The 45,118-nt window shown below is 60.2% G+C and carries 44 protein-coding genes and 1 pseudogene (1 of these 45 cut by a window edge); 21 read left to right on the top strand and 24 right to left on the bottom strand.

Annotated elements, in window-relative coordinates; all coding sequences use genetic code 11:
• Positions 1 to 225 precede the first annotated feature (225 nt).
• On the top strand, positions 226 to 783 hold the full coding sequence (locus AC2YI2_RS24285; RefSeq protein WP_487389083.1) for a nucleotidyltransferase domain-containing protein: 558 nt from the start codon (positions 226 to 228) through the stop codon (positions 781 to 783).
• Between the two features lie 318 nt (positions 784 to 1,101).
• Here the strand turns inward: AC2YI2_RS24285 and AC2YI2_RS24280 are convergent, their stop codons facing one another.
• Positions 1,102 to 1,524 carry a hypothetical protein gene (locus tag AC2YI2_RS24280; protein ID WP_487389082.1) on the bottom strand — a complete coding sequence of 141 codons (423 nt, stop codon included), beginning with the start codon at positions 1,522 to 1,524 and terminating at the stop codon, positions 1,102 to 1,104.
• A gap of 199 nt (positions 1,525 to 1,723) precedes the next feature.
• Here AC2YI2_RS24280 and AC2YI2_RS24275 point away from each other — a divergent pair, with 199 nt between their 5' ends.
• Complete coding sequence (locus tag AC2YI2_RS24275) at positions 1,724 to 2,119, top strand: hypothetical protein (RefSeq protein WP_487389081.1); 396 nt, start codon at positions 1,724 to 1,726, stop codon at positions 2,117 to 2,119.
• A 582-nt stretch (positions 2,120 to 2,701) separates the two neighbouring features.
• On the opposite strand, the gene AC2YI2_RS24270 is transcribed toward AC2YI2_RS24275, so the two are convergent.
• The 3 genes from AC2YI2_RS24270 to AC2YI2_RS24260 all read right to left on the bottom strand — a co-directional run bounded on the left by AC2YI2_RS24270 (position 2,702) and on the right by AC2YI2_RS24260 (position 5,599).
• Complete coding sequence (locus AC2YI2_RS24270) at positions 2,702 to 3,007, bottom strand: hypothetical protein (protein WP_487389080.1); 306 nt, start codon at positions 3,005 to 3,007, stop codon at positions 2,702 to 2,704.
• A 157-nt stretch (positions 3,008 to 3,164) separates the two neighbouring features.
• Positions 3,165 to 4,364 carry a pilus assembly protein TadG-related protein gene (locus AC2YI2_RS24265; protein ID WP_487389079.1) on the bottom strand — a complete coding sequence of 400 codons (1,200 nt, stop codon included), beginning with the start codon at positions 4,362 to 4,364 and terminating at the stop codon, positions 3,165 to 3,167.
• 44 nt (positions 4,365 to 4,408) lie between these two features.
• A complete protein-coding gene (locus AC2YI2_RS24260) occupies positions 4,409 to 5,599 on the bottom strand; it encodes an EAL domain-containing response regulator (protein ID WP_487389078.1) in 1,191 nt (396 codons plus the stop codon).
• A 155-nt stretch (positions 5,600 to 5,754) separates the two neighbouring features.
• Between AC2YI2_RS24260 and AC2YI2_RS24255 the strand changes: the two genes are divergently transcribed.
• Positions 5,755 to 8,421 carry an ATP-binding protein gene (locus tag AC2YI2_RS24255; protein WP_487389077.1) on the top strand — a complete coding sequence of 889 codons (2,667 nt, stop codon included), beginning with the start codon at positions 5,755 to 5,757 and terminating at the stop codon, positions 8,419 to 8,421.
• 332 nt (positions 8,422 to 8,753) lie between these two features.
• Here AC2YI2_RS24255 and AC2YI2_RS24250 read toward each other — a convergent pair.
• The 6 genes and pseudogenes from AC2YI2_RS24250 to AC2YI2_RS24225 form a co-directional block, all read right to left on the bottom strand.
• Positions 8,754 to 9,224 (bottom strand): annotated as a pseudogene (locus tag AC2YI2_RS24250) (TIM barrel protein); the annotation flags it as partial.
• A 1-nt stretch (position 9,225) separates the two neighbouring features.
• Entirely contained in the window at positions 9,226 to 10,185 is a 960-nt protein-coding gene (locus AC2YI2_RS24245; RefSeq protein WP_487389076.1) for a sugar phosphate isomerase/epimerase family protein, read from the bottom strand.
• Positions 10,182 to 11,183: a Gfo/Idh/MocA family oxidoreductase gene (locus AC2YI2_RS24240; protein WP_487389075.1), complete on the bottom strand. Its 1,002-nt coding sequence runs from the start codon at positions 11,181 to 11,183 to the stop codon at positions 10,182 to 10,184. Before AC2YI2_RS24240 ends, AC2YI2_RS24245 begins: the two co-directional genes overlap by 4 nt.
• Before the next feature lie 88 nt (positions 11,184 to 11,271).
• Entirely contained in the window at positions 11,272 to 12,096 is an 825-nt protein-coding gene (locus tag AC2YI2_RS24235; protein WP_487389074.1) for an ATP-binding cassette domain-containing protein, read from the bottom strand.
• A 10-nt stretch (positions 12,097 to 12,106) separates the two neighbouring features.
• Positions 12,107 to 13,162, bottom strand: coding sequence for an ABC transporter permease (locus tag AC2YI2_RS24230; RefSeq protein WP_487389073.1), 1,056 nt, complete (start codon positions 13,160 to 13,162; stop codon positions 12,107 to 12,109).
• A gap of 98 nt (positions 13,163 to 13,260) precedes the next feature.
• Positions 13,261 to 14,226, bottom strand: a complete 966-nt coding sequence (locus AC2YI2_RS24225; protein ID WP_487389072.1) for a substrate-binding domain-containing protein — start codon at positions 14,224 to 14,226, stop codon at positions 13,261 to 13,263.
• A gap of 333 nt (positions 14,227 to 14,559) precedes the next feature.
• Here AC2YI2_RS24225 and AC2YI2_RS24220 point away from each other — a divergent pair, with 333 nt between their 5' ends.
• Complete coding sequence (locus tag AC2YI2_RS24220; protein WP_487389071.1) at positions 14,560 to 15,588, top strand: LacI family DNA-binding transcriptional regulator; 1,029 nt, start codon at positions 14,560 to 14,562, stop codon at positions 15,586 to 15,588.
• A 278-nt stretch (positions 15,589 to 15,866) separates the two neighbouring features.
• Here the strand turns inward: AC2YI2_RS24220 and pepT are convergent, their stop codons facing one another.
• From pepT to AC2YI2_RS24205, 3 genes are all read right to left on the bottom strand, one after another.
• Positions 15,867 to 17,099: a peptidase T gene (gene pepT, locus AC2YI2_RS24215; protein WP_487389070.1), complete on the bottom strand. Its 1,233-nt coding sequence runs from the start codon at positions 17,097 to 17,099 to the stop codon at positions 15,867 to 15,869.
• 83 nt (positions 17,100 to 17,182) lie between these two features.
• Positions 17,183 to 17,455: a hypothetical protein gene (locus tag AC2YI2_RS24210; protein ID WP_487389069.1), complete on the bottom strand. Its 273-nt coding sequence runs from the start codon at positions 17,453 to 17,455 to the stop codon at positions 17,183 to 17,185.
• A gap of 192 nt (positions 17,456 to 17,647) precedes the next feature.
• The gene (locus AC2YI2_RS24205) at positions 17,648 to 18,508 is read right to left on the bottom strand and encodes a LysR substrate-binding domain-containing protein (RefSeq protein ID WP_487389092.1); all 861 of its coding nucleotides are present in this window, start codon (positions 18,506 to 18,508) and stop codon (positions 17,648 to 17,650) included.
• Between the two features lie 97 nt (positions 18,509 to 18,605).
• Here AC2YI2_RS24205 and AC2YI2_RS24200 point away from each other — a divergent pair, with 97 nt between their 5' ends.
• Together AC2YI2_RS24200 and AC2YI2_RS24195 are read left to right on the top strand one after the other, a co-directional pair.
• Positions 18,606 to 19,493: a PhzF family phenazine biosynthesis protein gene (locus tag AC2YI2_RS24200; RefSeq protein WP_487389068.1), complete on the top strand. Its 888-nt coding sequence runs from the start codon at positions 18,606 to 18,608 to the stop codon at positions 19,491 to 19,493.
• Between the two features lie 96 nt (positions 19,494 to 19,589).
• Positions 19,590 to 20,825 (top strand): epoxide hydrolase family protein, encoded by a 1,236-nt coding sequence (locus AC2YI2_RS24195; RefSeq protein WP_487389067.1) that lies wholly within the window; start codon positions 19,590 to 19,592, stop codon positions 20,823 to 20,825.
• A gap of 259 nt (positions 20,826 to 21,084) precedes the next feature.
• On the opposite strand, the gene AC2YI2_RS24190 is transcribed toward AC2YI2_RS24195, so the two are convergent.
• Entirely contained in the window at positions 21,085 to 21,984 is a 900-nt protein-coding gene (locus AC2YI2_RS24190; RefSeq protein WP_487389066.1) for a LysR family transcriptional regulator, read from the bottom strand.
• A 281-nt stretch (positions 21,985 to 22,265) separates the two neighbouring features.
• Between AC2YI2_RS24190 and AC2YI2_RS24185 the strand changes: the two genes are divergently transcribed.
• The 10 genes from AC2YI2_RS24185 to AC2YI2_RS24140 all read left to right on the top strand — a co-directional run bounded on the left by AC2YI2_RS24185 (position 22,266) and on the right by AC2YI2_RS24140 (position 32,199).
• The gene (locus AC2YI2_RS24185; RefSeq protein ID WP_487389065.1) at positions 22,266 to 23,042 is read left to right on the top strand and encodes a 5-oxoprolinase subunit PxpA; all 777 of its coding nucleotides are present in this window, start codon (positions 22,266 to 22,268) and stop codon (positions 23,040 to 23,042) included.
• A 15-nt stretch (positions 23,043 to 23,057) separates the two neighbouring features.
• Positions 23,058 to 23,300, top strand: a complete 243-nt coding sequence (locus tag AC2YI2_RS24180) for an acetyl-CoA carboxylase (RefSeq protein ID WP_487389064.1) — start codon at positions 23,058 to 23,060, stop codon at positions 23,298 to 23,300.
• A complete protein-coding gene (locus AC2YI2_RS24175; RefSeq protein ID WP_487389063.1) occupies positions 23,297 to 24,679 on the top strand; it encodes an acetyl-CoA carboxylase biotin carboxylase subunit in 1,383 nt (460 codons plus the stop codon). The genes AC2YI2_RS24180 and AC2YI2_RS24175 overlap by 4 nt, the downstream gene beginning before the upstream one ends.
• Positions 24,679 to 25,554 (top strand): 5-oxoprolinase subunit B family protein, encoded by an 876-nt coding sequence (locus AC2YI2_RS24170; RefSeq protein WP_487389062.1) that lies wholly within the window; start codon positions 24,679 to 24,681, stop codon positions 25,552 to 25,554. Before AC2YI2_RS24175 ends, AC2YI2_RS24170 begins: the two co-directional genes overlap by 1 nt.
• On the top strand, positions 25,544 to 26,512 hold the full coding sequence (locus AC2YI2_RS24165) for a 5-oxoprolinase subunit C family protein (RefSeq protein WP_487389061.1): 969 nt from the start codon (positions 25,544 to 25,546) through the stop codon (positions 26,510 to 26,512). The genes AC2YI2_RS24170 and AC2YI2_RS24165 overlap by 11 nt, the downstream gene beginning before the upstream one ends.
• A gap of 34 nt (positions 26,513 to 26,546) precedes the next feature.
• Positions 26,547 to 27,620, top strand: a complete 1,074-nt coding sequence (torT, locus tag AC2YI2_RS24160) for a TMAO reductase system periplasmic protein TorT (protein WP_487389060.1) — start codon at positions 26,547 to 26,549, stop codon at positions 27,618 to 27,620.
• Between the two features lie 71 nt (positions 27,621 to 27,691).
• Positions 27,692 to 29,206: a sugar ABC transporter ATP-binding protein gene (locus tag AC2YI2_RS24155; protein ID WP_487389059.1), complete on the top strand. Its 1,515-nt coding sequence runs from the start codon at positions 27,692 to 27,694 to the stop codon at positions 29,204 to 29,206.
• Entirely contained in the window at positions 29,203 to 30,240 is a 1,038-nt protein-coding gene (locus AC2YI2_RS24150) for an ABC transporter permease (protein ID WP_487389058.1), read from the top strand. The genes AC2YI2_RS24155 and AC2YI2_RS24150 overlap by 4 nt, the downstream gene beginning before the upstream one ends.
• 27 nt (positions 30,241 to 30,267) lie before the next feature.
• Positions 30,268 to 30,861: a biotin transporter BioY gene (locus AC2YI2_RS24145; protein WP_487389057.1), complete on the top strand. Its 594-nt coding sequence runs from the start codon at positions 30,268 to 30,270 to the stop codon at positions 30,859 to 30,861.
• 99 nt (positions 30,862 to 30,960) lie between these two features.
• Complete coding sequence (locus AC2YI2_RS24140; protein ID WP_487389056.1) at positions 30,961 to 32,199, top strand: MFS transporter; 1,239 nt, start codon at positions 30,961 to 30,963, stop codon at positions 32,197 to 32,199.
• Positions 32,200 to 32,401: 202 nt separating this feature from the next.
• On the opposite strand, the gene AC2YI2_RS24135 is transcribed toward AC2YI2_RS24140, so the two are convergent.
• Together AC2YI2_RS24135 and AC2YI2_RS24130 are read right to left on the bottom strand one after the other, a co-directional pair.
• On the bottom strand, positions 32,402 to 32,881 hold the full coding sequence (locus AC2YI2_RS24135; RefSeq protein WP_487389055.1) for a chemotaxis protein CheW: 480 nt from the start codon (positions 32,879 to 32,881) through the stop codon (positions 32,402 to 32,404).
• Positions 32,881 to 34,686, bottom strand: coding sequence for a methyl-accepting chemotaxis protein (locus AC2YI2_RS24130; RefSeq protein WP_487389054.1), 1,806 nt, complete (start codon positions 34,684 to 34,686; stop codon positions 32,881 to 32,883). The genes AC2YI2_RS24135 and AC2YI2_RS24130 overlap by 1 nt, the downstream gene beginning before the upstream one ends.
• A 519-nt stretch (positions 34,687 to 35,205) precedes the next feature.
• On the opposite strand from AC2YI2_RS24130, the gene AC2YI2_RS24125 reads away from it, so the two are divergent.
• From AC2YI2_RS24125 to AC2YI2_RS24110, 4 genes are all read left to right on the top strand, one after another.
• Positions 35,206 to 36,219: a PAS domain-containing protein gene (locus tag AC2YI2_RS24125; RefSeq protein WP_487389053.1), complete on the top strand. Its 1,014-nt coding sequence runs from the start codon at positions 35,206 to 35,208 to the stop codon at positions 36,217 to 36,219.
• 300 nt (positions 36,220 to 36,519) lie between these two features.
• Positions 36,520 to 36,684, top strand: a complete 165-nt coding sequence (locus AC2YI2_RS24120; RefSeq protein ID WP_487389052.1) for a hypothetical protein — start codon at positions 36,520 to 36,522, stop codon at positions 36,682 to 36,684.
• Positions 36,685 to 36,805: 121 nt separating this feature from the next.
• Positions 36,806 to 37,822, top strand: coding sequence for a ribosome small subunit-dependent GTPase A (gene rsgA, locus AC2YI2_RS24115; RefSeq protein ID WP_487389051.1), 1,017 nt, complete (start codon positions 36,806 to 36,808; stop codon positions 37,820 to 37,822).
• Between the two features lie 90 nt (positions 37,823 to 37,912).
• Entirely contained in the window at positions 37,913 to 38,146 is a 234-nt protein-coding gene (locus AC2YI2_RS24110) for a BrnA antitoxin family protein (RefSeq protein WP_487389050.1), read from the top strand.
• Positions 38,147 to 38,220: 74 nt separating this feature from the next.
• On the opposite strand, the gene groL is transcribed toward AC2YI2_RS24110, so the two are convergent.
• The 4 genes from groL to AC2YI2_RS24090 all read right to left on the bottom strand — a co-directional run bounded on the left by groL (position 38,221) and on the right by AC2YI2_RS24090 (position 41,278).
• The gene (gene groL / locus AC2YI2_RS24105; protein WP_487389049.1) at positions 38,221 to 39,852 is read right to left on the bottom strand and encodes a chaperonin GroEL; all 1,632 of its coding nucleotides are present in this window, start codon (positions 39,850 to 39,852) and stop codon (positions 38,221 to 38,223) included.
• A 52-nt stretch (positions 39,853 to 39,904) separates the two neighbouring features.
• The gene (gene groES, locus AC2YI2_RS24100; RefSeq protein WP_487389048.1) at positions 39,905 to 40,201 is read right to left on the bottom strand and encodes a co-chaperone GroES; all 297 of its coding nucleotides are present in this window, start codon (positions 40,199 to 40,201) and stop codon (positions 39,905 to 39,907) included.
• 125 nt (positions 40,202 to 40,326) lie between these two features.
• Positions 40,327 to 40,563 (bottom strand): hypothetical protein, encoded by a 237-nt coding sequence (locus AC2YI2_RS24095; RefSeq protein ID WP_487389047.1) that lies wholly within the window; start codon positions 40,561 to 40,563, stop codon positions 40,327 to 40,329.
• Between the two features lie 274 nt (positions 40,564 to 40,837).
• The gene (locus AC2YI2_RS24090) at positions 40,838 to 41,278 is read right to left on the bottom strand and encodes a hypothetical protein (protein WP_487389046.1); all 441 of its coding nucleotides are present in this window, start codon (positions 41,276 to 41,278) and stop codon (positions 40,838 to 40,840) included.
• Positions 41,279 to 41,484: 206 nt separating this feature from the next.
• Here AC2YI2_RS24090 and AC2YI2_RS24085 point away from each other — a divergent pair, with 206 nt between their 5' ends.
• Complete coding sequence (locus AC2YI2_RS24085; RefSeq protein ID WP_487389045.1) at positions 41,485 to 41,748, top strand: hypothetical protein; 264 nt, start codon at positions 41,485 to 41,487, stop codon at positions 41,746 to 41,748.
• 108 nt (positions 41,749 to 41,856) lie between these two features.
• On the opposite strand, the gene AC2YI2_RS24080 is transcribed toward AC2YI2_RS24085, so the two are convergent.
• The 4 genes in view from AC2YI2_RS24080 to AC2YI2_RS24065 are tightly spaced (each overlapping or abutting the next) and all read right to left on the bottom strand, a layout consistent with a single transcriptional unit that may run on beyond the window.
• A complete protein-coding gene (locus AC2YI2_RS24080) occupies positions 41,857 to 43,143 on the bottom strand; it encodes an NAD(P)/FAD-dependent oxidoreductase (RefSeq protein WP_487389044.1) in 1,287 nt (428 codons plus the stop codon).
• The gene (locus AC2YI2_RS24075; RefSeq protein ID WP_487389043.1) at positions 43,140 to 44,117 is read right to left on the bottom strand and encodes a branched-chain amino acid ABC transporter permease; all 978 of its coding nucleotides are present in this window, start codon (positions 44,115 to 44,117) and stop codon (positions 43,140 to 43,142) included. The genes AC2YI2_RS24080 and AC2YI2_RS24075 overlap by 4 nt, the downstream gene beginning before the upstream one ends.
• A complete protein-coding gene (locus tag AC2YI2_RS24070) occupies positions 44,114 to 45,022 on the bottom strand; it encodes a branched-chain amino acid ABC transporter permease (RefSeq protein ID WP_487389042.1) in 909 nt (302 codons plus the stop codon). Before AC2YI2_RS24070 ends, AC2YI2_RS24075 begins: the two co-directional genes overlap by 4 nt.
• Positions 45,019 to 45,118 carry the end of an ABC transporter ATP-binding protein gene (locus tag AC2YI2_RS24065; protein ID WP_487389041.1) on the bottom strand. 647 nt of this gene lie beyond the right edge of the window, so the window shows 100 of its 747 coding nt (coding positions 648-747); the start codon falls outside the window, past its right edge; the stop codon is at positions 45,019 to 45,021. The genes AC2YI2_RS24070 and AC2YI2_RS24065 overlap by 4 nt, the downstream gene beginning before the upstream one ends.

Genomic DNA, 45,118 nt, shown 5'->3' with positions numbered 1-45,118 from the left:
GCCCGAAGCTGACATGGTCGGAAATATGTAGCAAATGCCACAAGTTGCCGAATGCAGAGGGATTGCCTCCTCTGGGCGACCACGCTCCATTGATGGCCACCACGCGAACCAAATCTGGGTACGAAACTACCCGGATTTGGCAATTTAATAACACTGTTGACATTCTGCGAAAATTCGATTTTCGTACCCGAAATGGGTATGTTCTTACCATAAGTGGGTATCACAATGTCGAGCGCCGGTTTTCTGCTTTCAGAGCGCCAACAAAACGTATTGCGGGCGTTAATCCTGCACGGTGAGCGTGAATTGTCTGTCTCCGATCTCATACGGATCGCGGGACCGGGCAACGGGGCGACGCAAAGAGTTCTCGACACCTTCGAGGAAGCCGGCATTGTTACGAGGAGAGCAAGGGGAAACCAGCGACTTTTCAGCGTGAACAAAAAGCATCCCATCTACCCTGAGCTACGTTCAATCTGCCTCAAGACCTTCGGTTTGGCTGACGTGATCTCCGATGAGTTGGCCAGGTTCGCTCCCAACATCGAAACTGCTTTCGTTTTCGGCTCCATTGCAAAGGGGGATGAGTGGGCGGATAGTGATGTCGACCTCATGGTCGTGGGTGAGGTCGATTATTTCGAACTAGGCGAAGCCATCGAGACCATGAAAGGCGTACTTGGACGTGACATTCATCTACATCTACACACGCCTGCCGAATGGAACGACTTGCAGTCCGACCGCGTGATCCGGGCGATCAACAGCGAACCTCGCATCATGGTGGCCGGCGCATGAAGTGGCAGGAGAACATCGACAATCTCGTTTGAATCGGAACGTTCAAGCGAACCGACTACATTGCGGACGATCTGCGACAATACGTTCTTAATGCGAAAGAGTATCTCGCAGATGCAGAGAGGGCGTATTCGTAAGAACTATTCAAGAAGATGACCCGATGACCGCAATTGATGGCTCTTCAGAGACCTTAGGTGTCGGCTCCGTTTCGTCCTAAGAAGTCATGGACTGCAGGTCGACCGGTGGCGATAGGAAAAAACAAACGGCCGCGTTCGTCCTCGGAAGCTCCAATTCGCCCCTGATGAGACGTCGTGCCCGGCATCAACGCGCCAGCATGAGGCCCACGAGATAAACCGCCCACAGCGACTCGACACTGAAACCCGGATGAGCAGCAGCCATCTCTTTCAATATCGCCTCGTCATGGCCGCTATCCTTGATTCCAGTGCAAGCCTCGCGCAGTTGCTCTGCCCAGTACTTCTCCCCCCAGCCCGTGGCGCTTTGTCGAAGCGCCGCTACTCTTCCCCGAATATCGTCGGCCTCGCTCGGTGACAGGCCAGATAGGCATGCGCCAGCATCCAGGTGTTGCGAGACATCTCGGACATGCCTGCCGTTGAACAGCTCGACCGTGAGAAGCGCATCGGCTGGAGACATAGCCCCTATGCGCTGCTCCACGCCTTGGCGCGACCATCGCCATAGGTGATCGCTTTGCGTGTCCGAAGACACATCCGTGTTTTCCTCCACCATCGCAATCCTGTGTTTCAATACGCGGCGTAACCGCAGACGGGCCGACATCCACAGTTGCGACCGAGTTCGACCTCGAACCTTGGCCGCGGCTAAAAGCCATACATCGCAATGATGACGCCGAAGGCGATGACGAACAAGATGCCGACGAACGTCAGCGCGCTTGCGATGAGGGCGGCCGCGATCGGATAGACGTTGCGCCATGCAAGCGTTGCCGCTGCGATCGCAAGAAGGGCGACATCACGACGATGGCCGGTGCAACTTTGCCATCGCCTGGAAAATCGAATCCTTGCTCAACGACGGACGGCAGCGTCGAAAGCCAGCCCAGCATGATGCTGCCGGCGACTGCAAGGGTGGTGCCGCGAAGATCATGGCTGACGGCCAGCATGAAAGCACGACGGCGGCGACCGCCTGGAGCCCACCCAGCGTCGCCGCGGTCCACGCACCGAGCCCGGAGGCCGGCTTCAGTACCCCCATGAACAAGTATGCCACGAACGGGAGACCCGAACCTGCCTGCAGCACAGCCGTGAAAACGAGCAATGGCCATGCCGCCTGTGCCGCCAGAGATTTGTCTGCTGGTATTCGCCTGCCATTTTGATCTCTGAAACTCGCACCCCCTCGGCTGAGCATCAGCCAACACAAGGGTTATCCACACTAAGTTCGGCGGCGTGCACCTTAACATAGCTACGACATAGTCGCGAAAGGCCTGCGGTTCCCTCCTTTTGTTAGATGTTGATTCCCGCGCGAAAGAAATCAGGGCAGTATATCTTGAAAGCAATCTGTCTCTCGCGCCAACGGCGGCGAAGACAGGGGATACTTCCCAGTCTCCAAGCCTCTGATTGGCCCGAAGCGGCAATGAATTCCGCGTTTGGCCCATCGCAGGCATGGGCATTTTTTGGCCAGAACGGACACACGCCATGGCGGCAAGGTTCTTTGCTCAACGTTTTGCCGAAGCTGGACGGCAACTAGGTTGGGTTCTTGTTGGCGCGTTGACGCTGGTTGCCGATCTGAGCTGCACTCAAAAACCTACCTAACGTGTGGGTGACCAGGCGTATCGATTCCAAAGGAAAATCTGCCGCTCCGCTCGCGCGCCATCGGTCAGGCAAAAGCATAGCCGTGCATGTCTTCTCTTGGCGCTGTCCGGAAACTCACCGTCGCTGCTTTACCTTTGCAGTGAGGTCTAAATGCCCGAGCCCTCGAGCTCCCGATCGTCTTCACCGTCCCAAGCGGTGGGCAATGTCATGTGCTCGAGATTGGCTGTAGGCAGCGGCATCCAGCACTTCAATTCCGACTCGGCATATTCAATGACCTTGCCTGGCGCGGAATCGGAGGAGCGCCAGCCCTCTCCGCCGAACTGATCGCCATTCGACCAGAAGGCGAGGTCAACGGCTCCGGGGCCCTGTTCGGTCGGACGGATCGTCACAAGGACGCGGCTGCCGTCTCTCGGCGCGGTTCGCATATGTCGCCAGTTGCTCAGCTCGTCCATTGCACCCTCTTTACAATAATCACCACAGGGGAGTGTCGTCGCGCGATACGGACGTCGATACAAGTCGCCAGCCGCCGCCGCTGCCAGTAATGTGCGATCTGATGCGCGGGTTCCGCAGATGGCCCGAAGCGGACGTCAGGGTTGAAACCCCTCAGGCTCACTTTATGAGTTTGACCGTCGTTCCTTGCGGACCCACCCCTTCAGGCACGGGAACGAGTGTGGAATCATAATCTGTGTTCAGCACCAGGTTTGGTCCCTTGGAAAGCTTCAAACGTCTAACGACGACCGCGGTATAGGCCGAAGCGTCGGCGACCTTGTTGTTGGCGTCCACGATCAGATTGCCTTGGGGAAGATAGACCGTCCCGAGAAGATTCCTGGCCTTGTTGCTCGTGATTACGAAATCGGCCTCTGCGGATTGCCTATCCTGGAAAAAGATCAGACCTGCCAAGGGTCCGTCTTTCGGAGCTTCGATGTTGACGACAGAGCTGCTCTCGAAGACGAATGACGCGTCGGTTCCGGTGAAATAGATTCCCACACCCGCCCCATCGACCTGTGAGGCGGATTGGACCACGAACGGTCCATCCTTCATCACGTAGACCCCGGGCTTCAGCGTCACATTCGAACTAGAGCGGATCGTAAGTCCCCCGCAATAGACACCCGGCGAAAGCGTACCGGTGAAGTTCTGGTAGACCGCGTCCCTTTCTTTGCACATTCCCACAGGAGGCGATGGCCTTGAGGAAAGGGGATCGCTTACTGCCGGACAGTCCGTGAGCGGCAGCTTATCGAAGTTCTTTGTCGCCCCGGAGAATCCCCCAGCCGAACAGGTCAGGTCCGAGACGAGCTTGGCGTTTCCCAGCGACTGCAAGCCCGTTTGGCTTGCCGAGTTCGAATACACCGCGCAGTCGGGTGCGGACAGCATGGCGTTGGTGTCCATCGAAACAGTGCCGGCATCGGATTCATGCAGGCCGATGACGCAGATGTTGGAATGGTTCGACGCCTGAGCCGTCGACTTCACCCTGATCTGCGGACTTCCCTGAAAATATCCGATCACGAAGTATCCCCGGTGATCCTGTTCCAGCGTCACGGTGACCTGTTTGGCCTGGGCATCCACCTTGACCTGCGCGGTGAATTCGCCCGAGATTGAATTCCGAACGTTCGCGTCGATGTAGGATTCAACCACCGCCTTGGCCGAGCTTTCCGACCAACCGCTCAGCCCGCCTTCTTTTGCGGCGGCAAGAGCCGCCGCGTCGGCCGCCGATTGCAGTTCATCCTTGTGGACTATGAATGACCCCATGTCGATCGCGCCTCCCGTGAGGCCGATCAGCATGGGGGCGAGCAGCGCGAAACTGAGCGCCATATTGCCCTGTCGACAAAGGAGCAATTTGCGCAACCAACGCGCCGTCATCCAGCGCTCCGGGTCCGGAAATCGAAGGAGCGATGATCGCGCAGCAGACGTTTCACCGCTGTTTCCGGCTCCGGCCTCGCGAAGAGGAAGCCTTGGACGCGATCGATGTCCGCTTCGAGAGCCACGCCCAGTTCGGTGTGGTTCTCCACGCCTTCTGCGACCGTCACAAGCTCGAGGTCACGAGCAAGTTCCGCCGACGAGTTCACGAACCTGCGGGTAATGGGATCGCGGACGGCACCCGCGATGATGGAGCGGTCGAACTTCAGTTCCGAGAACGGACATTGACGCAGAAGTTCGAAATTTGACGCGCCGGTGCCGTAATCGTCAAGCGAGAGACGAAAGCCGGTCATTCGAAGTCTTGCGAGCGCCTCTATCAGGCGCGACGTGTTCCTGGGCAGGCTCTTTTCGGTAACTTCGAGACAGATCGATTTGGGGTCGATGCCAGCTTCCCTGACGGATTGCACAATCTCGGCGACGGACTGTGGCTGCTCTAGGACCGACGCGTCGAAGTTGATCGAGACGGTATGGGCGATCCCGTTTTGCCGCCATGTCTTGGCGTCCTCCAAGACACGCGCGCAAATCCGCAGCGACACTTCGGTCAGGTGGTCGCCGTCCCGAAGCGAGTCGAACAGCTTTGACGGTCCGTGAATCTGCCCATCCGTCGTACAGAGCCTGATGAGAGCCTCGACTCCTTTGATATCGCCGGACGAAAGCTCGAACTGCGCTTGATAGTAGGGGGTCAGGTCGTATTGGTCGTCTTGGAGGATGATCTCAGTCGCTTGGCTGCGGACTCGATGTGGAAGATGGCGGCCGAGTTCGAGCATCGCCTTCACTTCCGAAAGCTGGAGCGGCTTTCGCAACGCGCCCGCGATCGAGACCCCGAGCATCCGGCCCATCGTTTGGGCCGACTGGAGGATCGCGCGGTCTTCTCCGCTCGAGATCACCACATGACCCTTGAACCCGGCCTCAGAAGCAGCGCGTAAGAAGGCAAGCCCATCCAGGTCGGGCATGTTGAGGTCAAGAAAGACGAAATCGATCGGAGCGCTGCCGTTCAATTCCCGAAGGCCGTCCTTGGCGTTTGACGTCGTTACGACTGGACCATGCGTCAAAGATTTGAGCACGCCTTCGGCAACAAGATTGAACATCGGGTCGTCGTCGACCACCAAGCAACTCACGTCGTAGGCCATGGCTTTCTCCTCCTCCGATGTCAGCACAGGAAAGAAAAGAAAGGCTTACTTCGCTGTATTAGCGGGCGCTCGGTCTGGTTTCCCACAACACGAAAAATCAACTTTCGGACGCTATGGTCGAGGAAAGGTTAACTTTAGTACGGAATCTTGGCACGATGGCTGGCACGTCGATTTCCGGACGAATCGCGAAAACAGTCGTATCTGCCGTCGGACTTGGCATCGCAGCCGGCGTTGGGCTGTTTCTGTTCCATGATTTCCAGCAGGCGCTCAAGCTCGAGAAGGCAAGGTTCGAAAGTGCCGCATACGCCTTTGCAGCAGCGGCGAGCGACGCTGTGGCCGGGCAGGACAAGAGGAAAAGCCTCGAGGTCTTGCGCGGCGTGCGCGGACTGCCGGAAGTCGTCTACATCGCCGCTCGAGGGATGGACGGTAAGTTGATCGCCGAGATCGGAACAGGCGTGAGCCTCGTCCCAAGCAGTTCCAGCAGCTTTATGGGCGAATTTTTCCCAGCCACTCTGACCACTGAGGTTGAAGTCCAAAACGCAGGGCGGGTCGTCGGCTCCGTCGAATTGCAGGCGCAGATCGATGGATTGCGGAGCCGCTACGTCGATGCACTCCTGTTCTCGGGTACAATAGGGCTGTTGCTCGTGGCCGTCACGGCACTCATTTCCCGCATGCAGATCAAACGCATCGTCAAGCCTTTGAAGTCGTTAGCGTCCGAGTTCCAGGACATCGGAAAGCGGACAGACCTGCGCAGGCGGCTTTCGAAGGAGCGGGATGACGAGGTCGGCGTTCTCGTCGATGCATTCAACGAAATGTTCGCGCATATCGACGACCGCGACAGGCAACTCGAGCGGCATCGTGAGACGCTTGAGGACACTGTCGAGGAGCGCACTGCTGAACTGAGGCTGGCAAAAGAGGACGCCGAGACCGCAAATGCGGCCAAATCCGATTTCCTTGCCACAATGAGCCACGAAATCCGCACCCCCATGAATGGCATGATGGTGATGGCCGAGATGCTGGCAGCCGCCCCGCTTGCGCCGCGCCATCTACGCTATGCTGAGATCATTACTCGGTCCGGCAAGAACCTGCTTCACATTATCAACGACATTCTCGACTTCTCCAAGATCGAGTCGGGCAAGATCGACCTTGAGTCGGTTGAGTTCTCCTTGGATGGCTTGATCGAAGACGTCGCATACCTCTTCGCCGAACGGGCGCGGGAGAAGGGGCTGTCGCTGGCGATCCGCATATCGCCCTCGGTTCCCGCGCGCGTGTTTGGCGATCCTACGAGACTGAGCCAGATCGTTGGGAACCTGGTCAACAACGGCCTGAAGTTCACAAGCCAAGGCGGTGTCACCATCTCCGCCTGCAGTTCAGCCCAAGGAGACGTCATCATTGCTGTCGAAGACACAGGCATCGGCATCGCGCGTGATCAGGTCGACCGCATTTTCACGCGCTTCTCGCAGGCCGACGAGACGATCACGCGCAAGTTCGGCGGAACGGGTCTTGGTCTCTCGATATCCAAACGTCTATGCGAATTGATGGATGGAAGCATACGTGTCGAAAGCACTGTCGGCGAAGGTTCGCAATTCATCCTCTCCATCCCCTTTGAGGTTGCGGAAGAGGGCAGTGGTGTCGAATCGGGCGGGGTAGCGTCGATCCTGCTCATTGAGTCCGATATGATCTCCAGGAGAGCGCTCGAACGCTCGTTCGCCGAACGCGGCGTTGAGATATTGCCAGTCGATACCCCGCGTCGACCGGATGCGATTCTTCTTCGGTCGGGCGAGCGAATACCCGCGCAAGTCGAAGTCTCCGACCTCCCCATCATATTGCTTCGCCCGTTCGCCGGGACAACGGCGGCGCTTTCGGACGGGGTCACGCCGCTCCACGAGTTCAGCCTTCCACTTTCGAGGGCAAACCAGAACCTGATCTGTCGCGCGCTATCGACAGGCGACTACACTGAGTTGGGTACGATACAAAACGAAAGGCAGGTCGTTCAGCGCCCCGACTTGTCGAACCTGCGCGTTCTCGCCGTCGACGACATGGCCGTGAACCGGGAAGTCCTGTCGGAGGCTCTCAAGACTTTCAACATCGCCTGCGACTTGGCCGAAAGCGGCCCAGATGCGATTTCGAAGGTCAGGGAGCGGACTTATGACGTGATCTTCATGGATTGCTCCATGCCGGAGATGGATGGCTTCGAGGCGACCCGAGCTATCCGTACCGAGGAACAAATGCTTCGCCGGGAGCGCAGTTTTGTCGTCGCCCTCACCGGACACGTCATGGGCGGGGACGCGGGACGGTGGCGAGAGGAGGGAATGGACTCCTATCTGGCAAAGCCTTTCAATATCGAACAGCTTGACAAGGTGTTCCGCAATGTCGGGTCCGCCAATCAGGCGGGTGAGATGGTGAGCCCATCAGGGAATCCAGGAGAGGGAGGTCGGGATTTCTCCGACCAGCCGCTCCTGTCGCCTGACAGTCTGGCCATGTTCGAAATGGTACGACAGGCGACGGGCAATGACATAAGGGCGAAGGTCTACGATCTGTTCAAAGTCAGCGTCTTCGAGGCGTTCGCCGCCGCCGCGGAAGAGATCGAAGCTGAAGGCACGAAGGCCAAGGACCTCATCCATGGGCTGAAGTCCAATTGCTCGAGCGCCGGCGCATATCGGGCAACGCTGTATTGTGAGGACATCGAGAACATAATCGCTGCGGGCAGGTTCCCCGGAAAGGATCAGCTGGCATCGCTACGGAGGTCGTTAGAGGAAACGGTCGAAGTGATGGACGACAAGGGCGCACAGATATCAGTCGTGAGTCTCTCCCATAAGTAGAGGGCGCATCCAAGGCTACGTTCGATCAGCAAGTCGTTCCGTTCTGATTCGGAGGCAACAAGTGCATTCCAACTGAGGCGACGGCTGCTTGTGGCGCAAAGCGGCGGGGCTGGGCATACGGAAACGGAAATCATTTCCGCTTCCGAGCGCTTTATGCGTTTGATCTTACAAGTCTCTGTGTACTCAGGCCCCCGCAACCAAATCAAAAAGCCCGCTAAACCATATGGTTAGCGGGCTTTTCGTTTCCTCTGTAGGACTTGTCATCCGGGCTAAAATCGTCACCCATCGTCACGGTGGGATGCCTTCAATTGCCATCCTAAGGTCATGACAAGATCTGCCGTTGAATTGAACGGGCAGCCGGGATGTTCGCGAAGGTTCAGGTTTTCAAGGGTGAACGTGACGCCCTCGTCTTCCGCCATGTCGCAGATGCGGTGAAGGGTATCGCGTGCTTTCAGCCACATGCCCGGTGCGACATGTGCCATTTGCTGAATGGGCAGCCCCTGATCTCCGAGACCAGTACCATGAAGGTTCAGGCGATGAACACCAAGGCGCTTGCCAACCTGTGCGGTATCGCGGGCGGACCTGAGGAGGAGTTCGGCACCCTCTGCATCCGCCAGTCGACCTTCAAGATAGCCGTTCATGATCGTAAAGGTCGCACCAGTCTTTTCGAGCGCATCAAGGTCCCAGGCGGGATAATTTCACAGGCCGACACCAAAACCCATCTCATGCAGGCGGGCTGCTCGCCAATGGATCGGTTTGTCCTGCCACAGCATCTCGGCACAGGCTGCCAGTTGAAAGCTCATGTCAGATATCCTGCAATTTGAAATCGGCTGGGGCGACTGGCATGACGCCCCTCAGAAGGGTCACGGATTTCTCGAGCCCTTCGAGCGAGTTAAGGAGGACGTCCTCATGCTCGATGGAAAGCCAGCCGTCATAGCCTGCCATCTTCAGGCGATAACAGAACTGCCGCCACCATTCTTCGCCATGGCCGAAACCGAGCGTGATATAGGACCAACTGCGTGCCGGGATATCCGTAAGGCTGCCGTTTTCAAGGAGGCTGGTCGTGGCCTGCTTCGGGGCGTTGAGGAACGTGTCCTTCGCATGGACGTGATAGACGGCATCGCCCAATGCTTCCGCCGCGATCAGCGGATCGGCCCCCATCCAGAAGAGATGCGAGGGATCGAGGTTGGCCCCAACGACCGGGCCGACTTCGTTGCGGAGCCTGAACAGAGACGGCACGTTGTAGACGCACTGATTGCCGTGCAGTTCGAGTGCGATCTTCTCGACACCGCATTCCTTCGCGAGCGTCACGATTTCCGTCCAAAACGGGAAGAGCTTTTCTTCCCACTGGTATTTGAGGATCGCCTGGGTTTCCGGCGGCCAGGAGGAGACCACCCAATTCGGCATGGTGTCGGTGGGGTTGCCCGCAGGCAGGCCCGACATGGTGCAGACCGTCCTGATGCCCATCTCGCCTGCGACACGGATGGTGTTTTTCAGGTCTTCGCTCTGAGCGGGATCGGTGGGATGCAGAGGATTCCCGTTGGCATTGAGACTGATGACTTCGAGCCCACGGTCAGAGAAGGACTGCCGGAACTCCTTCTGCGCGGCCGTGTTGCCGAGCATGTATTTCAGGTCGAAATGGGGAGCGGTCGACCAGCCGCAGGTGTTGACCTCGACGCCCGAGACACCCATGCGGGCAGCATTGTCGAGAAGGTCATTGAGCGGCATGCCCCCAAGGCTGTCGGATACGAAACCCAGTTTCATGCGTAGAACTCCGGCTTGGAAATCATTTTGACGGGTTGCTTCTGCCCGGAAGCGAGTGCTTTGACGCCTGCCTCGGCGACCACGGCAGCGGCATAGCCATCCCAGCAGCTCGATGCGAATTCCGGGAAAATGCCTGTCTCGACGAAGCGTAGGAAGGCGCGGTTCTGGCGGCGATAGGCATCGAAATAGCGGCCTCGCCAATCGGCATCGTAGCCAGTATGAACACCCAGTGACTGCTCCAGCCGCGTATAGGCGACATGGTTCGAGGCCATGCTCGCCTGCTCGCCGACGAGTTCGGCACGGACATCATAGCCGTATGCCGCGTTGTTATTGATCTCGATGTTGACGAGTTGACCATATGAGGTTTCGAGAACCATGAAGACTGGTGCAACCCTGGCATCCGACCGAACGGGCTGGAAGGCCGAAATCGCGGCATATTCAGTTCCGAGCACATAGCGGACCACGTCGAACTCATGTGGCGCGGAATTGGTGATCGCCATAGCCCCCGTAAAGTCCGAAGCGGGCGTTTCCACGTTGCGGTGGAAGTTGTGCATCATCAGCGCCCGGCCAAGTTTGCCGTTCGACAATGCCTGCTTCATCTCGCAATAAGACTGGTCATACCGGCGCATAAAGCCGAGCTGGACGAAGCGCTGACCCGCTGCCTGTTCCGCCTGCATGACGGAAAGACAGTCTTGGGAGGACGGGGACAGCGGTTTTTCGCACAGCACCTTCTTGCCCGCCCGAATGCAGGCCGCGGACAGGGGTGCATGGGTAAAATCGGGGCTCGCGACAATAACGGCATCGACATCTGAACGGGCGATCACCGCTTCAGAATCGCAAGCCACATCGGCTGCACCATGGGCATCGGCTACGCTTCGAGCCCGCGCCCCGTCCATGTCGCAAACCACCTGGAGGACTGCTCCCGGCATTTCCTCCGCAACGATCTTGGCGTGGTCCGCGCCCATCAGCCCCGCGCCAATGACTGCTACTCGCACCATTGGACAAACTCCTTCCTGTCAGTTGGCGTCATGGCCAACTGTTTCAAGTCAACAAAAACGATTGTTAAAAGGCTATATCAGCCTTCCCTCAGTGTGCAGGCGGTGGCGGATGGCCGCCGTGGGTTTCCAAATATCCATCGACGGAGGCCTCTAGGTCAGCCATGGATTCTCCGCCCGCCATCAGGTCTGCAATCTGCTCTCGGGTTTTTTCGCCCTTGCGGAAATCGGCGGCGATCGCGCCACGTATGAGAACCGCAAAATGATCACCAACCGCCATGGCATGCATCACCTGGTGGGTGATGAAGATCACTGCCAGGCCACGACGCTTGGATTCGTTGACGATGCGCAGCACGTGCGCAGCCTGCTTAACACCCAATGCGGCGGTCGGCTCGTCGAGGATCAGCACGCGGGCACCGAAATAGACCGCACGGGCAATCGCGAGAGACTGCCGCTCGCCGCCAGACAGACCGCCAACCAGACGGTCACCATCGGTAATACGGGTAATTCCCATCTTCTGGACCTCTTCCACGGCGACCCTGTTTGCGGTCTTGCGGTCGAAATACTTGAACGGTCCAAACCCCTTTGTCGGCTCGGAACCCATGAAGAAATTTCGGCCAATCGACATCAGCGGATAAGTTCCACCGAACTGATGCACGGTCGCAATTCCTCGCTCCTGCGCCTCGCGGGGGCTGGAGAAGACCGTCGGCTGCCCATCCATCAGGACCTCGCCGCGGCTAGGCTGGTAAACACCAGAGAGCGTCTTGATGAGTGTGGATTTTCCTGCACCATTGTCGCCAAGGAGGCAAAGTACCTCACCCGGGCTCACCTTCAGGCTGATGTCGTTCAGGACATCGATGGGCCCAAAGGATTTATCGACATTGCGAAGTTCGAGAACGGGCTTCGTGTCGGACATGTCGTTCTCCTTACTTCTTCTTGGGTGCCGACCAGCTGGTCGCCAGATGACGGAAAGTGTCGTTGAGGAGAACGGCAATCAGAAGCATGACACCGATAATCAGGAAGGACAGGTTTCTATCGATGTCGGTAAAGCCGATGGCCTGAGTGACGATGGAAAGCGTCAGGATACCGAAGACAATACCCATCACGGTACCGAAACCGCCAGTGAGCAGGACGCCGCCGACGACGACCGAAATGATGGTGTTGAAGATCAGGCCGAAGTTTGCCTGCGAGGTTGCAGAACTGAAGGTCATCACCTGAAGGACACCTGCGAAGGCAGCCGAGGTGGAGCACAGCATGAAGAGGCCAATCTTCATCCGAGCAACAGGAATACCTGCGTTTCGGGCGCTCTCCTGGTCACCACCAAGGGCGAACACCCAGCTCCCCTTCGGAGAGTAGTGAAGGAAAAAGGTGAAAGCTGCGATCAGACCTGCCCACCATAACACCGAGGAATTGAATCCATATACCTTTCCGCCGAAGAGCGACTTGGCCCAGGCGGGCGCATGGTAGAAGGAGTTCGTGTTGTTGATGAAGAAGATCGACAGGTAGAGTGTGATCCCGGCTACCGCAAAAAGCGTCGCCAGTGTCACGATGAAGGAGGGCACCCGGGTTCTCGTGACAATGAAGCCATTGATGAAGCCGATAAGTGCGCCAATGGCCAAAGCTGCTGCCACGCCCACCACGACCGGCATCTTGTAGTGTTCACAAATGATCGCGACAGTCATCGTTGCCGCAGGCAAGACCGCACCCGTCGAGATATCCAGCTCCCCAGCAATCATCAGGAAGCCGACAGGGATTGCAATCATGCCGATCAGCGAGGCGAAATTGACCCATGTCGTTACCCCAGGAATGGAGAGAAAGTTGCGGCTGTATCCAAAAATCGAAAAGAGAATGAAGACCGCCACAAATCCCATGAAAGCACCTGCTGCAGGGCTGCGAAAGAAGTCCTTGATTGAAGAGCTGGCCGCCTTTCTCTCAACGCTGGAAGCTTGGACAGGGATGGTTTGTTGATTTGTGGCGGTCATGGAAGCAAATCCTCATTTTATCTACGCGGGGTCGCAGTATGTTCGGCCCTCGTCGAGGCCCGGCATTGCAACTTGCCGGGCCCCGGTCCTGGGAGGACTTAGCGTGCGCCGAGCTTCACGCCTTCAATCGCCGAAGCGACATTCGACTTGTCGACGATGGCCGGACCGGTCAGTACCGGCTTTGTGGCAATCGCGGTGCCGAACTTCAGGTTCGCGAAGAGCATGGAGGTAGACAGGAAGCCCTGCAGATAAGGCTGCTGGTCGATTGCAAAAGTCTGAGTGCCGTTCGAGATGCGATCCAGAACCGAGGCGGACATGTCAAAGGTACCGAGCTGAATCTTGCCAGTCTGGCCCTGCTGCTCGATGGAGTTGGCAGCAGCATCCGCGGCCCATGCTGCAAGCGTGATGACGGCGTCGATGGTCGGATCGGCGATCAGCTCGGACTTGATGGCTTCAGAGGTACCATTCATGTCCTGGTCGAGGTTTGCGGGAACGCGCAGGATGAAGGTGCTTGCGCCTGCTTCCTTCGCACCGGCTTCGACACCCTTGCAACGGGTTTCGAGATTGACTGCGCCCGGATTCTGGATGTGGCAGAGGATTTTCTTTGCGCCGTGCTTGGCGAGATATTTGCCGCCTTCAACACCGGCGAGATACTCATCCGACCCGAAGTAGTTCAGGGCATCATAGTTGTCCATTTCGCTCTGGCCGGCGTTGAACGACATGATGACAACACCCTTCTCACGCGCGGCCTTGAGTGCAGGGGTTTCAGATTCAGGCAGCCAGTTCGGGATCGCGATGCCTTCAGCACCCTGTGCTACGGCCTGTTCGATCAGCGACGCGAGGTCGGGACCGAAGTTGTCGTAGTTCTGGGTCTGCATGAAGTTGACCGTGCCGCCATTGGCTTCAACCATCAAACGCGCATCATCGACGCCCTTCTTCACCATGTTCCAGAAGCCATCCTGGGCAGAGCCCACGATGACGGCGATGTCCTTGTCACCGGCATATGCGCTGGATGCCAACAAAGCAGCCATTGCGGCGGTGGCGATTTTCTTGATGAACGACATGTCGAATTCCTCCTCAGGTTAAAGCCGCACGGATGCGGCTCGACATTTGTTTTGGCCGTTTGGCCGATCCCGACAGGCACGCACAGGGACGCGATCTCAACGCAGCTGTGCCACGCCGAGTGTTTTCGTTCGAATTGTGCGCTGGGCCTCCCCCAATGCGCTGACGGCTCGAAAATGAATGAACGCCATCAGCGCCCAATGAATGCTACGTTGACATCTTTCACGTCAATGTGGATTAATATCGCTTCAGAAAATCATCTCAAATCGTTTCCATGAGCGCCCTAAATGAAGTGATCTGAGATTCCAACTTTCCGCGAAATGGATTTTTTTGAAATGAAGAGGCCAACCATTCCAGACCTTGCGAAGGCGGCCGAGGTATCGATTTCTACGGTCAACCGTGTGCTGGCCGAGCCTGAAACGGTTCGCAGCAGCACGCGCGCACTCGTCCTCGCAGCGGCTGAGGAAATCGGTTTTTATGGCCTTGGCACGATCAAACATGCAGCGAAAGCTCCCGAGATTGTACACCGTCTCGGGGTACTGCTGCAGCGAAGAGAGCGCCGGTTTTATCGGTTGCTTGGCGATTCCATCACGCACGCCGCCGAAGTCTACCCGGAGGGAAACATCGAACTGACCGTTGAATACATGGAGGACCTGACTCCAGAAAAGGTAGCGGCGCACATCGAATCCCTGGGCGCACGTTGCGAAGCTTTGGCAATTGTTGCGCCCCAGCATCCGGCTGTGGCCGATGCCATCGATAACGTGTTGGAGAAAGGAGTTCCCGTAGTCTCGCTGATTGGACCACTCACGGCAAAGGGCGGGATCAGTTTTGTTGGGCTCGACAATTGGAAAGTGGGGCGCACCGCCGCATGGGCTTTCGACCGCATGGTGCGGGAACCGGGCAAGATAGGCATTCTTGTCGGCAGCCATCGCCTGCGAAATCAGGAAATGAACGAAAGCGGCTTCCGCTCGTATTTCCGCGAGCATAACTGTGGCTTCACGCTCCTTGAACCCTTGCCGACCTATGAGTCCGCAGTGGTTGCACGTGAGCATGTAGAAAAACTTCTGACGGACCACCCCGATATGTGCGGACTTTACATATCAGGCGGTGGTGTGACGGGCGCAATAGCAGCGCTTCGCGCCACTCCCAAACGAGATGACTTCGTTGTTGTGGGCTATGAACTCTTTGAGGATACACGCGCCGCTTTGATTGATGGAACATTTTCCTTGCTGATTGCGCATCCGATTGAGCGGTTTGGCAGCGAAACCATAGCTACCCTGATGAAAGCCAAGAGTGCGGGGCGCGACATGGGAGTCTTCCGCGTTACATTTCCCTTCGACATCTATAGCCCGGAGAGCGTCTAAGCGGGAATCGCGAACAGGAGCTTGACCACAACGAGCAAAGTGGAAATGATTTCCGCATCATTTGTCGCTAAAAGCCCGAATTTACAAGCCTCTGTGCGTTCAGGCCCCCACAACCAAATCTTGAAGTGAAAACAATACGAAAGCCCTCCTACCAAGGAGGGCTTCGTGCGTTTGGAGCCTGGCACACGCCAGAGTAGGTCACTTGTGACGGTGACCTGCCACTGCATCGCTTGCCTTCGGACATAGTCTCCGCCGTCAGGCCGACGCCCTCTGACAGATCAGTTGCGTTCTTCCCAGATGGCAGCAAGTGCGACGAGTGTCTCGACGGTCTTCTCCATGTCCTGCCGGCTGACCCATTCGAGTGGCGAATGAAAGGCATGGCCGCCGTCAAAGATGTTGGCGCAGGGCAGGCCCATGAACGACAGGCGCGAACCATCCGTGCCGCCGCGGATGTTGCCACGCACGGGCGCCAGGCCCACGCGGCGGGCCGCTTCCATGGCGTTGCCGACGATATCAGGATGACGGTCGAGCACGGCCTTCATGTTTCGATATTGCTCCCGGACCTCCAATGTGTGGGATGAGCCGGGATAGGCGATCATCACGTCGCGGACGATCGCTTCGAGCATCGCTTCTTTCGCCACCAGCCCTTCCTCCGTGAAGTCGCGGACGATCAGACCTATGCTGGCCTTCTCCATCGAACCCGAGAGCGACACCGGATGGACGAAGCCTTCGCGCCCCGACGTCGTCTCTGGCGCCATGTCGCGTGGCAGCCTGTCGATGATGGTGCCGGCGATCTTGATGGCATTTTCCATCCTGCCCTTGGCAAAGCCCGGGTGGATGGCAACGCCCTGAATGGTGATGTCGACACCATCAGCCGAGAATGTCTCGTCCTCGACATGCCCGACCGTGCTGCCGTCGACCGTATAGGCAAATGCCGCGCCGAGCTTGGCAATGTCCACCTTGTCGACGCCGCGGCCGATTTCCTCGTCCGGCGTGAACAGCAGCTTGATCGTGCCGTGCTTGAAATCGGGATTGTCGACCAGGATCTGCGCCATGGTCATGATCTCGGCCAGTCCCGCCTTGTCGTCGGCGCCCAGAAGGGTTGTGCCATCGGTGGTGACAATATCATTGCCGATCTGGTCTCTCAGCGCGGTATGCTCGGACACGCGGATGACCTGCTGCGGGTCGCCCGTCAGCTGGATATCGCCGCCGGCATAGTTCCTGACGATCTGCGGTTTGACATTGGTGCCCGTGAAATCCGGTGCGGTATCGACATGGGAGCAGTAGCAAATGACCGGCACGGCCTTTTCGCTGGTGGCCGGAATTGTCGCATAGACATAGCCGTGCTCGTCGAGATGCGCATCCGTCAGGCCGATTTCGAGGAGTTCGGCCACCAGCAGGAGGCTGAGGTTCTTCTGCTTGTCCGTGGACGGCTGGGTAGTCGACGTAGGATCGGACTGGGTGTCGATCACGACGTAGCGGAGGAAGCGATCAAGTACGGTGTCGGCCATCAACAAATCCTGTCAGATCAATCAAGGGCTCCGACATATAGCTGCCACCTGCGCCGTCGCCAATCACTTCCGTCGGGGAGGCTCTATGAGCCGTCCCCTGTTTTGCGCGCCTTGGCCGCCCGCTCCTGCGCATCGATCAGCATTCTCGTCTTGTCCGTTCCATAGACGATGTCTTCGCTCCTGCGATGCACCGTCAGCTCGACACTGTTCCACTTGCCACCGTGCTTGCTCGCATAGGTGAGCGCCTCGCCAATGCTCGAACATTGAAACGGTTTTGCGTCCGGCAACCAGAATTGCACGGAGCATTCGGACTCGGCATAGGTTTCAAGCGCTTTCATCGGATCGAATGCGGCCATGTCGTTCTCCTTGCGTGCCCAGCCCTCAGACCAGAAGTGAATCCCTGACACAAGCTGAAATCAGGTGACGGGAGCAGCATCGCACCTGACCGCTTTGAAATGTAGTATCGCAATGGCTGCAAATAGCGACCAAAGTCTTTCACGGACGATCGTCGCTCTCCCTTGTTGGCCGGCTGTAGCCCCTGTGGTCCGTCAATCCTGCGACTGGCGAACCTGCTCGCAGAGCCAGGCGCAGAAGCTGCGTGGCGCCGGGCGCTGGTCGCCTTCGCGGATCAGGGCGAAGTACCAATCCGGGCCCTTCAGAACCGTGGCTAGAGGCGCAACGAGCAGTCCATTGTCCAGGAGCGGCCGGAAGAATGTTGGTGACAGCAATGCGACACCGAGGCCGGCCACTGCCGCGTTGGCGGTCAGCTCGAAGATCGAATAGTCGACGCCAACGAAGCGTAATCCGCCCGGCATGGGCCGCTCGGCTCTTGCGAACCATTTGCTCCAATCAGGGTGAGGCAAGAGATCAAAGCGTGCGAGGTCTTCCGGTTCGGCGAGGGCCCGCGAGCCAAGCAGCGTGGGCGCTATCATCGGTGTGACGTCGACCGGTGTGAGAGGGTACTCGTCCAGTCCGTCCCATCCGCCCCTTCCCGTCCGGATGGCAACATCGAAGGCGGTCGGGTTGCGCAGGTCTGAAGAAATGTCGAGTTCGATGGCAGCGCCGCCTGGTGCGGCATAGCCCGACAGTCGCGGCGCCAGCCAGCGGGATGCGAATGTCGGCGGCGCTGTTACACGCAACGGCGCGGTCGCTGCCTGAAACTCGTCGAGTGCATTGTTGATTCCATCCAATGCATGTCGAACCCGGCCCGCCAGTGTCACGGCGGCTGGCGTGGGTACGACTCTCCGACCAACTCGACTGAACAGGGGTTGGCCAAGTTCAGTTTCGAGCGTGCGAATGCGGAGACTCACGGCGGCAGGAGTAAGGGCCAGGCGATCGGCCGCGCTGGCAAAGCTGCCCATGCTGACACACATCTCGAGTATGCGAAGCGATTCAAGCGAGGGACGAATGATTAGTTTCCCTTGTCATATGCGCAAGCAATGCGCGTTTTGTGACTGAGGCGGCGTGGTGCACAGTCGGTGTCACCAGAAGGATAGGAGTTATGCCATGTCGCCGCAATCGAGCAGTGCAACCTTGGTAGCCGGACTCATAGACGTGTTCGCGGATACTTCACTGAGCGGCAATCCATTGGCGGTCGTCGAGGGCGCGGATGCGCTTTCCGACAGCCAGATGCGTCGGATCGCCAGTGAATTCAACCAGGCCGAAACGACCTTTGTCATGCGCAGCGATCGGGCCGACCTGAAGCTCCGGTCTTTCACGGCGGCCGGAGCGGAAGTGGGAGGCGCCGGTCACAACGCGCTCGGAGCGTGGCTTTGGCTGGCGGAAGACGGCAAACTCGGACCTATCCAGGCACCTCGAATTTTCCGGCAGGAAATTGCGGGCGAGATTCTGCCAATCGAACTCCGTCCGGTGGACGGACGGATCTTTGGCCGCATGAAGCAGTCGACGCTCAAGCTGGGAGCCGCACTCGGCGACTTGGCGCCTTTGACGGCGGCTTTGGGCCTCGCCCCCGAGGATGTTCTTTCCGAGCCGGCGCCGCGCGTGGCGGACACGGGAGTGGCGCATCTCCTCGTCCGCCTTCGCGATGTTGCGGCAGTCGACCGCGCGGAACCTGCCGCCAAGGGCCTTCTCAAGGTCCTGAGCGCGGCGTCGGCCGAGGGATGCTACGTCTATGCCGTCGACAGCGCCGCGCCGGATCGTGCCTATGCTCGGTTCTTCAACCCGACGGTCGGGTTGTGGGAAGATGCGGCGACCGGCACTGCCGCCGGCCCCCTCGCGGCCTATCTTGCCAGCGAGGGCATGATCTCCGGCGCCATCGAGATCGAGCAGGGCACGAAGATGGGGCGGCGGAGCATTCTCCGCGTCAGTCTCGCGCCCGAGCCCGAAATTTCCGGAGCCGGCATCATCGTCATGCGCGGCACGCTCACGCTCTGAAGCAGAACGCAACTGCTCCTTCGACACCGCCCTCGCAGCACGCGTGGACGCTCGACCATCCTTGTCCAATCGCCATCACACGCACTGGGGAACGACATGACCGTGACACGTCGCAGCTTCGGCAGGCGCGCGCGCTCGCTCCTCGCCGCCATCGCCAGCAAACCCGCCATCGCGCAAACTCAGGAGGAAGGCCCCATGCTCTCGATAAAGCCGTTCAAGATTCAGATCAGCGACGCAGCGCTTGCCGATCTGAAAGACCGTCTCGGAAAGGCGCGCTGGCCCCATGCCATCACCGACGATTGGTCACGGGGCCAGCCGATCAAGTTTATCAAGGAACTCGCCGATCAGTGGAGCAACGCATATGACTGGCGGGTGCACGAGCGCAAACTCAACCGCTACCCTCATTTCATGACGGAGATCGACGGCCAGCCGATCCATTTCATGCATATCAAATCGCCCGCGCCCAATGCATTCCCGTTGATCCTCAGCCACGGCTGGCCGAGCAGCTTCGTCGAGTTCCTCGACCTCATAGGGCCGCTGACCGATCCAAGGGCGCATGGCCTCGACGAGTCGATCGCTTTCGATCTGGTCATCCCGTCGCTGCCGGGCTTCGGCTTCTCGAGCCCGATGTCATCGCCGGGCTGGGACAGCGCAAGGACCGCCAAAGCCTGGGACGCCTTGATGAAAGGGCTCGGCTATGACCGCTACGGCGCGCATGGCGGAGATGCCGGCGCCCTTGTCGGCCGCGAACTCGGAATTCTGGCGCCGGAGGGTCTCGTCGGAACGCATCTTCAGCAGATCTTTGCATTTCCTGCGGGCCAGCCGGGCGAAATGGAGAAGCTCACGCCCTTCGAAATGGAGGGAATGGCAAATCTGGCCAACTTCGAAAAATACGGCGGATACCAGGCCATTCAGTCAAAACGCCCGGGAACGCTTGCCTTCGCATTGGTCGACTCGCCGGTCGGCCAGCTCGCCTGGAACGCGGAATTGTGGTTCGGTTTCGAAGGTGCCGGTGCCGACCATGTGGATCGCGAACGCTATCTGACCAACAACGCGATCTACTGGTTCACGGCCACCAGCGGTTCAGCCGCGAATGTCTACTACGAGGATACGCAGACCGGGGCGGGATATCGCGAGGTGCACAATCCGACCCCAACCGGCGTGGCCGTGTTCCCCCAGGACTTTCGATCCGTTCGCAGCTTCGCGGAGCGCTCGAACAACATCGTCCACTGGACAGAAATGCCGCGCGGCGGGCACTTTGCGGCTTCCGATGCGCCCGACTTGCTCGTGGAGGATATCCGCAAGTTTTTTGCGAGCCTGATTGCCGGATAGTCCGGCGATTTATCAGGAGAGCGGCGTGCCAGTCGAAGCGGCGGAAGTCCGATTTCCATCGCGGACACTTGCAGTTGACGCGGGATGCCGAGGCAACCTCGGCATCCCTGTTTCGGATTTCGGATTTCGGATTTCGGCTTGTCGATCGTCGATGCCATGATCTGGCGCCCGTCCCCGTCCCCGTCCCCGTCCCCGGCGCCGGCGCCGCCGCCGCAGAAGCCTCAGCAATCGCGGCGCGGGCTTCCGCTTAGGCCTCGGCCTATTCCGGAATGTGGAATGCGCGGCGAAAATAGGATCTGAACGCCTGCATCGCAGGACTGAATTCGACATTCCGCCGCCAGGCGAGACCGACATCCATCGATGGCACGGGATCGTGCAGCACGATCGTCTCGATACGCCGGCCCTCGAGCGACCATGGCCGGTGGACCATGTCCGACAGGATCGCGACGCCCTGACCGTTGGCGACGAGTGAGCGCACCGCTTCGACGGACGATGTCCGGAGCGTGATCCTCGGCAGATAGGGCGTCTGGCTCCAGTATTTCATCGAGGTGTGTGACGCTTCGTCCAGGGTCAGCATGATGTAGTCCTCTTCTGCTACCTCCTTGAAGCCGATCGAGCCGGCGGAAAGCAGCTTGTGGCGTGCGGGCACCCAGAGCCGGCGTTGCGAACTCAAAAGCTTCTCGGTCGTGAGTTCCAGGTTGAGGATATTCGAGGTCAGCATGACCGCGATGTCATAGCGGTTGGACAGCATGCCTTCCTCGACGCTCTCACGCGGCAGTTCGAACAGCTGGAAGCTGATGCCGGGAAATTGCCGCCGCAGCCGCTCGATGTGGAAGGGCAGGAAATAGCCCATCACGGTGTAGGTTGTGGCAATGCTGAGCGTACCCTTCACCGCACTCGTCACGTGGTCGACCTGGGTCGCCTCGGCAACTTTCTGAAGGATTTCATAGGCCTGGGACAGGAAGCGGCGGCCGGCCGGTGTCAGTTCCATGCCGTGCGGCGTCCGCTCAAAAAGCGGCGCGCCGACAATGTCCTCGAGATCCTTGACCGCGGTCGTTACGGCCGATTGCGAGATCGCCAGATTGACCGCAGCCTGGGAGACCTGCCCCGCCTCGGCGGTGGCGATGAAATAGCGGATCTGTCTCAAACTCAGGGACATCTTCTTCTCCGATCTGATTTATCGATGTAGCGCATCTGAAAATCAGAAATAGTAAGTCAAGAGTTGCGTTCGTCGACACGAAATGCACCATCTTTCATAAATTTCCTTTGAAAACAAACGATTTTTTGAAGTTCGTGGTGCGAATTCCATCATAAGAAAATACGATTTTGCTATTTCGAAAATAGAATTTTTCAAATGAAGGAATTTTTCCTACGGTCCTTCTGACAAAAAGAAGAGCACTTTGTGCATTGCACAAAAAGCAGGCAAGGCAGGGAAGACAAGTGACACTCGAGGTCGTCGACATCAATTGTGACATGGGCGAAGCCTTCGGCCGCTGGCGGGTCGGCGACACTGACGACGCCGCGCTGATGGGCCTTATCAGCTCCGCCAACATTGCCACGGGCTTTCATGCCGGTGACCCCAACCTGATGGACCAGACAGTACGTCTTGCGGTCGAGCATGGTGTCGGCGTCGGTGCTCATCCCGGCTATCAGGATCTGCAGGGTTTCGGACGGCGCAAGATCAGCGGGACGGCGCGAGAACTCGTCAACGACATGGTCTATCAGGTTGGCGCCTTGCGCGAATTCGCCCGCCGCCACGGCGCCAAGCTCCAGCATGTGAAGCCGCATGGCGCGCTCTATATGGAAATGGCAGTCAATCCCGAGCTCGCGCAGCTTTTCGTCCACTACATGCGCACCGTCGCGCCCAACGCCTACATCTTCTGCATGGCTGGGTCGGCGACGGAGCGGGCCGCACAGGAAGCAGGCCATCCGGTCGCGCGCGAATTCTACGCCGATCGCGATTACGACGAGAGTGGTTCGATCGTCTTCACCCGCGACGCCGGCCGGCCCGATCCGTCGGCGATCGCCCGCAAGGTCGTCAGGGCCTGCAAGGAGGGTAGGGTGACCGCCGTCTCCGGCAAGGACATCGAGGTCCCCTTCGAGACGATCTGCTTCCATTCCGATACGCTGGGCGCGCTGGATATCGTCCGCAGCATGCGCGCGGCGCTGATATCAGAAGGCATCCGTATTTCACCCATTTCCGAAATCGTCCGCTAAGCGCCGGAGACCTCGATGAGCAAGCTCGAAATCAAATCGCCCCTTCCCGGCACTTTCTACCGCAAGCCTTCGCCGGATGCCGCATCCTTCAAGACCGATGGCGACAGTGTCTCCGCCGGTGACGTCATCGGCCTCATCGAGGTGATGAAGACCTTCCATGAGGTCCATGCCGGCGTCGATGGCAAGAACATTACCTTCATCGCCGACGACAACGAGCCGATCATGGCCGGCCAGGTGATCGCCGAGGTCGAAGGATGACCATCAAGTCCCTCCTCATCGCCAACCGGGGCGAGATTGCAGTCCGCATCATCCGCGCGGCGAAGGCGCTCGGCATCCGCACCGTGCAGGTTCATTCGATGGCCGACCGCGACATGCTGGCGGTGAAGCTCGCCGATCAGTCGATCGAGATCGGACCACCATCGGCCGCGAAATCCTATCTCAACATTTCGGCTGTGCTGAATGCGGCCAAGGAGACCGGCGTCGATGCGGTCCATCCGGGCTACGGCTTCCTCTCCGAGAATGCGGCCTTCGCCCAGGCGGTCGAGGATGCAGGCCTGATCTTCGTCGGCCCGACGGCGCAGGCGATCAGCCTGCTTGGCGACAAGGTCGAGGCCCGCAAGGTCGCCATCGCCGCGGGCGTGCCGACCGTTCCGGGCTCGAATGGTCGCGTCGAGACGATCGATGCCGCGCGAGACGTGGTTGAGACGGTCGGCTTCCCGGTCATGATCAAGGCAGCGGCTGGCGGCGGTGGCCGCGGCATCCGCATCGCCGAGACGATGGAGGACTTCGAGCGCCATTTCCCGCAGGCCTCAGCCGAGGCGCTGGCCGCTTTCGGCGACGGCGGACTCTATGTCGAGAAGGTCATCACGCGGGCGCGGCATGTCGAGGTGCAGATCCTCGGTGACGGAACGGACGCGATCCATTGCTTCGAACGCGAATGCTCGCTGCAGCGCCGCCGCCAGAAGGTGTGGGAAGAGGCGCCGTCAGTTCGTTTGCCAGAGGCGGTACGCCAGAAGCTTTGCGCCAGCGCCGTAGCTCTGGCCCGTCAGGTCAATTACCGCGGCGCGGGCACCGTCGAATACCTCTATGACGACGAGAGCGGCGAATTCTATTTCATCGAAGTGAATACCCGCATTCAGGTCGAGCACCCCGTCACCGAGATGATCACCGGCATCGATCTCGTGCAGGAGATGATCCGTATTGCGGGCGGCGCCAAGCTCTCGATCCGGCAGGAGGACGTGAAGGTCCGCGGCCACGCCATCGAATGCCGCATCAATGCGGAAGACCCCGCGCGCGGCTTCCTTCCGGGGCCGGGAACCATCGAATCCCTGAAGGTGCCCGAAGGCGAGGGCGTGCGTTTCGACACCATGCTATACGAGGGCTACACCGTGCCGGCCTTCTATGACTCGCTGCTCGGCAAGCTGATCGTCTGGGGCGAGACTCGGGAAGCCTGCATTGCGCGGCTCGCCGAAGCGCTCGACAATTTCACCATCCGCGGCCTGCCGACCACCATTCCGTTGCACCAGGCGCTGGCGGCCGACCCGTCGGTCGCGTCCGGCGATGTTCACACCCGCTTTCTCGAACCGTGGCTGGAGACGGACTTCTCGGCCTTTTGCGCATCCAAGGAGGTTGCCTGATGCCCATGCGCTATACGTTCGGAGGTGACGAGCACCTCTTCGTGGAATGCTCGGAGGAAATGTCGCTCGAGGCATTCTTCAATTCGCTCTCCATGACCAATGGCGTGCGGGAATCGAAGATCAAAGGGGTCACCGAGATCTGCCCCGCCAATGCCTCCTTCCAGATCAAGTTCGACCCCGATGTCATCCATCCCGATGACATCATGAAGGAAGTGAAGTCGATCGAGGTCGCGGCGGCGAAGTCGGAACCCGTCATCACCACCCGTATTGTCGAGATCCCGGTCTTCTACAACGACCCCTGGACGCATGAAACGCTGATGCGCTTCCGCGAGCGGCATCAGGATCCCTCCGGCACCGACCTCGACTATGCGGCGCGGATCAACAATTACGGCTCGGTCGACGATTTCGTTGCCGCCCATGCCGGCTCGCCCTGGTTCGTCTCGATGGTCGGCTTCGTCTCGGGCCTGCCCTTCATGTATCAGATGGTCGAGCGTCAGCGGCAGATCGAGGTGCCGAAATACCTCCGTCCGCGCACCGATACCCCCAAGCTGACGGTGGGTCATGGCGGCTGCTTCGGCTGCATCTATTCGGTGCGCGGCGCCGGAGGCTATCAGATGTTCGGCATCACGCCGATGCCGATCTACGACCCGACCCAGACGACGTCCTATCTCAAGGATTTCATGGTGTTCTTCCGTCCGGGCGACATCGTCAAGTTCAAGCCGGTCGATCGCGATGGCTATGACGCGGCGGTCGAGGATGTCGACAAGGGCCGCTTCGCCCCGCCGATCCGCGAGGTGAAATTCGACCTTCGCGAATTCCAGAAAGACATCGACGGCACCAATGCCAAGCTGGAGGGCGTTCTCCATGGCCATTAAGGTTCTTCATCCCGGTCTTGCCACCTCCGTCCAGGATCTCGGCCGTCCCGGCTATTTCCATCTCGGCATTCCGCTCGGTGGTGCCATGGACCGGCTGGCGCTGAAGGCGGCGAACCTGCTCGTCGGCAATGACGCGGGAGCTGCAGGCCTTGAGGCCGTCTTCATCGGGCCGAAGCTCGAATTCACTCAGGATGCCATGGTCGCCGTGACCGGCGCCGAAATGCCGATCAAGGTCGACGGCGAAGATAAGCCCGGCTGGACCGCCTTCAAGGTCAAGGCCGGACAGGTGCTGACCTTCGACTTCCTCAAGGCCGGCGCGCGCATCTATATCGCCATCTCCGGCGGCATCGACGTGCCGGTGGCGCTCGGGTCGCGCTCGACCTATGCCATCGGCGCACTGGGCGGCTTCGAGGGCCGGCCGATTGCCGCAGGTGATGAGCTTCCCGTCGGCACCGCTGGCAAGGCGACAGAAGGCAAGTCGATCCCGGAGGCGCTTCGCCGCAAGCCGGGCATGCCGGCCGAACTCCGCGTGCTGCCTGGACTCTACTGGCACCGCATCACCGAGGACGCCGGCAGGAACTTCTTCGAGGATGAGTGGAAGGTGGCGCCCGAAGCCGACCGCATGGGCTATCGCTTCCGCGGTGGCCGCAAGCTGAGCTTCGTCGATCGCACGCCGCCCTTCGGCGCAGGCTCCGACCCGTCCAATATCGTCGACAGCTGCTACCCCTATGGCTCGATCCAGGTGCCCGGCGGCACCGAACCGATCATCCTGCATCGCGATGCCGTTTCCGGCGGCGGCTATTTCATGCTCGGCACCGTGATCTCGGCCGACATGGATCTGATCGGCCAGCTCCAGCCGCATACGCCGACCCGTTTCGTCAAGGTGGACATGGAAACTGCCCTGACCGCCCGCAAAGACAGAGCCGCGCTCGTCAACCAGATCCGCGCCCTCTTCTGATCCTGAGACCAAAAGCTAAAACAGGGGAACAACCATGAAACAGAAAATCGCACTCACACTTGCAAGCTCGATCTTCGCGCTTGTCGCTGCCGCTCCGGCTTTCGCCGAGAGCTGGTATCCCTACCCGGCCCAGGCGATCGAGCCGGCCTTTGCCGCGGATGGCAAGTCCGTCGATGTCTCCTACAGCCCGGTCGAAAAGGCCGAGAAGCCCTGGAACATCTGCGTCTCCTTCCCGCATATGAAGGATGCCTATTGGCTCGGCGTCGACTACGGCGTGGCGGAGCAGGCCAAGGATGCCGGCGTCAAGATGAACCTCGTCGAAGCCGGCGGCTATACCGAACTCAACAAGCAGATCAGCCAGATCGAAGACTGCGTTGCCGGCGGCGCGCAGGCGGTGGTGATCGGCGCAATTTCCTTCGATGGCCTCAACAACCTGGTCAGCGAAATCAAGAAGAAGAACATTCCGGTCATCGACGTGATCAACGGCATTTCCTCGCCCGACGTCACCGCCAAGTCGCTTGTGTCCTTCTATACGATGGGCTTTGAGACCGGCTCCTATCTCGCCAAAAAGCATCCGGCGGGCTCGGAAGAGGTCAAAGTCGGCTGGTTCCCCGGTCCGGCCGGCGCCGGTTGGGTGGAAGCCGCCAACAAGGGCTTCCTTGAAGCCATCAAGGGTTCGGCCGTCGTCGCACTCGAACCGAAATATGGCGACACCGGCAAGGAAGTGCAGCTGAAGCTGGTCGAAGACGCGCTGCAGGCCAATCCCGATCTCCGCTACATCGCCGGCACGGCGGTCACCGCCGAAGCGGCGCAGGGCCTCATCCGCGAGCGCGGGCTCCAGGGCAAGGTCGATCTCCTCGCCTTCTACATGACACCCGGTGTCTATGAAGGCATCAAGCGCGGCTTCATCCTCGCTGCTCCTGCCGACTCCATGGTCATCCAGGGCCGTATCGCCATCGACCAGGCGATCCGTGCGCTGGAAGGCAAGGAACTGGTCAAGCATGTCGGCCCGAAGATCTTCGTGGTCGATCCCTCCAATATCGCGAATGTTCCGCAGACCAACATCCTGCCGCCTGACGGCTACAAGCCGGTCTTCTCGGTCAACTGACCGCCTCCCAAGGGACCCCGGCGCGAAAGTGCCGGGGTTTGACCAGCCAAGACAAAGTGGGAACATGGGGAATGACTGCCGCTCCGCCGCTGGTCGAAATGACCGGCATCGCCAAATCCTATCCCGGCGTGCGCGCGCTTGATGGCGTCGACTTCACGCTTGAGGCGGGCGAAGTCCATGTTCTGTTCGGCGAGAATGGCGCCGGCAAGTCGACTCTCATTTCCATCCTTGCCGGCGTGACGGGAGCCACCGAAGGCACGATCCGGATCAATGGCGAGGAGAAGACCTTCCAGTCGGTGAAGGACGCCCGTGCCGCAGGCATCGGCGCCGTGTTCCAGGAATTCTCGCTCGTGCCCACCATGTCGGTGGCGCAGAACATCTTCCTCGGCGCCGAACCGCGCGCATTCGGCCTTGTCGACAAGCGGCGGATGCGGGAGGAGGCGGGGGCACTTTTCGAAAGCCTGTCCTTTCCCATCGATATCAGACGTTCGGTCGTGTCGCTGTCGCGCGCCGAGCAACAGATGGTCGAGATCGCCAAGGCGCTGCACCAGAAGGCGCGGATCCTGATCCTTGACGAACCCACGGCTTCGCTGACCGAGCGCGAGACGGAAAAGCTGTTCGCCTTCATCACCGCGGCCAAGAAGAATGGCGTCGGCGTCGTCTACATTTCCCACCGCATCCAGGAATTCAAATCGATCGCCAACCGCATCACAGTGCTGCGCGACGGCCGGCTGGTCGGCACGATTCCCGCCGCCAACCTCTCCGAGACCGCGCTCGTTGAAATGATGACGGGGCGAAAGATGGACGAGACCTACCCGACCATCGCCCGCGACCCGTCGCCCCAAACGGTGATGGCGATCCGGGGTCTCAAGGCATGGGGTGTCGATGGCGTCGATATCGATATCCGCAAGGGCGAGATCCTCGGCGTCGCGGGCCTCGTCGGCTCAGGCAAGTCGCGTACGTTCCGCGCCGCAATGGGCCTGCTCCCCGTGCAGGCAGGAACTGTGTCAGTCGACGGTCGCGACGTGACAAGCGCACCGACGCGCACCATGATGCAGGCCGGTGTCTTCTTCCTGCCCTCCGACCGCAAGGAGGAGGGCCTGATGCTGTCGGCGAATGCGCGCGACAATATCGGGCTCTCGGTGATCGATCGGCCGGATGCACGCAATCGCTTCGGCCTGATGTCGCCGAAGGCGATCGGCACCATGACGAGTGATATCGGCAGCCAAGTCGATCTCACCGAGGCATTCCTCGCCCGCACCACCTCCAAGCTTTCGGGCGGCAACCAGCAGAAGATCCTGTTCGGCAAGAGTTTCGGCCGCGACTACGACATCTATATTTTCGACGAGCCGACCGTGGGCGTCGATGTCGGCACGCGTGCCGCGCTCTATCGGATCATCAAGTCCATCGCTGAATCCGGCAAGGCAGTGGTGGTGATTTCCTCGGATTTGCCCGAGGCCATGCACCTCGCCCATCGGTTGATCGCCTTCCGCAACGGCCGGATATCGGGTGAGTTCGAAGGTGAAGCGATCCGCGAACAAGCCATCCTCGCCGCCTTCTTCGATCAGGAAAGAAAGACCGCATGACCAGCAAGCCAGAGACCGCCGTATCCGCAGACGTGAGCCGGGTTGCCGGACCCGTCGCTTTGCTGAGGGCGACCTTCATCAAGCTCGGCGTGCTGCCCTTCTTTCTCATTGCGGCGCTCATCCTGTTCACCATCGCGTCGCGACAATTCCTGACGCTCGACAACATCACCAATGTGGCGCGCCAGTCCGTCTATCTCGTGCTCGTCTCGCTCGGGCAGATGCTGGTGCTGGTGACCGGCGGCTTCGACCTCGCGGTTGGAACATCGATTGCCCTGACGTCGGTGGTGTCGGCCACGACCATGGTCTATTTCGCGGCCCAGTTCCCCGACATGGTGTGGCTTGCCATCGCGATCGGCATGCTGGCCGGCTTCCTGCCTGCGCTGGCGATCGGGACGCTCAACGGCGTCGGTATCGCCCAATTCGGCGTCTCGCCCTTCATCATGACGCTGGGCGTCCAGTCGGTCGGCGCGGGCGTCGCACTCTTCATCACCGGCGGTGTACCGGTCGGCGGGCTGCCCTATGATTTCGGCGAGTTTTTCGGCTTCGGCAGGATCTTCGGCGTGCCTGTACCGGTCCTTGTCGCCATTGTCGCCATCGTGGCGATGTGGGTGCTGATGAACCGGACGCGGACCGGCGCGCGCATCTATGCCATCGGCGGCAATATCAAGGCCGCGAACCTTTCGGGTATCAACACCAAGCGCACGCTGTTCATCGCCTACATCATCTGCGCCTTCCTCGCCTCGGTCGCCGGCGTGCTGATGACGGCGCGGGTCGAGAGCGGCGAGACCAATCTCGGCGGCACCATCGCGCTCGAATCCATCGCCGCCTGCGTGATCGCCGGCGTGTCGCTGCGCGGCGGCATCGGCCGGGTCGAGAGCGTGGTGCTCGGCGCCTTCTTCATCGTGCTGGTCCAGAACGGCATGAACATGATGCAGATCGGCTCCTACATGCAGATGGTGCTGCTCGGCAGCCTGCTCATCCTCGCCGTGGTCACCGACCAGTTCCGCTATCGGCTGCTCACCGGCGCCCGCTGACGCCTTCAATCCAGAAAGGATCCCTTCATGTCCCAATTCTCTGTATCGCAGCCGCCATTGATCGCACATCTGCCCGGCGAACGCAGCCTCGCCGTGAAAGTGGCGATTGTCGTTGCCGGCTCCATCCTGCTCGCCATTTCCGCCAAGCTGCAGGTGCCGTTCTATCCCGTGCCGGTCACCATGCAGACGCTGGTCGTGCTGGTGCTGGGCATGACGCTCGGCTCGCGGCTGGGTTTCGCGACGCTGGCACTCTATCTCGCCGAGGGCATGGCGGGTCTTCCCGTCTTCGCCGGCACGCCCGAGAAGGGCATTGGCCTCGCCTATATGATGGGTCCGACCGGCGGCTATCTGATCGGCTATCTCCTTGCCGCCACGCTGACCGGCTGGCTCGCCGAGCGCGGCTTCGACCGCAGCCTGGCCAAGGCGGCCTTTGCACTGATGCTCGGCAATATCGCGATCTACGTGCCGGGTATCCTCTGGCTCGGCAGCGTGATCGGCTGGGACAAGCCGGTGCTGGCTTACGGCCTTACGCCGTTCCTCGTCGGTGATGCGCTGAAGCTCGCCCTCGGTGCCTGCCTGCTGCCCCTGCTGCGCAATGTGGTGCCGGACCGCAAGCCCTGAACGACCGCCTTTGACCTTGCGCCAGGCAGTTCGAGGGTGTTCAGTTCACAATCGGACTGCAGGGAGGCGTCGTCGTGCCATGTTTGAAATGAAAAGAAGATGACTGCGGCGGGTGGCATTGGTTCCGGTGAGGTCGATTCAGGCTATGCCTGGTGGCGACTGGTGCTGACGCTCATTCTCGGCACCGTTGCCTGTGTCGGCAATTGGTCCGTCGTGGTGCTTCTTCCGACCCTGCAGGTCGAGTTCGACACGGTGCGTGGCGGTGCTTCGCTGCCCTATACCTGCACGATGCTCGGCTTTGCCTTTGGCGGAGTGGCTATGGGCCGCCTGGCCGACCGGATCGGCATCGTCGCGCCGGTGCTGGTCGGGGCGTTCCTGCTGTGCATCGGCTACATCGCGGCCGCGCTTACCACCAATATCTGGCAATTTGCCGCCTGCTCGCTGGTCATCGGCCTTGGATCGGCTGCCGGCTTCTCGCCGCTGATATCCGACCTCTCGCTTTGGTTCAGCAGGCACCGGGGGCTCGCGGTCGCCTTTGCCGCCTCGGGCAGCTACCTCTCGGGGGCGGTCTGGCCAATGGCGATCGAGCATTTCCAGACGACCCAGGGCTGGCGCACCACCCATGTTGGAATCGGCCTTTTCGTCCCCCTGGTGATGGTGCCCATCGGCTTGCTGTTGAGGCGGCGTCTGAAGGCCGCAAACTATGTCCAGGGCGAGGCCGTCACCGAAGCAGCGCGCAACGAGCTCGGTCTAAGCCCGAATGTGCTGCAGGCCATTCTCGTCGTCGCCGGCTTTGCCTGTTGCATGGCCATGTCGATGCCGCAGGTCCATATCGTCGCCTATTGCGGGGATCTCGGCTACGGCGTGGCGGTGGGCACGCAGATCATCGCCCTGATGCTCGGACTGGGCGTGGTCAGCCGCCTGGCTTCGGGGGCGGTCGCCGACCGGATCGGTGCCGGTCCGATGTTGATCCTCGGCTCCTCGATGCAGGCGGCAGCGCTGCTGCTCTATCTGTTTTTCAACAGCCAATCGTCGCTTTACGTGATCTCCGGGCTGTTCGGTTTGTTCCAGGGTGGCATTGTTCCGATGTATGCGGTGATCATCCGCAAGTACCTGCCGCCCCGTGAGGCGGGCATCCGGATCAGCCTGGTGTTGATGGCGACGGTGCTTGGCATGGCCTGCGGGGGCCTCGCCGCTGGCTACATTTTCGACGCCACCGGCTCTTACCGTCTGGCCTTCCTGCACGGCTTCCTTTGGAACGGCGTCAACCTTGCTTTGGTGAGCTGGCTGATCCTGTGGCCCAGGCTGCGTCGGAGGAGCCAAGCGGTGGCGGTATGAACGAGGGTCCTCGCCTCTATGCCAGTGTTGGCGTATTGCAGTTTCTGATCCCGGTCCGGCTGCCCGGCCCGCATCATGGTGACTGGAACGCATAAATTCGCATTTGATTCTGAGTGCAACCGGCTGCAGCCAGACATGGAACTTCCCCCAGACCAATTTGACTTAACCGACTGCAAAACGCTTTCCGCCTTCTTGACGGATCCTATGCCGCCAGGATCGCAAGTTCCATTTGCTGGAACATGCGAGCGAGATTGAGAAAGCAGATCATGCTTTTGTCCTGCGTTATGATGCCATCGGAGAATCCCTTGTCGAAGGACGCCGCTATTTCCGGCAGTGGCTGAATTTGACTTCCTCGAACAGTCAGTATGTCGGAGACCTGATCGACGAGCAGTCCGACGACGGTGCTATGGACATCCGCGACCACAATGGCACTGCGATCGTTGGGGATCGTCGGCCCCATGCCCAATTTCCTCGAGAGATCGATTATTGGAATGACGGACCCACGCAGATTCATCACACCGAGCACGTCGGACGGGGCGTAGGGAATAGGCGTCGAGGGGGCCCACCCGCGAATCTCGCGGATGGTCGTTGTCAGGACGCAGAATTCCTGGCCGCTAAGTCGGAAAGCGATAATTTCCAGTGTGTCGCTTTCGAGGCCTATCATTGGCTGCTGCTGGTTCATCAGAATTCCCGCCATTCGGAGCCAGCGACAGCGGCGTTTCCGTTAAAGGCAGTTGCCAGCTTGGCATTCATTTGCCGCACCGGCGATGGTACGGACTTGGTTGACGCTCTCACGGGCGTAGGAGCGGAACGATGCGCACCGGAGACAGGATGCGCAGCAGGCGTCATCCCGATGCTGAATTGCCCCAGCAAATGAAAGAGATTTTCGGCCTCCCTTGCGAGACTGTGCGCGGCTGCCGTCGACTGTTCCACCATGGCGGCATTCTGCTGTGTGCCCTGGTCCATGGTGTTGACGGCCTCGTTGATTTCCTTGAGGCCGGTTGCCTGCTCCTTGGAGCTTTCGACGATTGCTCCCACGTTGCCATTAACCTGCTGCACCTGGACAACTATCTCTTCCAAGGCCTTGCCGGTCTCCCCAACCAGGGCCACGCCGCTCTTGACGTGCTCATTGGACGCGGTGATGAGTTCCTTGATCTCCTTTGCCGCCTTGGCCGAGCGCTGGGCAAGCTCCCGAACTTCCTGCGCCACCACGGCAAACCCTTTGCCCGCATCGCCGGCTCTGGCCGCTTCAACGCCCGCGTTCAAAGCCAAGAGATTGGTCTGGAAAGCAATTTCATCAATGACGCCAATGATGTTGCCAATCTCAGACGAGGATTTTTCGATATTTCCCATGGCGTCGACGGCGCTTTTTACGACCGTGCCGGATCGCTCCGCGTTTTCGCGCGTCTTGCGAACGAGCTGGCCAGCCTCCTGCGCGCGATTGCTGGAGTCCGCGACCGTAATGGTAATCTGCTCTAACGCCGCTGCTGTTTCTTCGACCGATGCGGCTTGTTGTTCCGTCCGCTTCGACAAATCGTCGGATGCAGAGCGGATTTGCTGAGCGCCAGCGGCAATCGCGCTGGCGTTCTCGGCGACACCCTGCAGCGCTCTCTGCAGCTTGGCGACAGCTGCGTTAAAATCGGTCCGCACTTTCTCCAGCGAAGGAATAAAGGGCGTCGCAATCGTCTGCGTCAGATCACCATCCGAGAGTGCCTGGAGAGAGACTGCCAATTGATCGACATTGTTCACGCGGCCGGTTACGTCGGTGGCGAATTTCACGACTTTGAAGACCTTGCCGTTCATGTCGTAAATAGGGTTGTAGGACGCTTGGATATAGACCCTTTTGCCGCCTTTGCCGATGCGTAGGAATTCGTTCGCCACGAACTCGCCGCCCGCCAGCCTTTGCCAGAACCGGCGATATTCCTCGCTGTTGACATAACTCGCATCGCAGAACATCGAGTGGTGCTTGCCCTGGATTTCCGAGAGTTGGTAGCCCAGTGTGGACAGGAAATTCTGATTGGCCGTCTGGATCTCCCCGCTGGGCGTAAACTCAATGACGGCTTGCGCGCGTGACAAAGCGTCAAGCTTGCCGGCGTCCTCAGCGGTCTTAAGCTTCTGGGATGTAATGTCGGTGGCAAACTTGATGACCTTATAGGGCTTGCCGTTTCGAAGGACGGGATTGTAGGACGCCTCGATCCAGATTTCCTTGCCGCCCTTGCCAATGCGCTTGTACTGGCGCGAGTCGAACTTGCCGGCGGCGAGGTTGCGCCAGAACTCCGCATAGGCCGGCGCTGAGGATTCGGCCGGATCGACAAACATCCGGTGGTGCTGGCCGACAATCTCCTTGAGCTCGTAGCCCAGCGCCCTGCAGAAATTGTCGTTCGCCTTGAGGATCTTGCCGTCCATCGTGAATTCGATAATTGCCTGGGACTTGTGCATGGCGGCGAGAATAGCATCGCTGTCACGCGACAAGAGCGAGAGTGTCATGATCAGGATTCCTTGGACGGGGTTGCGGATTGACGGCGGACTTCGTCGAGAAGTTGCTCGATCAGGGCGTAGGCTTTATTGAGATCTGTCAAGGCGGAACGAAGATTATCGGCGGCCATGAAGTTGTTCTATGAGCACATAAGTAGGCGATATGTGTCTTCATCCATGTCTGATCGGCCGATGTTATGAAATATGTTATGAAGGTTGGAATTTCTCACTGCTGCATCCTCACATCGCGAGAGTCTTACTGAATCGCATCCAGTAATTGTATTTTATACATGCGTGGTCATGGGCAGAAGATAGTTGACGCATCACTAGGAGGGGGTTAATTCAACTATCCGAATGCGTAATTATTGATGAACACATTGCGTTCATCTGCCGAGATAATGAGCAATTTTTGACCAGGAATGCGTGAGCAATTATCCGGTCGTATCAGAAATTGCCCAGGACGCTTGGGAGATGGAACGATCCAATGGGCGTCAGTCATGCCGCAGCGCCGACGCACCCCGGAGCCCGACATTGCCGATTCGCACCGCCAAGACCCCCGAAAGCAAAGTTCAGTTGCTGGAGTCCCTATTGGGAGCAGGCATCTGGACCTATGATCTGCAATCACGCGAGGTCACTTGGTCCGGAGGATTGTTCCGGCTCATCGGGATTGATCCCAACGCCGTGGCGGCAAGCACCGACCTCTACGCATCGCTCGTGCATCCCGACGACCGACTTAGCCATGAAGAAATCGTGGAGCGAGCCAGGTCGGGTGAGCTAACCCCGCGACGCTTTCGAATGATCCGGCCTGACGGTCGTCTGATCTGGCTCGAGAGCAAGATGGACAGGCAATTTGATCGCGACGGCCGGATGGCGGTGTTGCACGGCGTCGTCCAGGATGTCACCGCTCAGGAAACGCTCAGCGCTGAACTTGGCCGGATGGCGAAGGTCAATACGTCGATCCGCAAGATCGCCGGCGGGGATTTCTGGCGGGCGAATCCCGAAGGCAAATTGCTGGATCTGACCAACTGGGCGCGCTTTACCGGCCAAACCACCGATCAACTCAGGGATTATGACCAGCTCTCTGCCGTTCATCCCGACGACCGGCGCACGTTCCGTGACGCCTGGGCGACCGGCATCAGCACCAAGGAAAGAATCGATCTTTCCGTTCGGGTTCGCCGATTTGATGGTGTCTACCAACGGTTCATGAACAAGATCGTGCCGGTGATGGATGCTGATGGTCTTGTGCAGGAGTGGCACGGCATGTCGTGGCTGGTGGACGATGCACGAGAAGTTCGAAGTGCAACAATGACGTTGGAATCCGCCCATCTGCGAGCCGCCCGGGGCCTTCTTGACTGGTCGGCGCAGGAACTTGCCGCGGCGTCGGAGGTGTCATTCTCGACTGTCCGACGCATGGAAATGGACGCGTCGACGGTCAAACCCGACAGCGTTGAAAGAGTGAGGAAGACACTGGAATCCCGTGGCGTCCGGTTTCTTTTGACTCCTGATGGCCATGTGTCACTGGCATTGACATTGGCCGGCAACTGACGGGCGAAACCTCTGAGCCAGCCCGAACTGCAGGTCGGGCCTCTTGATGCGGGCCCCGCGCCTCTTTCGAACTCGGCGTAGACCGCGGGATTTCTTTCACAACGCTCCTCGACCGCCGCCCGACCGCTGTCATCGCAACCCCACACATTGAAATCCACGCCCCCACATCCCATATCCAGCACATATCAATGGCCCTGCCCGGCGCCGTGACGCTTCGCATGACCATTCATCCCCAACCGACTGGCTTCGACTGCAGGCTGCCAACCAGCTTGCCGAAGCTTTATCTCCAGGAGTTCTCCCATGGCCGACAAGAAAAACAACGCCCCGGCGGACGCGCAGGCCTATCAGCCGGTTCCGTTTGCCAAGAAGCATCGCATATCGGTGGAAGATGCCACCGCGATCCTCAGGAAGCATGGCGCCGATCGCAAGTCGGCCGACAAAGAGGCGCGTCGCGTCGCTGTTTGATGGCAGATCCGGGCCGGGATCCGTGCTACCAAGGTGAGTCTGATCCTTGTGATGTCACCGATCCCAACCTGCTCGATGAGGCCTACCCCGTGACCGCTGCGCCGAACCCTGTGAGACGACCTTGACGGAGGACGGCGAAGCTCAATTCCGCGCGTCGCTCGGATGGACGGATTTCTTTGCCGACCAGGTGGAGCCGGCCGAGCGTGAGCTCGAAGCGGTGCGCATCGCCGAGGTCCATCGCAGTCGGCTCAGCGTCGCCCATCCGGACGGGCCGGTCAGGCTCGACATTTCGCGCCGGACCATCACGGCTCAGTTTGCCGTCGGCGACTGGGTGCTTGCCGAGCCTGGAACCCATGCGCTGAAGCGCCGGCTCGAGCGCAGGACTCTGCTCCAGCGCCGGACGGAAGGCAGGGACGTCCCGCAGCTCGGCGCCTCCAATGTCGATACTCTGTTCATCGTCACCTCCTGCAATGCCGACTTCAATGTCGCGCGGCTGGAGCGCTACCTGGCGCTGGCAAACCAGGCCGGGACGACACCGGTGATCGTGCTGACCAAGGTCGACATGGCCGATGGCGCAACCTTCGTGCAGGAGGCGATGGCGCTGCAGCGCGATCTGCCCGTGATCCCGCTCAACGCGAAGTCGCCGGATGCCAGAGAGGCGCTCGCGCCCTGGTGCCGGTTCGGCCAGACGATCTCGCTGATCGGCTCGTCGGGCGTCGGCAAGTCGACGCTGGTCAACACTTTGGCGGGGCTGACGGCCGAGCGGTCGCAGCAGACCGGCGAGATCAGGGAGCACGACGCCAAGGGCCGCCATACGACCACCGCGCGGTCGCTGCATCCGATGCTGGGCGGCGGCTGGATCATCGATACGCCGGGCATGCGCAGCCTGCATCTGAGCGATGTGGCCTCGGGGATCGACGAGCTGTTTGCCGAGATTACCGAGCTTGCGCCGCAATGTCGGTTCCGCAACTGCACCCACGAGCACGAGCCGGGCTGTGCCGTGCAGGCTGCCGTCCGCGCCGGCACGCTGCCGGCCGAGCGGGTGGCGCGGTGGCGGGTGCTGAGTGCGGAAAACATCAGCAACACGCCGCAGCAGACGGGTCCGCGCGGCAACAAGGTCGCGCAGAAAAAGCGCTGACACGCGCTGCCGGCGGTTTGCGCTTCAGGCGTCAGACGTTAGGCTGGCGTCCGGAATCACAGTCTTGCATTTGCAACAGGGGAATGAAGTATGTCCAAACCCACCCGCAGGCCCGTCAGTGCCATGGATGCCGCCGAGGCCTTGTTCCAGCCGAAAAAGGTCGTGGTGGCGCCGGCTGTCGAGCGGCCAAGGTTGCCGAACACCAAGGAGCTCGTGTCGATCAAGATCGACAGCGACGTGCTGGCCCATTTCCAGGAAGCCGGTCCGGGCTGGCAGGATCGCATCAACGACACGCTGCGTGCGGCCATGCAAAACCAGGATTGACGCCCGCTCCACGGCAGAAGGCCCCGGATAAATCCGGGGCCCTGTTTTTGCTGTGAATCTCGCAGTCGTGAAGACTACATCATTCCGCCCATGCCACCCATGTCGGGCATGCCGCCCGCAGCGTCCTTCTTCGGCAGCTCGGCAATCATGGCTTCCGTGGTCACCAGCAGGCCGGCAACCGAGGCTGCATTCTGCAGGGCCGTGCGGACAACCTTGACCGGATCGACGATGCCCATGGTGATCATGTCGCCATATTCGGAGGTCTGGGCGTTGTAGCCGAAATTCTCCTCATTCTTCTCGAGGATGCGGCCGACGACGATCGAGGCTTCGTCACCTGCATTTTCTGCGATCTGGCGAACCAAGGACTGGAGCGCACGGCGAACGATATTGATGCCGGCTTCCTGGTCGTCGTTCTCACCCTTGACGGTAATCTTGGTCGAGGAGCGCAGCAGGGCCACGCCGCCACCGGCGACAATGCCCTCTTCAACCGCCGCGCGTGTTGCGTTCAGCGCGTCGTCGATACGGTCCTTCTTTTCCTTGACTTCGACTTCGGTCGAACCGCCGACGCGGATCACGGCAACGCCGCCGGCAAGCTTGGCCAGACGTTCCTGCAGCTTTTCCTTGTCGTAGTCGGACGTGGTCTCTTCGATCTGCGCCTTGATCTGGGTGACGCGGCCTTCGATGTCCGACTTGGCGCCAGCGCCATCGACAACCGTCGTGTTTTCCTTGGTGATCGACACCTTCTTGACGCGGCCCAGCATGTCGATGGTCACGTTTTCGAGCTTGATGCCGATGTCTTCGGAGATCACGGTGCCGCCGGTCAGGATGGCCAGATCCTCGAGCATCGCCTTGCGGCGATCACCGAAGCCCGGCGCCTTGACGGCAGCGATCTTGAGGCCGCCGCGGAGCTTGTTGACGACGAGCGTCGCAAGCGCTTCGCCTTCCACATCTTCGGAGATGATCAGCAGGGGCTTGCCTGTCTGGACCACGGCTTCCAGGATCGGCAGCATGGCCTGGAGGTTGGAAAGCTTCTTCTCGTGCAGCAGGACATAGGCGTCCTCCAGCTCGGCCACCATCTTCTCGGCGTTGGTGACGAAATAGGGCGAGAGGTAGCCGCGGTCGAACTGCATGCCTTCGACGACTTCGAGTTCGGTCTCGGCGGTCTTGGCTTCCTCGACCGTGATGACACCTTCGTTGCCGACCTTCTGCATCGCTTCGGCGATGTAGGCGCCGATTTCCTTCTCGCCATTGGCGGAGATGGTGCCGACCTGGGCGATTTCTTCAGACGTGTTGATCTTCTTGGCCTTGGCCAGAAGGTCCTTGACGACGGCCGTCACGGCTAGGTCGATGCCGCGCTTGAGGTCCATCGGGTTCATGCCGGCGGCAACGGCCTTGTTGCCTTCGCGGATGATCGACGCGGCGAGAACCGTCGCGGTGGTGGTGCCGTCGCCGGCAATGTCGTTGGTCTTGGACGCGACTTCGCGGACCATCTGGGCGCCCATATTCTCGAACTTGTCGTCAAGTTCGATTTCCTTGGCGACCGAGACGCCGTCCTTGGTGATGCGCGGCGCGCCGTAGGACTTGTCGATGATGACGTTGCGGCCCTTGGGACCGAGCGTGACCTTCACCGCGTCATTGAGAATGTCGACGCCGCGCAGCATCTTTTCGCGGGCCGTACGGCCGAATTTGATTTCTTTGGCAGCCATGATGAAAACTCCCGAGCAAATTGCTCATTGGCTAGTATGGGTGGATGAACGATCAGGCGATGACGCCCATGATGTCGCTTTCCTTCATGATCAGAAGGTCTTCGCCATTGAGCTTGACTTCGGTGCCCGACCACTTGCCGAACAGGATCCGGTCGCCGGCCTTGACGTCGAGAGCGACCAGCGCGCCATTGTCGTCACGAATGCCGGTGCCGACGGCGACGACTTCGCCTTCCTGCGGCTTTTCCTTGGCGGTGTCGGGGATGATGATGCCGCCCTTGGTCTTGGCTTCGGCTTCGATGCGCCGGATCACGACACGATCGTGCAACGGCCGGAAATTGATATCCGTCATTCTAAATATCCTCAATGAAATGGGCTTTTGGCGCCTCTACGGGCCAATTTCACTGTCTTAGCACTCTCTGTGTGGGAGTGCTAGCACAATAAATTTTGAGTGAGTCGGATGGACCCGTCGAGCAATCAATCGCCGGAGAAGTCTGGCGGCAGACTGCCCGATTTGAACAGAATCACAGGGTCATCATAGATCTCGGCGTCGGCATCATGAGATTGCTCGAAGGCCACGATGCCGGCCCGGCTTTCCGAAAGACGTTTCGCGAGGTCGACCGCGATTTCGGCCGTTTTGCTCATCCTGGGCTGATCGGGGACGAGCGACCGCCCGCGTTGCTGAAAGCCGATCGTAATGAATGATTTGGTCATGTCTGATATCTCTTGCTATCGGGCAATGTCGGCCAAGGCGGTCATTGGCGAAAGTCGCTCCTGCGCGGGCGGTCTTGTGTCGAGGCTAGGCTGACATCACTGCGGCCTTGCCGCGCCCACATGTTGCGCTTCCTTGAGGAGCCGCTTTGATCTGAGATCAAAGGTCTTGCGTTCCCGCTCCACCTGCTCGCGGCGCGTGATTTCCGCTGCCACATGGTTGGTGGCGTTTTGCCGGCGCTGCCTTGGTGTTTCCGGTATCGGTTTTGCCATTGCATCAAGCCGCCATCGTCAGCATCTGGGGAATGGCGTGGTCTGCGCCCGGCGAATCATCGCTGGGGCTGAAGGCGGGAAAACCCAGCATGATGCGTCGTACAATCGTGGTTCGACCGCTGATGCGCCGCATGCGGGGCTGTCGGGTCGGCCGCGCCTCCGAGGCTGGCGCTCCACCTTCATTTTCCCATGCCTTGATATCGGCAAGTTCACGGGCCTGTACCCGCTCCGACATGTCCTGATGGAGATGATGGAACAGTTCAAATCTCAACGCCATTTCCGTCGAAATGCCCTGCTGAAAGCAGCCGATGAGAAATCGCGATGCGGCGAGTCTCGCCACAAGGGAGGCTTCGCCAGGTCCGTCGTAAAGGCCGGCATTATCGAGAACACGCCTGAGCATGTTCAAATCATCGGGTGCAAAATGCTGCTGGATCGTGGAAGACAAGATGTCCTCCTTTGTCGGGGCTAGGGCTCAATGGCCGCCCTTTCGCGATGGCGCCCTGATAAATGGCCATCGACGAGTCACCTTGCTCTTTAATCGGCGGCCGCACAACAAAATAGCGAGCCATCGAGCAAGTGCGTGCTAGGGTGTCCGCCTGCCGACGCGACGCCGCAGGAGCGGCTCGCGCCTCCAGGCACAAGGATACCCAAATGAGCAATAATGACGGGCTGTTCGACCTCAAGGAGATCGAAGCGATTACCTGCGAGTTACGCATGCTCTGCCATGAGCTTGCGGAACGGCTCCATGCCAGTGATCCGTCTGCGGCCCTGGAATTCGCTGAGAATCTCAAGTCGCGCAAAATCTCGGCCGAAACGTTTGTCGAGTTGTTCCGCGAGAACATAATCGAACGTCTCAATCCGCCGGCAAAGATCAGAACCGTTTTGATCGAGAGCACGATGCGCAAGACGCACTAGCAACTCGCCGATTGGGACGGCTTTGCCAGGAACGCAATCTTGAACGAGCAACAACAAGTTTCTGAGATGGCGAAGCGTGCGGGAGCTCATCGCGCTGCTTGCGGCTGATCAGGCAGCGCCCCGCTCGTCGAGCTTGTCGCGCAGCATGCTCCATGGCAGCAGCATGTTGGGCGCGTGCTTCAGAAGCCCATGAAAGGGTATCTCCCTCGGCGGGGCGAAAGGAATCGGCAGGGCGGCGGCCGGTATGCCGGACGCCCAGGCTGCGATTTCGCGGCCGAGCGCCGTGGTCAGCGCGATGCCACGGCCGTTGCAGGCAAAGCCTGCGATCAGGCCCGGACCGAGGTCGATCAGGTGGGGCAGGAAATCGGGCTCGACCGCTGCCATGCCCGACCAGGCGTAGGCGATCGGGGGGATGTCGTCGAGGTCCAGCATCGCGGCCAGGCACCGGTGGATGGTGCGCGGCACGCGGGTCTCCGCGCCGGGGCCGAAGACATGCATGCCGCCGGAGATGAGGCGGTTGTCGGCATCGAAGCGGAAGGTGAAGAGATTGCGGCGCGTGTCGGAAACCGATTGGTTGCCGGGCAGGAGGCGTTGCCTGATCGCGCGCGGAAGGGGTTCGGTGGCGATCTGGAAGACGCGGAGCGGGAAATAGGTTCTGCTAAGTCCGGGCTGCAGGTCGCCGCCATAGGCATTGGTGGCAATGAAGACCTTGCCGGCGCGGACGGCGCCCGTGGCCGTCGTCAGTCCATAGCCCTCTCCGGTACGGGATATTGCGGTGACCGGGCTGTGTTCGAAGATCCGGGCACCGGCGGCCTCGGCGGCATCCGCCAATCCACGGGCATAAGCGACGGGATCGAGGAGCCCCCCCGAGCGGTCGGTCCAGCTTCCGGCATAGCCCCTGGCACCGGTGACACTCTCGGTTTCCACTCTGTCCATAACGACGGCCGGCCGGCGCCGGCTCGCCCATTGGGCGGCGCGTGATTTGATCTTGGCCAAAGCGGCGGCGGAATGGGCAGGCTGGATCCAGCCGCTCTGCTCGGCCTGGCATTCTATATCGTGACGACGGATGAGATCGAAGACGAGATCGGCGCTGCCAGAGGCGAAGCGGATCAGGTCCTCGCCCCGCTCCGCGCCGAGCGCAGCGATGATATCATCAGGGTCTCTCTTGGCAAAGTTCGGCACCACGAAGCCCGCATTCCGGCCCGTTGCGCCCCAGGCAATGATCTCGGCCTCGAGCAGCACGACCGAGAGACCTTTGGCGGCTGCGTGCAGGGCAGTCGACAGGCCGGAAAAGCCGCCGCCGATGATGGCAAGGTCGGCGTCGACCGCCTCTGAGAGCGGCGGGCGTTCGCGGTCGTCTCCGCCGATCGCATGCCAGAGCGAAATTGCGGTCATGAGGACGGACCAGGGGTGTCGGCGGTGGTTTTCGGGGCCGGGCGACGGCGCTCGATGAAGTTGCCGAAGAGGCCATTCGGCCTGATCAGCAGGATGACGCAGAGCATCACGCCGATCGCGACAATCTGCAGGGCAGCGGCGCGGGCCTGCTGGTCGGCGGGCGCAAGCGAGCTGACGAGAGCGCCAGATCCGGCCCAGATCGCCCAGACCAGGACGGACCCGATCACGGCGCCGCGATTGCTACCCGACCCGCCGACGATCAGCATCACCCAGACCTGGAAGGTCAGCATCGGCGTGTAATTGTCCGGGGCGATGAAGCCGATGAAATGGGCCTGCACGGCGCCGGCGAGACCCATCAGCGCGCCGCCGACGGCGAAGGCCTGGACGCGGTAGAAGCGGGCGCTCTTGCCGAGCGAGATCGCAGCGCGCTCGTCCTCGCGCAGGGCCTTGAGGACGCGACCCCAGGGGCTGCGGGCGAGGTGCTGCAGGGCGAGATAGGCGACCAGCGTCACCGCCGACACCACCGCGAGGTTGGCGAGGTTGAAGTAGAAGGGCGTCTCGGCGAGCGCGGCGAAGGGTCTGGGGATGAAGCCGACGCCGAAGGCGCCACCGGTGACGCTCTGTGCGTTGAGAGCCACGAGCTGGACGACGACGGCGACGCCGAAGGTGGTGATGGCCAGATAATCCGATTTCAAGCGCAAGGTGGCAAAACCGGTGATCGCCGCGGCGATGCCGGCCACCAGCATCGCGCCCAGCCAGCCCGCGACGATCGGCAGGTCGAAGCCGCCGAAACGGACAGGATCGTCGGGCGTGGTCATCAGGGCCGATGTGTAGGCTCCGATCGCGACGAAGCCCGCGACCCCGACATTGAAGAGGCCAGTGAGGCCCCATTGCAGGTTCAGCCCCAGGCTGATCAGGGCGAAGACGAGGGCCGTGGTGAGGAAGAAGGCAACATAGCCGAGAAGATCGATCATCGTTCCCGCACTCCGAAAATGCCGATCGGCCGCACGAAGAGCACGCCCATAAGGATGATGAAGGAGATTGCGGCGCGCCATTCGGCGCCGATCAGCTGCACGGCACCGGCTTCGGCAAGGCCGATGATCAGGCCGCCGAGAACGGCGCCGGGAACCGAGCCGATGCCGCCAAGAATGGCTGCCGCGAACATCGGCAGCAGCATGTCGAAGCCCATCAGCGGTCGGATCTGCACGAGTATGCCGATCATGACGCCGGCGACGCAGGCGAGCGCGCCGCCGAGCAGCCAGGTGACGCGCACCACACGGGCGACATCGATGCCCACCACGCGGGCGAGCGCCAGATTCTGGCTGACGGCCTGCATGGATCGTCCCGTCTGGGTGCGAGTCATCAAGAGGTGAGTGGCGGCCACCAGCCCGGCGGTGACAATGAGAAGCGCGATCTGGTCTGGCGTGACGCGGATGCCCAGTCCAACCGGCATCGCCATCTGGATCGCCTTGCTGAAATAGGCGGGCCGCGAGGTGAAGATGAATTCGAGCAGACTGCGCAGCGCCATCGATGCGCCGAAGCTTGCCATGACGACAATGATCGCCTGTCCGCGCGCCCTGAGGCGGGCGAAGAGGACGATGTCGAGCGCCAGCGCCAGCAGCCCGGTTATCGCCGCGCCGACAATGACCGCGACGATCAGCGGCCAACCGAAGGAGAGCGCGCCGATCGGTGCGAACTTGCCTGCTATGGCGCCGATGGCGCTGACCACGGCCAGCGTCGCATAGGTGCCCCAGGCCATGAAGTCGCCATGAGCGAAGTTCGAGAAGCGCAGGATGGAATAGGTGAGCGTGACGCCGATGGCGCCGAGCCCTATCATCGAGCCTGTCAGCAGGCCGTCGACGATGAATTGCAGGTTCATGGCTGGCCTCCCGACGGCTGGTGCGCGCGCTGGCCGAGATAGAGCTCTGCGACAACAGGATCGTTCCAGAGCTCCGAGGCCACGCCCTCATGCGCT

This window comes from Rhizobium sp. SRI_017, assembly GCF_057586295.1.
The sequence above is the reverse complement of the archived record's forward strand: the minus strand, read 5'-3'. Positions and strand labels throughout refer to the sequence as shown.

Excerpts from the sequence above, each read along its gene's own strand:
- AC2YI2_RS24285 (WP_487389083.1), top strand. The coding sequence starts at position 226 with ATGTCGAGCGCCGGTTTTCTGCTTTCAGAGCGCCAACAAAACGTATTG.
- AC2YI2_RS24280 (WP_487389082.1), bottom strand. The coding sequence starts at position 1,524 with ATGGTGGAGGAAAACACGGATGTGTCTTCGGACACGCAAAGCGATCAC.
- AC2YI2_RS24275 (WP_487389081.1), top strand. The coding sequence starts at position 1,724 with ATGCAAGCGTTGCCGCTGCGATCGCAAGAAGGGCGACATCACGACGAT.
- AC2YI2_RS24270 (WP_487389080.1), bottom strand. The coding sequence starts at position 3,007 with ATGGACGAGCTGAGCAACTGGCGACATATGCGAACCGCGCCGAGAGAC.
- AC2YI2_RS24265 (WP_487389079.1), bottom strand. The coding sequence starts at position 4,364 with ATGGCGCTCAGTTTCGCGCTGCTCGCCCCCATGCTGATCGGCCTCACG.
- AC2YI2_RS24260 (WP_487389078.1), bottom strand. The coding sequence starts at position 5,599 with ATGGCCTACGACGTGAGTTGCTTGGTGGTCGACGACGACCCGATGTTC.
- AC2YI2_RS24255 (WP_487389077.1), top strand. The coding sequence starts at position 5,755 with ATGGCTGGCACGTCGATTTCCGGACGAATCGCGAAAACAGTCGTATCT.
- AC2YI2_RS24245 (WP_487389076.1), bottom strand. The coding sequence starts at position 10,185 with ATGAAACTGGGTTTCGTATCCGACAGCCTTGGGGGCATGCCGCTCAAT.
- AC2YI2_RS24240 (WP_487389075.1), bottom strand. The coding sequence starts at position 11,183 with ATGGTGCGAGTAGCAGTCATTGGCGCGGGGCTGATGGGCGCGGACCAC.
- AC2YI2_RS24235 (WP_487389074.1), bottom strand. The coding sequence starts at position 12,096 with ATGTCCGACACGAAGCCCGTTCTCGAACTTCGCAATGTCGATAAATCC.
- AC2YI2_RS24230 (WP_487389073.1), bottom strand. The coding sequence starts at position 13,162 with ATGACCGCCACAAATCAACAAACCATCCCTGTCCAAGCTTCCAGCGTT.
- AC2YI2_RS24225 (WP_487389072.1), bottom strand. The coding sequence starts at position 14,226 with ATGTCGTTCATCAAGAAAATCGCCACCGCCGCAATGGCTGCTTTGTTG.
- AC2YI2_RS24220 (WP_487389071.1), top strand. The coding sequence starts at position 14,560 with ATGAAGAGGCCAACCATTCCAGACCTTGCGAAGGCGGCCGAGGTATCG.
- pepT (WP_487389070.1), bottom strand. The coding sequence starts at position 17,099 with ATGGCCGACACCGTACTTGATCGCTTCCTCCGCTACGTCGTGATCGAC.
- AC2YI2_RS24210 (WP_487389069.1), bottom strand. The coding sequence starts at position 17,455 with ATGGCCGCATTCGATCCGATGAAAGCGCTTGAAACCTATGCCGAGTCC.
- AC2YI2_RS24200 (WP_487389068.1), top strand. The coding sequence starts at position 18,606 with ATGTCGCCGCAATCGAGCAGTGCAACCTTGGTAGCCGGACTCATAGAC.
- AC2YI2_RS24195 (WP_487389067.1), top strand. The coding sequence starts at position 19,590 with ATGACCGTGACACGTCGCAGCTTCGGCAGGCGCGCGCGCTCGCTCCTC.
- AC2YI2_RS24190 (WP_487389066.1), bottom strand. The coding sequence starts at position 21,984 with ATGTCCCTGAGTTTGAGACAGATCCGCTATTTCATCGCCACCGCCGAG.
- AC2YI2_RS24180 (WP_487389064.1), top strand. The coding sequence starts at position 23,058 with ATGAGCAAGCTCGAAATCAAATCGCCCCTTCCCGGCACTTTCTACCGC.
- AC2YI2_RS24175 (WP_487389063.1), top strand. The coding sequence starts at position 23,297 with ATGACCATCAAGTCCCTCCTCATCGCCAACCGGGGCGAGATTGCAGTC.
- AC2YI2_RS24170 (WP_487389062.1), top strand. The coding sequence starts at position 24,679 with ATGCCCATGCGCTATACGTTCGGAGGTGACGAGCACCTCTTCGTGGAA.
- AC2YI2_RS24165 (WP_487389061.1), top strand. The coding sequence starts at position 25,544 with ATGGCCATTAAGGTTCTTCATCCCGGTCTTGCCACCTCCGTCCAGGAT.
- torT (WP_487389060.1), top strand. The coding sequence starts at position 26,547 with ATGAAACAGAAAATCGCACTCACACTTGCAAGCTCGATCTTCGCGCTT.
- AC2YI2_RS24155 (WP_487389059.1), top strand. The coding sequence starts at position 27,692 with ATGACTGCCGCTCCGCCGCTGGTCGAAATGACCGGCATCGCCAAATCC.
- AC2YI2_RS24150 (WP_487389058.1), top strand. The coding sequence starts at position 29,203 with ATGACCAGCAAGCCAGAGACCGCCGTATCCGCAGACGTGAGCCGGGTT.
- AC2YI2_RS24145 (WP_487389057.1), top strand. The coding sequence starts at position 30,268 with ATGTCCCAATTCTCTGTATCGCAGCCGCCATTGATCGCACATCTGCCC.
- AC2YI2_RS24140 (WP_487389056.1), top strand. The coding sequence starts at position 30,961 with ATGACTGCGGCGGGTGGCATTGGTTCCGGTGAGGTCGATTCAGGCTAT.
- AC2YI2_RS24135 (WP_487389055.1), bottom strand. The coding sequence starts at position 32,881 with ATGAACCAGCAGCAGCCAATGATAGGCCTCGAAAGCGACACACTGGAA.
- AC2YI2_RS24130 (WP_487389054.1), bottom strand. The coding sequence starts at position 34,686 with ATGACACTCTCGCTCTTGTCGCGTGACAGCGATGCTATTCTCGCCGCC.
- AC2YI2_RS24120 (WP_487389052.1), top strand. The coding sequence starts at position 36,520 with ATGGCCGACAAGAAAAACAACGCCCCGGCGGACGCGCAGGCCTATCAG.
- AC2YI2_RS24110 (WP_487389050.1), top strand. The coding sequence starts at position 37,913 with ATGTCCAAACCCACCCGCAGGCCCGTCAGTGCCATGGATGCCGCCGAG.
- groL (WP_487389049.1), bottom strand. The coding sequence starts at position 39,852 with ATGGCTGCCAAAGAAATCAAATTCGGCCGTACGGCCCGCGAAAAGATG.
- groES (WP_487389048.1), bottom strand. The coding sequence starts at position 40,201 with ATGACGGATATCAATTTCCGGCCGTTGCACGATCGTGTCGTGATCCGG.
- AC2YI2_RS24095 (WP_487389047.1), bottom strand. The coding sequence starts at position 40,563 with ATGACCAAATCATTCATTACGATCGGCTTTCAGCAACGCGGGCGGTCG.
- AC2YI2_RS24085 (WP_487389045.1), top strand. The coding sequence starts at position 41,485 with ATGAGCAATAATGACGGGCTGTTCGACCTCAAGGAGATCGAAGCGATT.
- AC2YI2_RS24080 (WP_487389044.1), bottom strand. The coding sequence starts at position 43,143 with ATGACCGCAATTTCGCTCTGGCATGCGATCGGCGGAGACGACCGCGAA.
- AC2YI2_RS24075 (WP_487389043.1), bottom strand. The coding sequence starts at position 44,117 with ATGATCGATCTTCTCGGCTATGTTGCCTTCTTCCTCACCACGGCCCTC.
- AC2YI2_RS24070 (WP_487389042.1), bottom strand. The coding sequence starts at position 45,022 with ATGAACCTGCAATTCATCGTCGACGGCCTGCTGACAGGCTCGATGATA.